This window comes from Aquisalinus luteolus, assembly GCF_009712425.2.
Lineage (GTDB): Bacteria > Pseudomonadota > Alphaproteobacteria > Caulobacterales > Parvularculaceae > Aquisalinus > Aquisalinus luteolus.
In genome coordinates this window covers 1660522-1718192 of record NZ_VCJR02000001.1, presented here as the reverse complement: position 1 = coordinate 1718192, position 57671 = coordinate 1660522, and the positions used below count along the sequence as shown (strand labels likewise).

Here is a 57671-nt window from a genome sequence, read left to right as displayed (position 1 = left end):
AGAAGGAACGCACGCAGATCCTCGCCGAAGCCGAGGAGCAGTCCCAGCGTATCCGGGGCCGGGCCGACCGCCAGCGCAACGCCATCTATAACGAGGCGTACAACCGCGATCCTGAGTTCTTTGCCTTCTATCGCTCCCTGACCTCTTACGAGCAGGCGCTGCAGGATGGCCAGACGACGATCATCCTGTCGCCGGATTCCGAATTCTTCCGTTATTTCGAGAATGTGAACGGCAGATAAGCGCCGCAAACACCTGATTTTGCGACCAATCAAAGCGGGCGAGCCATTGAAGGGCTTGCCCGCTTTTGCGTTGTGGGTAACCATATCAGCCAGACTGATCGATAAAGAGGTTATTTATGCGCGCCAGCGTTTACGGTTTCATCGTTTCCCTTGCCACAGCCCTGATGCTGGCCGTGACCGGCCCGGCAATGGCCCAGCGCACGCCGACGGACTTTGCGGACCTTGTCGAGGAACTGACGCCGGCGGTGGTGAACATCTCTTCCGCACAGCGGGTAAATGCCGATTTCGGTAATAACTCGCAGCTGGAGCAGTTCGAGGAAAAATTTGGCTCGCAGGCAACCTCGCTCGGGTCAGGCTTCATCATTTCCGCCGATGGGGTGGTCGTCACCAACAAACATGTCGTCGAGAAGGCCGACGAGATCACCGTGACGCTCTCCAATGGCGATGAATACCAGGCAGAAATCGTCGCAATGGACCGCGAGACGGATCTTGCCGTGCTGCGCATGGAGACCGATGATCGCATGCCTTTTGTCGATTTCGGCAGCTCCGACGGTGCCCGTGTGGGGGAGTGGGTGGTTGCCATCGGCAACCCGTTCGGCCTTGGCGGCTCGGTGTCCGTTGGCATCATCTCCGCCCGCAACCGGGATATCCGCGCTGGTCTCTATGACGACTTCATCCAGACTGACGCGGCCATCAACCGGGGCAATTCCGGCGGCCCGCTGTTCAACATGGATGGTGAAGTGATAGGCATCAACACGGTGATCTTCTCTCAGACCGGCGGATCGGTCGGGGTCGGCTTTGCCGTGCCCTCCGACCTCGCCTCAAGTGTGATCGACCAGCTGCTGGAATATGGCGAAACCCGCCGCGGCTGGCTGGGTGTAACCCTCGACGATATCAGCGACCAGCGGGCAAGCACCGCAGGGCTGCCGAATAATGACGGCGCGTTGGTCATGGTTGTGCGCGGTGACAGCCCGGCGTCCAAGGCCGGTCTGAGGCGCGACGATTTCATCGTGGAGTTCAACGGCCGCAAGATCTCCGAAATGCGCGACCTGACCCGCGCCGTTGCTGATACGCCGGTCGGTTCGACCGTGCCGGTAAAACTCTATCGCGAAGGCCGCCTGATCACTGTGCAGGTGACCGTCGACCGGCGCGAGACGAACCTTGCCAGCAATTTCGGTAGTGCGCCGCTGCTGGCCGAGGACCTGCCGGATGATGCGGTGGTGCTTTCCGGCCTGATCCTGCAGCAGCCGACCGCGCAAGTGCGCGAGGCCTATGGCCTTGCCGATGATGTCGAGGGCGTGGTGGTGACGGCGATCGAAAGCGACAGCCCTATGAGCGGTATCCTGCAGATCGGCGATGTGATCACGGAGCTTGGCTATAACAATGTCGGCACGCCAAAGGAGATGGCAGACCGCATGGAAAAGCTGCGCAACCTGAATTCAGGCCCGCTTCAGATCGAGGTCAAGCGCGGGAATATCACCTTTATCGAGCTGATCAATCCGTAAGCGGATAGAATTTCCCTATCCGGCGAATTGCTCTTTCCTGATTCCCTGAAGATACAGCAAGGCCGTCAGGTTGCCATGGTCGATGCGATAACGCGCGGCCTCGGCGACGACCGGCTTGGCGTGGAGGGCGACACCGGCACCGGCAGCGTTGAGCATGGCAAGGTCGTTGGCGCCGTCGCCGACGGCCATTGCACGGTCGGGCTCGATGCCATGCTCCGCACACAGCGCATTCAGTGCCTCCAGCTTGGCTTCCTTGCCGAGGATCGGGTCCTCCACCTCGCCGGTCAGCTTGCCATCCTCGATGACGAGGCGATTGCCCTGATTGGTGTCGAACCCCACCCGTTCGGCAATGCGGGCGGTAAAGAAGGTGAAACCGCCGGAGACGAGGGCAGTGACCGCGCCCCGGGCTTTCATCGTGGCGACCAGCTCTAGCGCGCCGGGCATCAGGGTGATCTTCTCTGACAACGTGGCTTCCAGCGCATCGACGAACAGGCCTTTCAGCATCGAGACGCGCTCGCGCAGGGCACCCTCGAAGTCCAGTTCGCCGCGCATGGCGCGGGCGGTGATCGCGGAGATCTCGTCCTTCTTGCCGGCATAGGCGGCCAACTCGTCTAGGCATTCCTGCTGGATGATGGTCGAATCCATGTCGGCAATCAGAAGCCGGCGGGCACGGCCCTTGACCGGCTGGATGTTGATGTCGAACGGGCCCCGGCATTGCTTGCGGATCACGGGCAGGGTCTCGTCTTCATTGAGCTCAAAGAAGATGTCGGCGGCGATGCCCTCGGCCAGCACATCGACCTCGTCGGGCCGGGCATCGGCCATTTCCAGCGCCGCCCAGAACTCGTCTATGGCCGTGCCGGTCAATTCGGGCTTTTGCGGATCGCAGATAACTGTCATGACATGGGCCATGGCTCATACCCCTTTGGAACTCATCGTGCTTATTGCAGGCCCGACGGCGAGCGGCAAGTCCGCTGCTGCGCTGGAGATTGCAAAGGCGCTGGACGGCGAAATCGTCAACGCCGATGCGATGCAGGTCTATCGCGACCTCCGCATACTGACGGCGCGGCCTGATGCGGCAGAAGAGGCGCAGGCACCCCACCACCTTTACGGCGTGCTGGACGGGGCCGAGCGATGCTCCGCCGGGCGCTGGGCGCGAATGGCGGCAAAGGCGATCGGCGAGATCAGGGGCAGGGGGCGCGTGCCGATCGTGGTCGGCGGCACAGGGCTGTACTTCAAGGCACTGACCGATGGCCTTTCACCCATGCCGGACGTGCCGGAAGAGGTCCGCGAGCAGGGCAACCGGCTGTTCGATGGTGTCGGCGCGGCAGCGTTCCGGAAAGAAGTTCTGTCCCGCGATCCGGGCATGGCGCACCTGAAAGAGAATGACCGCCAGCGCCTGATCCGGGCGTGGGAGGTGCATGAGGGAACGGGCACGCCGCTGTCGGATTGGCAGAAGCAACCGCGCGAGGCTGTCGTGTCAGGCGACTTCCGGCCCGCCGTGCTGCAGCCGCCGCGCGAAGCGCTCTATGCAAACTGCGACAGGCGGCTGGATTTGATGCTGGAGCGTGATGCGTTGAAGGAGGTTCGGGACTTGCTGGCGCGCAAGCTCGATCCGTCCCTGCCGGTGATGAAATCTCTCGGCGTGCCGGAATTCGCGGCGCATCTGGCTGGTGAGCTGCCGCTGGACGAGGCGCTGGCATTGGCACAGCAGAACACCCGCCGGTTCGCCAAGCGCCAGATGACCTGGTTCCGCGGGCAGGCTCTGGACTGGCCGGTCTTCGAAACGCCGGAAAAACTCGTATCCCATTTTGTCATGAAATAGTGGCTTGACTTATCTTGCCGCTCTTATTAGCACGTTTGGCTAACAGGAGTGAAAAACGTGAAATTTTCTATTCTCGTGGTGATGAGCGCTGGTGGCGGGCTGTCCTAGAAGACAGGTCCTCAATCCAGCGCGTGCAAGGGTCTCAATCGAGGCCCTTTTTTATTACCCGGAACCGGAAGATCACTTCTGTTGACCATGATGAGCCCTTACCAGGCAGGAGAAACGACAATGGCTGATGCGAGCAGCGCCCTGAAAGAAGCTGAGAAGCAAACGACCGAGACCGAGACCCCGGAAATCATGACGGGTGCCGAGGTGGTGCTTCGTGCGCTTGTCGATCAGGGTGTGGATACGATTTTCGGCTATCCGGGCGGCGCTGTCCTGCCCATCTATGATGCCATTCACCAGCAGGACAAAATCCGCCATCTGCTGATGCGCCACGAGCAGGGGGCCGGCCATGCGGCGGAGGGCTATGCCCGCTCCACCGGCAAGCCGGGCGTCGTTCTTGTTACCTCTGGCCCCGGCGCGACGAATGCGGTTACCGCGATTGCCGATGCGATGCTGGATTCGATCCCGCTGGTCGTCCTGACCGGCCAGGTGCCGCGGGCGCTGATCGGGTCAGACGCGTTCCAGGAATGCGATACGGTCGGAATCACCCGGGCCTGCTGCAAGCACAATTATCTGGTCGATGATCCGGACAAGCTGGCGCATATCATCCATGAGGCGTTCTATGTCGCGACCAATGGCCGGCCCGGCCCGGTCGTTATCGACATCCCCAAGGACGTCCAGTTCGCCGCCGCGAAATATGAAAAGCCGGGTCCGACTGCGGAGCACCGGACCTATCACCCGAAGGTCGATGCCAGCCCGGAGGCGGTTGCCGATGCGATCCGCATGATGGCGAGCGCGTCGAAACCGGTTTTCTATACCGGTGGGGGCGTCATCAATTCCGGGCCGGAAGCCGTCCGCCTGTTGAGGGAGCTGGTCCGCGCGACGGGCTTCCCGATTACCTCGACGCTGATGGGGCTCGGCTCCTATCCGGCCTCCGACAGGCAATGGCTGGGCATGCTGGGCATGCATGGCAGCTATGAAGCCAATAACGCCATGCATGATTGCGACCTGATGATCTGCGTCGGTGCGCGTTTCGATGACCGGGTCACCGGGAGGCTCGATGCGTTTTCGCCGAACAGCCGAAAGATCCACATCGATATCGATCCGTCCTCGATCAACAAGAACGTGAAGGTCGACCTCGCCCTGATCGGTGATTGCGCCCATGTACTGGAAGATATGGTTGAGGCGTGGAACGGACTTGGCGATGCTGATGCTCGTCCGGACCTGTCCGGATGGTATGGCGAGATCGACAAATGGCGGGCGGTCAAAAGCTTCAGCTATGAAAAGTCCGACGATGCGATCAAGCCGCAATATGCGATCGAGCGTCTGTACCAGCTGACGAAGGATCGCGAGACCTACATCACGACCGAGGTTGGCCAGCACCAGATGTGGGCGGCCCAGCATTTCCATTTCGAGGAGCCGAACCGGTGGATGACCTCCGGCGGGCTCGGCACGATGGGCTACGGCCTGCCGGCAGCGTTCGGCGTTCAGGCGGCCCATCCCGGCGCGCTCGTCATCGATATCGCCGGCGAGGCATCGGTGCAGATGACGATGCAGGAAATGTCTGCGGCCGTGCAGCACCGCATGCCGATCAAGATCTTTATCCTGAACAATGAATATATGGGCATGGTGCGCCAGTGGCAGCAATTGCTGCATGGCGGGCGTTATTCCCATTCCTATTCCGATGCGCTGCCGGACTTCGTGAAGATGGCGGAGGCGTTCGGGTGCCTCGGCCTGCGCGCCGAAAAGCCGGACGAGCTCGACGACAAGATCAGGGCGATGATCGACTATGACGGCCCGGTCCTGTTTGACTGCCGCGTAACGAAAGAAGAGAACTGCTTCCCGATGATCCCGTCGGGCAAGGCACATAACGAAATGATCCTGCCCGGTGCGATCCGCGGCGACGAGATCAATGATGACGGGAAGGTTCTGGTGTAATGGCTGATACTGGCGATTATCTGTTTGTCGACAACTCGCTCGACTGGGCGAAGGTGATGAACAACTGGGAAGGGCTGACGCCGGAGGCGTTTACCATCTACCTCATCAACCGGTTCGGCGATGCGTTTCTCGTCGATCTCGACGGGGCGGTGCACATGCTCGATATCGGCGCGTGCAATTGCAAGAAGGTTGCGGGTAACAAGGACCAGTTCGTGGCGCTGCTGAACGAGCATTTCGGCAACTGGCTGATGGTCAATGCGACGAATGCCTGTGTCGATGCCGGCATGACGCTGGGGCAGGGCGAGTGCTATGGCTACAAGGTCCCGCCATTCCTCGGCGGCAAGATCGACCTCAACAATATCTATGTGACGAAGCTCGCCGATTATCACCAGAAGATGGGCCGCATCTATCAGAAGATAAAGGACCTGCCGGACGGCACGATGGTCGAGATGGTTGGAGAATGAGCAAGTGAGCAACACATCCGTATACGCGCCATCAGCCAAGCAGGAAGCAATCGAGAGCCGGACCATCGCCTGTATCGTCGACAACGAGCCGGGGGTTCTGGCGCGGGTCGTCGGGCTGTTTTCCGCCCGTGGCTACAACATCGAGAGCCTGACCGTCGCCGAGACAGACGAGGCCAAGCACCGCTCGCGCATCACCATCGTTACTGACGGCACGCCGTCGATCCTGGAGCAGATCGTGCTGCAGCTCGCCCGGCTGGTGCCGGTGCGCCGGGTCGGGGTGGTCACTGGCCACCCGCAGGCGCTGGAGCGCGAAATGGCGCTCTTTAAAGTGGTCGCCGAGGGCGAGAAGCGCGTCGAGGCGGCGCGCCTTGCCGATATCTTCCGCGCCAAGGTGGTCGACGTGTCGAACACATCCTTCATCTTCGAGCTGACCGGCACGCGCGAGAAAATCGACGCCTTCCGTGAGCTGATGAAACCGCTCGGCCTGACCGACATTTCCCGCACCGGCGTGTTGTCGATCAATCGCGGCCCGGAAGAGGGCATCGGCGACCGCCGGCGGACTGGGGACTAAGCTCAACTATTTTTTGAAATTGCCTGAAGCACCGCGCGACGGGGCAGGGCGCAGACAGAGGTAAAGACCAATGAAAGTTTTCTATGACGACGATACCGACGTAACGCTGATCGCGAACAAGAAGGTCGCGATTGTCGGCTATGGCTCGCAAGGGCGCGGGCACACGCTGAACCTGAAGGAGTCCGGCGTGAAGAATATCGTCGTGGCCCTGAAGGAAGGCTCATCCACGCGCAAGAAATGCGAGGCCGATGGCGTCGACGTGATGAACGTCGCAGAAGCCGCCGAATGGGCAGACGTCATCATGATGCTGACGCCGGACGAGCTGCAGAAAGATATCTACAGGGATCATATCGAGCAGCACATGAAGCCGGGCAAGACGCTGGCCTTCGCCCACGGCCTCAACATCCATTTCAAGCTCATTGAAGTGCCGAAGGATATCGACGTCATCATGATCGCGCCGAAAGGCCCGGGCCATACGCTGCGCTCGCAATACGAGGCGGGCAATGGCCTGCCTTGCCTGATCGCAGTGCATCAGGATGCGTCGGGCTCTGCCAAGGACCTTGCCCTGTCCTATGCAGGGGCCATTGGCGGCGGCCGTGCCGGGATCATCGAGACCAATTTCCGCGAGGAATGCGAAACCGACCTGTTCGGCGAGCAGGCGGTCCTGTGCGGCGGCCTCGTCGAGCTGATCCGCGCCGGGTTCGAGACGCTGACCGAGGCGGGCTATTCCCGCGAGATGGCGTATTTCGAGTGCCTGCACGAGGTGAAGCTGATCGTCGACCTTATCTATGAGGGTGGCATTTCCAACATGAACTATTCCATCTCCAACACGGCGGAGTATGGCGAGTACAAGACCGGTCCGCGCCTGATCACCGAAGAAACGAAAGCCGAGATGAAGCGGGTGCTGAAGGATATCCAGGAAGGCAAGTTCGTGCGCGACTGGATGCTGGAATGCCAGGCCGGCCAGCCGAACTTCAAGGCCAAGCGCCAGATCGATTCCGAACACCCGATCGAGGAAACCGGCGAGAAGCTGCGCTCCATGATGCCGATGCTGATGCAGGGCAAGCGGATCGTCGACAAGTCGCGCAACTAGAGCGCGGCAGAAGTGTTTGACCTGATGCCGGACCGGGCTAGGCTGGTCCGGCAGACAGGGCGGACATGACACAAATCCAGATATTCATCGATAGCAACAGCGCGTGGCTGGGGCTGATCATTCTCGGCATTGTGTTTGCCGGGTTCGTGACCGAGCGATATGCACCGGCCGTTGTCGCCGTGGCCGGCGCGGCTGTCTTTGCGCTGCTCGGCTATCTGCCCATTGAAGACTTCCTCGGCGTCTTTTCCAACGCCGCGCCGATCACCATCGGGGCGATGTTCATCCTGTCCGGTGCGCTGGTGCGGACCGGCCTGCTGGAAGCTGCCGCGCGGCAGGTGCTGCAGGTGGCAGGACCACATCCACGGATTGCCATCGCAGGTGTCTTCCTCGCGGCGCTGGTCGCGTCTGCATTCATGAACAACACGCCGGTCGTGCTGGTGCTGGTGCCGATCGTCATCCAGCTTGCCGCCGCGACGAAGACACCGGCCAAGAAACTGCTCATCCCGCTGTCTTATGTGGCTATCCTCGGCGGGTCGTGCACGCTGATCGGTACCTCCACCAATCTGCTGGTCGACGGTGTCGCCCGGGAAAACGGCATGGAGCCGTTTGGGATTTTCGAGATATCTCTCTATGGCATTGCTGCGGCAGTCGTCGGCATCATCTCCCTGGCTGCCATGCAGTTCCTGCTACCAAAGGACCAGCGCATGCCCGCGCTGGGGGCCGAAAAAGATGATCTTGCCCTGCTAACCGACCTGCGCGTGCGGCAGAACTCCTCCGCCATCGACAAGCCAGTCGCCGAGGTGAAGGAGCTGATGCCGCGCGGGCTGACGGTGAAGGCCGTGCGCCGCAAGGGCCAGCCGATCAGGGACATCCCGGTTGAGGAGATCGTGCTGCAGGCCGGTGACCGGCTGAGCGTTGCCGTGACGACGGACGAACTCCTGACCCTGCGTGGCAGCAAGACATTCCAGGTTGGCATCACCGGGCGGCCGCTGGATGGGGAGGATACCATCGTCATCGAGGCCATCGTGCCGGCAAACCGGGTCTCCACAGGGCGGATCGTGCGCGGCCTGCCGCTGCTCTCGCGCCTCAGGGTGCGGGTGCTGGGGGTTGGCCGATTCGGTGCCGCGCCGGGGCCGGACCTTGAGACATTGCAACTGAAGCCGGGCGACCGCCTGCTGATCGAGGGCCAGCCAGAGGCAATCGCCGAGATCGTCGACGGGTCGGAAGTCGTCAACGTGTCAGAGCCCGCCGCGCGCGCCTATCGCCGGGGCAGGGCGCCGATTGCGGCAGCGGCGATTGCCGGCGTCGTCGGGCTGGCGGCGCTGAACGTGATGCCGATTGCGGGGCTGGCGCTGATCGCCGTCGCGGTGATTCTCATCACCCACTGCCTCGATGCGCGCGAGGCCTGGAGCACCATTGATGGCGATGTCCTTGTGCTGATCGTCGGCATGCTCGCCATCGGCACGGCACTTCAGCAGGCTGGATCGGTAGACCTGATCGTCTCGGCCGTCAGCCCGCTGATTGCCGATGCCTCGCCCTTCATGGTGCTGCTGGCGATCTATTTCCTGACTTCTATCCTGACCGAAACGGTGACCAACAACGCGGTCGCCGTCATCATCACGCCACTGGCAATCGCGCTCGCAGCGGAACTCGGGATCGAGCCGCGGGCGCTGGTCATCGCCGTGATGTTCGGGGCGAGCGCCAGTTTCGCCACACCAGTCGGCTACCAGACCAACACGATCATCTATGCCGCCGGTAATTACCGGTTCGTGGACTTCCTGCGTGTCGGTGTGCCGATGAACATCATTGTCGGTGTGGTCGTGTGCATGGCGCTGGCGGCCGGCTTCAATGTGACCTGACAGAGAATCCCCTTAAGGCTTTAAACTGTTTTGCCAAGGGAGTTTGTCGTGGAGAAGATCATGACCCGTTCAGCGATCAGCCGGGTGCTGTGTGCGTCTACAATGCTTGTTCTGTCTGCAGGCGCGGGGTCGGCGATGGCGCAGGATGAGGAATCCGAAGGCTGGAGCGGCTCTGTCGAATTTTCCGCCGCCAGCGCCACCGGAAACTCGGAAACGTTGAATGTCGGTCTCGCCACTGAAGTGAAGAACGAGGTCGGTCGCTATACCCATCTTTTCAAGGGCGCGTTCAACTATGCCGAGGCCGAAGAGATCGAGACGCAGAACAATCTGCAGCTCTCCTACGATCTCGATGTGCAGCTGCGCGACCGGACATATGCCTATGGCCGCGTGCAATATGACCAGGACGAATTCTCCGGCTTCGAGAACCGCATTTTCGTCGGTGGCGGTCTCGGCCATTACCTGATCGAGGAAGAGGGCTCCACCTGGAAGATCGAAGGCGGGCCTGGCTATCGCTATTCGAAGCTTGAAGAGCCGGACCCTGTGCCCATGGATTTCGAGGAGTCCGAGAGCGAATTCGCTGTCTATGCCTCCAGCGAATATGAGCGTCTGATCCGCGAGGGCGTACAGTTCACTCATCTGCTTGAGTCGACATGGACACAATCCAACACCAGCGTGAAGACGGTTGCGGCACTGACGACGAAGCTGACGGACAGTCTCTCGTCCAAGGTTTCCTATGAAGTGCGCTATGAAACCGATCCGCCTGCGGGCAACGAGAACACGGACACCTTGCTGAAAGCCTCGATTCTGTTTGGCTTCTAGAGAAGTGTAGGGGCATGTGGGAGTGGTCATCAGCGGGCTGATGATCATTTCACTCAAACTTACCGAAGTTTCATTACGTTATTTTATAAAATTTCCACTTCCTTCCTGACAGCGAGCCTGTCACAAATCAAATGTGGCAGAATAAGGGCAACGATCAAAACGGAGGGCCGTTGAAGTGCGGGGTAGTGATTCCGCTGCGTTTGTGTGTGCAGCGCTGATACTTTTCGGGGCGGGGAACGCTCTGGCTACGGATGAAGGTGATGGCGAAGACGCCGTCAAGTGGAGCGGGGAGGTTGAGGCCTCCGCATCCCAGACAACCGGGAATACCGAGAACACCCAGCTGGGTCTCAAGGCAAAATTCAAGCGCGAGGTTGGCCGGTTCATTCATGTGCTGTCCGGCAATGTCAATTACGCCGAACAGGTCGCCCATGACGAAGAGGGCGAAGAATTCTCCAAGATCACCCAGGACCGCTGGATGGTTTCCTATCAGATCGATGCCCAGCTGCGTGACCGCACCCATGGCTATGTCCGGGGACAGTATGACGAAGACCAGTTCTCGGGCTTCAACAAGCGCTGGTTTGTTGGCGTCGGTCTCGGTCATGACGTTATCGCCGGCGAGCAGGTCACCTGGTCCGTCGAAGGTGGCCCGGGCTATCGCTGGTCCGAGCTGGCAGAAACACCGTCTGCGCCGGGTGCGGCGAGGGCGCGCCACGAGTTTGCGGCGTATGCGGACAGCGACCTCAACGTTCAGTTGCGCGAGAATGTTTCCCTGGAGCAGAATGCGAACGTCACCTATGCGGACTCCAACACCACATATGACACGGCGGTCGGCCTGAAGACCAAGCTGACCGAGACCCTGTCATCGAAAGTCTCCTATCAGGTCAAATACGAGACCGATCCACCAGACGGGCGCAAGAACAAGGACACCATGCTGAAAGCATCATTGCTTTTGGGATTCTAGTTCTGCTATCTGTTACACCTTGGTGAATACCTGTTCACCAGCGGGCCACCTTTTCGCCAGCAGGTCGGGGAGGCTTGATTTCGGTGTCCATGTTTGTCATCGCGGGGGTCTCTTCCGGGCAGCAGCGCGCCTCAAAGGTAGTGTAGGGTTTTTAGGGCAAGGCGCTGATGATCAGTCTTTTCAAAATGATCGGCCGGTTCATCAACAATATGGACGCCCGCGCGTGGACGTCCCTGCTGGTTTCTCTTTCCCTTCTCGGGTTCATCCTGATCATGGCGCTGTATGGTCGCGAATGGCTTGGCCTATCGCAAGTCCGTGTCCAGGACATGATGATCCGTATCTCCGAATCGCCCTTCGCGATTGTCGGCGTGATTTCGGTCTTCGCGTTGCTGGCGCTGACAGGCTTTCCCCAGATGCTGCTGATCGCGGGCACCGTGGCGGTGTTTGGCGCGCAGCAGGGCGGGATCTATTCATGGATCGCGACCATGGCCTCGGCGACGCTGACCTTTGCCATAGGGCACGTCTTTGGCGGGTCCTTCGTCAAGAAGCTGTCCGCCGGTCGGATGAACAAGATGGTCGGCATGATGCGAGACCATGGCATCATGACGACGATGATCGTGCGCTGGACGCCGTCGGCCCCGTTTATCGTCATCAACTCCATCGCAGGTGCGGCGCGCATATCGATCGTGAAATTCTGGATCGGCACGGGCCTCGGGATCATACCGAAGATCGTTTTCATTGCCGCCTTTACGGGCCAGGTCGACGAACTGATGAAGTTCTTCACCAATCGCGATCCGCAGCATCTCGTCATCCTCGCCGTGCTGATCGTTGGCTGGCTTGGCTTCCTCCTGTTCGTGCGCTGGCTATACATGCGCATGCGCCGCCGCAACGCTGCCGAGGCTGCGGGGGCTACACGGCCCGGTACTGGCACCGGCCAGAACCTATAGGGCGGCGAATCAGCGCCCGGCGGCCATGTCGGATTTGCAAGGTGTAGAAATACCTATATTTTTTCGCCTTATGACACGAGTTTAAGGTCATCGTGATTGCTGTTTTCAGCAATTTCAGGCATTTTCTACAAAACAAGCCTTGACTCATTTATCTAAGGTTAATTGGGGCTTGATACGATGCAGGCTCACATGGTTCAGGTCAGGGAACCCAGATTGCAGGTATTCTCTGCCGCCATCCCGCATAAAGGATAAAAGATGCTCTCGACCCTTTTTGGAATGATGTCCGCCGATATGGCGATCGATCTGGGCACAGCCAACACCCTTGTCTACGTCAAGGGGCGGGGCGTGGTCCTGAACGAGCCGTCTGTCGTCGCCATTGAGACCCGCAACGGCCGCAAGATCGTTCTGGCCGTCGGCAACGAAGCCAAGGAGATGCTGGGCCGCACGCCTGGCGATATCAAGGCGATCCGCCCGATGCGCGATGGCGTGATTGCGGACTTCGAGGTTGCCGAGGCGATGATCAAGCACTTCATCCGCAAGGTTCACAATCGCCGCTCCTTCGCCAGCCCGCGCATCGTCGTCTGCGTGCCGTCGGGCGCGACGGCGGTCGAGCGCCGCGCGATCCAGGAATCGGCCCTGACAGCCGGTGCCCGCAAGGCTGACCTTATCGAGGAGCCGATGGCCGCCGCGATTGGCGCCAACCTGCCAGTCACAGAGGCGACCGGTTCGATGGTCGTTGACATCGGCGGCGGCACGACAGAGGTCGCCGTGCTGTCGCTTGGCGGTATCGTCTATTCCCGCTCGGTGCGCGTTGGTGGTGACAAGATGGATGAGAGCATCATCAGCTATATCCGCCGCGAACATAACCTGCTGATCGGCGAGGCTTCGGCCGAGCGGATCAAGAAGGAAGTCGGCGCGGCGATGATCGTCGATGGTGAAGAGATCAAGATGATCACCATCAAGGGCCGCGACCTGATGCATGGCGTGCCCAAGGAAGTGAAGATCTCCCAGGAGCGCGTCGTCGAAGCGCTGCGCGAACCGGTGCAGCAGATCGTCGAGGCGGTGAAAGTCGCCCTCGAAGCGACGCCGCCGGAACTGGCCGCAGACATTGTCGATACGGGCATCATGCTGACCGGGGGCGGGGCACTTCTGAAGAATCTCGATAGGGTGTTGCGTGACGAGACCGGCCTGCCGGTATCGATCGCGGACGACCCGCTGTCCTGCGTCGCGATCGGCACAGGCGCAGCACTGGAAAACGAAAAATCCATGCGCAGTGTACTTTCCTCTGCCATGTAACTTTACAGGGCGGGTGGCTGGTGCTGCCCGGGATTGGTAGTCGATGAACGACTTCGGACAGCAACGCCGGCAAAGGCCTGGCAAGCAGGGCAGCCGACGTCTCAGTCTGATATTTCTTCTCACCGTCTCCGTGCTGATGCTGGTCGTCAGCATGTACGGGGCACGTGCCTCCGCGTTCGAAAAGGCGCGGGCGATGGTGCTCGACCTGTTCGAGCCGGTGCTGACGGTTTTCAGTATGCCGATCAACTGGGTCGATAACCGGGTCGGCGATGTCGGCGACTATTTCAACGTGCTGGACCAGAACGAGCAGCTGCGTGCAGAGAACGAAGAGCTTCGCGCCTGGATGCAGGAAGCGCTGACGCTGCGCCAGCAGGTCGACTACTTCAAGCAGATGATGGATGTGAAGGTCGCTGATGAGGCGAGCTTTGTCGATGCGCAGGTCATCGGTGAGTCCGGCGGTCCTTACCAGCGCTCGCTGATCGTCAATGCCGGTACGGCTGACGGGGTAGAGGTCGGCGATGGCGTGATCGGCACAAGCGGGCTGGTAGGTCACATCGTGACGGCGGGCAAGTCATCCTCCCGCGTGCTGATGCTGACGGACTTCAACAACCGCACACCGGTCTTCATAGAGGGCGTCGAGGTCGAGGCCATCCTGGCCGGCCGCTTCCAGGACGACCCGGAACTGAAATTCCTTGCCGTACGGGACCGCGCCGGTATTCGCCCGGGCATGAGGGTCATCACGTCCGGCACTGGCGGTAACCTGCCACGCGGCCTTGCCGTGGGGGAGATTGCGCAGAGCACTGATGACATGATCACCGTCAGGCTGTTTGCCCAGTATAACGACACTGATTTTGTGCGCATCGTCGACTATACCTTTGCCGAAGCCGACCCCGAGCAGGAAGAAAGCCTTGAGGCTGAGGCCGGGGAGACCGGTGATGCACCAGCGGGCGAGACGGCCCCGGCTGGCGGTCCGGCGGGAGCCGGTACGCCGCAATCCGGTAGGCAGGATGCGCCCGTCGGTGATAGCCCGACTGAGCCGGGCACGACGCAGGAAGCTGCTTCGACTGTACCAAGCACCACCGCATCCACGCCGCTCCAGAATACGCCGGCCCCAAATACGCCGGTCGCCGAGGCCATTGCAGACAGCGGAGACGTCAATGGTTGAGGATCGCCCGCTTTTCACATCGGTGGCGCGGGCCATCACCCCGACCTTCCTTGGCTTTATCGGTGTCCTGTTTCTGGTAACGCCAGTCCGGCTGTTTGAAGGCGGCGTGCCGACGCCGCTGTTCCCGCTGGTGGTGATCTTTTTCTGGTCGATCTATGGCCCCGGTTATGTGCCGTCGATTTCAACCTTCCTGATCGGCCTGTTTCAGGATCTGATACTGGGGGGACCGATCGGCATCTGGATGGTGGTCTACCTGCTGGTGCAATATCTGGTCATTACCCAGAGGGATTATTTCCTCGGCCGGGACCAGCATGTGGTCTGGCTGGGTTTTGCCATCTGCAGCGCCGGTGGCGGGCTTCTGGTCTGGCTCCAGCACAGTGTGCTGGCGGGAACCTGGGTGCCGGCCATACCGCTGACCATGCAGATGCTTGTCACGATTGCCTGCTATCCGATTATCGCCATCGCCTTTTCGCAACTCCATCGTCGTGTTATAATAGAACAGTAAATGCGCGTAGAACCATTTGATACCCAACGACACATGGTCTTTTCCCGCCGGGCTGCCCTGTTCAGCGGCGGATCGATGCTGCTTTTCGGCGGTATCGGGTATCGGTTGTGGCAGCTGCAGGTCCGGGATCACGAGGACTATCAGGTTCGCGCCGACAATAACCGCTTCAACCAGCGGGTGATCGTACCGCTGCGCGGGGAGATCTATGACCGGTTCGGCGTGCCACTAGCGACGAACCGCCAGAACTTCCGGGTGCTGCTGGTCGCCGAGGAGGTCAAGGACATCGCCGGTACGCTGGCGGAGGTTTCCAAGATCGTCGACCTGACCCCGCAGGAACAGGAGAGAGTGCTGCGCGAGGTCCAGCGCAAGCGAGCCTTCACCCCGATCGAGGTCGCCGACAATCTGAGCTGGGAAGACTTCGCCAAGGTCAATTTCCAGGGCCCGAAGCTGCGCGGTATCCATACCGAAGTCGGCTATACGCGCGATTATCCGTTCAAGGATCAGACGGCCTTCGTCGTCGGCTATGTCGGTGCGCCTTCGGATGTTGATATCGATGCTGTCGGCGATGACGAGAAGACAGAACGATTGCTGCGCCAGCCGGGCTTCCGCATCGGCAAGGCCGGGCTGGAACGGTCCCATGACGAGGAATTGCGCGGCAAGGCAGGCTCGACCATCGTGCAGGTCAACGCCCATGGCCGGGTCATCGAGGAATATCCAAACGAAAGCGACAAGTCGATCCAGGGCGGCACGCTCGGCCTGACGATCGACGCCGAGCTGCAGATGGCGGCGATGGAAGTGCTTGCACGCCCCGTCATCGAGCCGAAGGAAGGCGAGGAGCCGGAAAAGATCAGCGCCTCTGCCGTCGTCATGGATGTGGAGACCGGTGATGTCATCGTCATGGCCTCGACGCCCGCTTATGATCCGAACGAGTTCAACGTCGGTATACGCCAGTCGCTGTGGGAATCCCTCAACAAGGACCCGCTGAAGCCTCTGATCAACAAACCGCTCGCCGGTAACTATCCGCCGGGCTCGACCTTCAAGCTGATCACGGCAATTGCCGCGCAGGAAGCCGGCATCAAGCCGTCGCACCGCGTCCATTGCGGCGGGCGCATCTGGTATGGCAACCGCTACTTCAACTGCTGGAAGCGGGGCGGCCATGGCACGCTCGACATGAAGGGCTCGATCAAGCATTCCTGCGACGTCTATTACTGGGACCTCGCCCAGCGCGTGGACATCGACAAGATCGCCGAAGTCGCCCATCGTTTCGGCCTTGGCGAGACCTATGATCTCGGCATCGGCAACCAGAGCGCTGGCGTCGTGCCGAGCCGCGAATGGAAGAAGAACTATTTCGCCTCCACGCCGGAGCGCCAGACATGGTTCCCTGGCGAAACGCTGTCCGTTGCCATCGGGCAGGGCTATGTCACGGCGACGCCGTTGCAACTGGCGGTCATGACGGCACGGATTGCGACAGGCAAGCAGGTTCAGCCGCGCCTGATCAGGGCGCATGCGGACGGTGTGGTTCCGCCGCCGGCGAGCCCGGATATCAACATCAAGCTCGACGACCTTATTGCCGTGCGAGATGGCATGAATGCCGTGACCAATGAGTGGGGCACGGCCGCGCGGTCCCGTCTGGAAGATCCTGACTGGCAGATGGCCGGCAAGACCGGCACCAGCCAGGTCGCCAGCCTGCAATATGATGCCCGCGGCAACCGCATCAAGAACGAGGACCTGCCGCGACACCTGCGCGACCATGCCCTGTTCGTTGCCTTCGCACCTTATGAGAACCCGAAATACGCGATCTCCGTCGTGGTCGAGCATGGCTCGTCCGGTTCCGGCGCTGCCGGGCCAAAGGCGCGGGACATCATGAAGGCGGTGACAGCGAAAAACCCGTCTGCATTGCCCGGGTTCAATCCGGCCACGGATGAACCGGTCAAGATGGCATCGCTCGCCTATGAGCTGCCGGCCAGCACCAATCCGGGGGGCGGGTCGCGATGAATACGCTCGTTTTGCCGGACCGGCGCGGGGGCTTGCGCAAGAACCTTGCTGCAGTGAACTGGTGGCTGGTGATCTTTTTGAGCCTGCTTGCTGCCACGGGCGTTGCGACGCTCTATTCCGTTGCTGACGGTTCCTGGACGCCATGGGCGGCAAACCACATAATGCGCTATGCGCTGGGTCTCGTGATCCTGATGATCGCTGCTTTCATCCCGCTGCGCTTCTGGCTGTCGCTTTCCTATCCGGCCTATTTCTTCTCACTGGGCCTGTTGGCACTGGTGCCCTTTATCGGCGAAGTGAACATGGGCGCCCAGCGCTGGATCGTCATTGGCGGTTTCCAGCTGCAGCCGTCGGAAATCATGAAGATCGCTCTCGTCATGGGGCTGGCTCGCTATTATCACGGGCTCGACTTCAAACGGGTGTCAAACCCGTTCTATCTCATCATTCCGCTGGCGATGATCGGTCTGCCGGTCGGGCTTGTCTTCCTGCAGCCTGATCTTGGCACGGCGATCCTGCTCGGCCTGTCAGGCGTCGTGGTCATCCTGCTGGCTGGCCTTAGCTGGCGGATTGTCATTGTCGGCGCGATCCTCGGGCTGATGGGCGTGGTGACAGTCATCCAGATGGACCTGATCAAGCCATACCAGATCGAGCGCATCACGTCCTTCACCAACCCCGATGCCGATCCACTGGGGGCGGGCTATCACCTTGCGCAGTCGAAGATCGCCATCGGATCGGGCGGGGTGACGGGCAAGGGCTACATGAACGGCACCCAGAGCCAGCTCGACTTCCTGCCGGAAATGCATACCGACTTCATCTTCACGATCTTCGGTGAGGAGTTCGGGTTTTTCGGCACCGTCGCACTGCTGGGGCTGTATCTGGCGGTCTTCCTCATAGGCACCAACATCGCGATGAAGGCGAAGTCCCATTACGGGCGGCTGGTGACGATGGGCATTTGCATCACCTTCATCAGCTATGTACTGATCAATACCGGCATGGTGATGGGACTGGCCCCCGTCGTCGGCGTGCCACTGCCGCTCGTTTCTTATGGGGGGACGGTGATGCTGACCATGATGGCAGCCTTCGGCCTCGTCATGAGCACATGGATCAACCGTGATCAGGACACGCTGCGCACCTCGATGTCCTATTACGGGCGCATCAACTAGAGCGACGTGATCTCTTTTAGCGGATAACAAAAAGCCCCTGAAGCGGGGCTGTCTCGTCTTGGTAGGGAGGTGGGTCAGGCGGCCTTGCTGACGAGCAGGCTGTCGAATGCTTGGCGCGTTGCCTGAATGTCGGCATCGACCTTTTCGAACGCGGCACGGGCAGCAGCAATATCTTGGGCGCGGCATGCGGTTTCGATCGTCTTTGCCCTGTCGGCTACTTGCGTGGCACCGAGGTTTGCAGCCGAGCCTTTCAGCGCGTGGGCGCTGGCGCTGGCTTCAACGAAATTCTCGTTATCCAGATGTGCGGTCATTGCCGCAACGATCTCGTTATTCGATTTCCAGAACGCATCCAGAATCATCTTGGCGGTGTCGACACCGGCAGAGGCGATAAGCATCTCCATCTGCTCGCCATTGATGACGTCCATTTGGGAGGAATAATCCATAATCTTTACCTTCTCTGTCGTTCTGCGCTGCGCCTTGCCCCGTTCGAGTGGCTTTCAGCACAAAACCCCCTGTCTCCAAGTCGATAATATTGCTATGAAAAGTGAAAATTTGTCTAAAAGACACTGTGAAATTCGAATTAACCAAGAGGGGTTAGGAGTATGGCTGGACCGACGCAGGTGAATAACGAGGAACACTGGTCCGGCAAGGCGGCGTTTACGCTCGCGGCTATCGGCTCTGCAGTCGGCCTCGGCAACCTCTGGCGCTTTCCCTATGTGGCCGGGGAGAACGGGGGCGGGGCCTTCGTTCTCGTCTATATTCTGTGCGTTGCCGTTATCGGCCTGCCGGTTCTGGTTGCCGAACTGATGGTCGGCCGGCGCGGCGGCGGTTCTGCCGTTTCCGCCGTGGCACGCCTGGCGCGCAACTCCGGCAATACAGTCGCCTGGTCCGTCCTGTCATGGGTCGGCATGATTGCCTGTTTCCTGATCCTGTCCTTCTACTCGATGATCGCCGGCTGGGTGATCTTCTATCTCGTCGAGATGGTGCGTGACCTGTTTACCGGCATCGACCAGCAGGGCCTAGGCGCGATCTTCGGTGGCGGCTTTGCCGGAGAAACGGAAGCTGACATCAACAACAAGCTGCGCGGCCTGTTCCAGAACCCGGCGATGGTCATGGTCTATCACGCGATCTTCATGGGCGTGACGGTGTTCATCGTCGCCCGGGGCGTGAAGGGCGGGATCGAATCCGCCGTGACGATCCTGATGCCGGCTTTCTTCATCATGCTGATGGTGCTGGTTGTCTTCTCTCTCGTGCAAGGCGAAGCGCTGATGGCGCTCGACTATCTGTTCAAGCCGAATTTCGAGATCCTCGGCCAGCGGCTGACGGATGGGTCGATGCTGACCAATGCGCTGGGGCAGGCGTTCTTCTCGATCTCCCTCGGCTCGGTGATGATGGTCACCTACGGCATCTATATGGGCAAGGACCAGAGCATCCCGTCATCGGCGCGCACTGTCGTCGTCGCCGACACGGGCGTTGCCCTGATCGCCGGTCTTGCCATGTTCCCCATCGTCTTCCAGTTCGGCATGGAGCCAGCGGCCGGTCCGGCGCTGATCTTCAACACGCTGCCGCTCGCCTTCCAGCAGATGCCATTCGGGGCGTTGTTCGGCATTGCCTTCTTCCTGATGGCGACGTTCGCAGCGCTGACCTCGTCTATCGCACTCCTTGAAGTGTCGACCGCGTTTGCCGATGGCGACCGTGACCTGTCGCCGGAGAAGAAGAAATCACGCCGGCTCTATGGCGCCGTGATCATCGGCTTTGCCTGCTTCCTGTTCGGCATTGCCCATATCTACTCGATGGTGCCGACTGAAACGCCGAATTTCTTTAACCAGTGGGTACCTCTGGATTTCGGCATCTTCGCCGGTTCGACGATTTTCGATTTTGCTGACAAGCTGACATCCAACGTGATGTTGCCGCTGGGCGGATTGCTGATTTCGGTCTTTGCGGGCTGGGTGGTGACGTCATCCTCCGCACGCGAGGAGATTGGCTTCAAGTCAGAGCGCATGTTCAAGATCTGGCATGTACTGGTGCGCTATGTCTGCCCGATCGCCGTCGGCGCGGTGATGGTCTACGGATTGATCCCGTAAGAGTGGGGCGCCAGCCTTCATGAACGCAAAAAGCCGGCCTTCGAGGCCGGCTTTTTTGATTCTGCATCTCGCTCAGAGCCGCTTGTATTTCTCGGTTGCGCCGACAAGGCCAGCGATGATGCCGGGCTCGCTCGCCGCATGACCTGAATCCGGCACGACGATGAGGTCTGATTGCGGCCAGGCCTTGTGCAGTTCCCAAGCGGATTTCATTGGCGTGACGACATCGTAGCGGCCCTGTACGATCGTGCCCGGAATATGGGCGATCCTGTCCATGTCGCGCAGCAGCTTGTCATCGGCATCGAAGAAGCCGCCATTGACGAAGTAGTGGCATTCGATCCGGGCGAAGGCGAGGGCGAAATAGTCCGACGCGAAGCTCGTCATCCGCTCCATCGACGGATAAAGGGAAACGGTCGATCCTTCCCACACGCTCCATGCCTTGGCGCATGTGACCTGTTCGGTGGCATTGTCGCCGGTCAGCCGCTTGTAATAGGCGGCCATCATGTCGCCGCGCTCGTCCTCGGGGATCGGTTCGATGAACTTCTCCCACTGGTCCGGGTAAAGCCAGTTGGCACCTTCCTGATAGAACCATTCAAGCTCTGCCCGGCGCAGGGTGAAGATGCCGCGCAGGACAAGCTCGGTCACGCGCTCCGGATGGGTCTGGGCATAGGCAAGCGACAGGGTCGAGCCCCATGAGCCACCGAAGACCTGCCATTGCTCGACACCCAGATGTTCGCGAAGGACCTCCATGTCCTCGATCAGGGTCCAAGTCGTGTTCTCGCGCAGTTCCGCATGGGGCGTAGAGCGGCCGCAGCCGCGCTGGTCGAACAGGATGATCTTGTATGTACGCGGATCGAAATAGCGCCGCATGGACGGCGTCGTGCCGCCACCGGGGCCCCCGTGGCAGACAACCACAGGTTTGCCATCCGGCGCACCGGAAACCTCATAATATATCTCGTGCAGGGGGGAGACTTTCAGGTGACCGGACTGAAAAGGCTCAATTGCCGGAAAAAGGCCGTATTTCTTTATCATATTATTGTCTTGCGTCCCTGTTCGATGGTATGTGTTTAACAACCATTGGGTAAGAAACAAGCCGGTTTATGGCAGTTTCAGGGGCCAGTTTCCGCGGGGGAGAGTGAAACAGGCGTCTGCACCGATGGTGTGGGTAAGTATTGGGCAGTAAATCAAAGGTGGCGGGCGTAATGAGCATTCCGTTTTTCTCCTCATCAGACCGGACAAAAACACAGCGCTCCCGTTTCATACTTCATTCTCTTACGATTTTTTTAGTCGCAGGCGGACTCTCTGCCTGTGCGAGCGTCAAGATCCTGCCGCCTGAAACCTCCGTCGCAAGCTCTCATCAGCCAGCCTCATCCGGCTATTCCGAGCGTCAGGAACTGGTGCAGGCTGCGCGCCAGCTGGAAAGCACGCCGTGGCCGGAGGTGACGGAAGCCTCGCTGACCAACCGCATGGTCTCCGTCCTGTTCGGGCGCGAGGAGGTTTCCGAGGGCACCAGCCGGGAAGAAGCGCTGGATATCTATCTCGCCTCGCTGAACGCGTCACCGAGCAACGCGCCATCGACCCTGATGCGCCACGCCGACAATACGTTGCGCGCCGCCCGAAAGGTGGCCGAGCGCGGGCGCATGGCGGCGACAGCAATCAATCCGAGTGCAGATGATATCGCCGTGCTGGAGGAAGCGATCGGCGATGTGCGCGCCAGTCGCGACATGTATATCGCAGCCCTGAAGCGGCTGAAATCCGACGGGCACATCGTGCCCGATGGCGACGTGGCTGAGCTGCAGGCGGCGTTTTCCCAGACCATCCGCGATATCGGTTCGACTGCCGACATGGTTGCAGCACGCAGCATGGACAGGCATCAGGCTTCCGAACTCGCATCCAGCGAAACCTCCAACCAATAGTTCTCGAGACATTCCCTGTCTCGACATTCTGGTCCCGAACAGGCTAAGCCATGACCTCTGTCGTAACGCAAGAGGCGGCCCATGCTGCTGACCCCCGCCCGCGGCTTCACGCTGCTTTACATCGCCCAGTTCCTTTTTCTCGGTGTGCAACTGCCGTTCTTTCCGGGCTGGCTGTATGAAACCGGATTCTCGGAAAAGGCGATCGGTCTTGTTACCGGCGGCTCGCTGATCCTGCGCCTGCTGCTGGGACCGGTCGTTGCCTACTGGGCCGAGGGCCAGCGCGACCAGCGGATCATCCTCGGTATCATCAGCGCGCTGATGTTCGTTTCCGCCTCGCTATTGCTGCTGGGCCAGCCGGGGTGGTCCATAGCTCTGTTGACGATCACCATGATGTGGAGTTTCGGCTGCCTGGTGCCGCTGACGGATACAGCCGTGATGCGGGAAGACCGGGCAGGGACGCTCAATTACGGGCGCACGCGTGCGTTCGGTTCCGGTGCCTTCGTTTTCGCCAACCTGGCGGGCGGGGTGCTGATCGCCCGTACCGGCGATGCGGCAAGCGTTGTGTGGATGGCGGGCGCTGCGCTGTTGTCTCTCGTCGTCATCATCGGACTGCCCAAGGGCGCAAAGCGGGCGGAAGGCGAGGCAGCAAGCCGACTGGCACCGCCGAAGCTGTCGGATGCCATACGCCTGTTCCGCTCGAAATCGTTCCTGCTGATGCTGACCGCGGCCGGACTCACCCAAGGCGCCCATGCGGTCTATTACGCCTTCTCCAAGCTGCACTGGTCATCGCTCGGTTATGGCAGTGATCTTATCGGTGTGTTGTGGACCATCGGCGTTGTCGCGGAAATCATGATCCTGTTCTTCGGGCGGCCCCTGTTGAAGCGGTTCGGGCCGGTCCTGTTCATCGGCGCCGGTGCGCTGGCCGCCTTCATCCGCTGGCCGCTGATCGGCCTGTCACCGCCATTGCCGGTCGTGGTCCTGCTACAGACGCTGCACGCCTTTACATTTGCCACCGTTTATCTCGGTACGGTTGAATTCATCTCCCGTGCCGTACCGCGCAATCTGGAAAATACCGGCATGACGCTGGTGTCGACGATCGGGATCGGGGCGTTGACCGGTGTGGCGACGATTATTTCAGGGTTGTTCTTCACTGCCGCCAACCCGTTCCCGGCTTACGCGATGATGGGGGCGATGGGCGGCGTCGCGGTGCTCGCCACGCTTGGCCTGTGGCGGCACTGGGATGGCGGCATCATCCGCTCCGAGCGCGGCAATGAGGATGACGCCACCAGTGACCCAGATGGCGATCCGGATGGTGACATCACAAAGGAACCTGTGCCCGTGCCTGACAGGCCATAACCGGGAAAGTCGTGACTTACAGATAGACCTGCTGGCTGCCGTCCCATAGCGGTGCCTTGACCTCTGTGGCGCCTTCCTTGCGGGCATGCTCGATCCGTTCACGGAACAGGCCGACATAGGCCTCATGCGTGCCGGGCAGTTCTTCCAGCTGCTTCAGATAAGCTTCTGCCGCTGCGATTGAACCTTCCCGCCATGACACGACGAGCGCACGCTGTGTATCGGACATGTTGCGGAAGGCCTTCGAGGCTTTCAGGAACGGATTGCCGACAAGGCCATAGACCGGGCGCGGCGTCGTGTCGTCATTCACCTTCAGCACGTCGAGATCGAGGAAAGCGAAGTGATGGCGCAGGGCGGTAAAGACCGTCTCGTCGCAGATGATCGCCGGGCCATAGAGGCGCGAACGGTTGCGCAGCAGATTGGCGAAGGCGACAGCCGGGCCGATAACCGAATAACGGTTACGGTTGCCCCGCCCGACCGGGCCTGAGAAGCAGACATCGCTGGAGATGCCAACCTCAAGGCGTCCCTGACCGAAGGGGGACGGGATCTCCTTGCCAAGCAGGCGCGCAGGCCTGACCGACTGGGCAAGCTCCGTATCTTCCGCCAGCTGATTGATATCCTCGATCATCTGCAGGGCACAGGAACAGGCATCCTCGATATGGTCGGCTTCTTCCTCCGGCACGTTCCAGTAGCCGAGCAGGCGGCCATCCTCGCCATAGTCGACGGTGCCGCCGAGATTGAGGATCGTCTGGCGCAGGCGGTCGTTCGTCTGGGCTTTGAAGGCCATGTAGGCGGCGGGGTCCTTCAGGAACTCAGCACGGATCGCATCCGGCAGGCGGACATTGCAGGACAGGACCGTGACCTGGCGGCGCGTGCCGTCCAGCAGGTGGGCGGCGCGGCCACGCTGCAGCTTGGCCATTGTCGAGGGTGGCAGGGCACCGTGGAATGCTCCGCGTACGGCGTCGTCCCGCAAGACGGAACCGGCAAGGCGGCTGAGCACGACCCCGATCTGCCCGCCGATCATCGCCGAGATCGCTGGTGATGGATCGATCAGCATCGAAGAGTTCGAGAAGATCACCCAGGAGAGGATGAACATCGCGATGGAGAGCACGAGCGTATAGCTCGCTGCCAGAACCGGTGCGAGGACGAGGGCGCAGATGACAGCGCCGACACCGAGGAGGAGGGCGAGACCGGCCTCCAGAAAGCCAGCCCATTCCGGGCGATTGAGGCTGACGCCATCAGCCAGCTGGTCGGCCATAAGCGCATGAACCTGTGTTTTCGACATCTCGCCACGGGCGGTCTCGACGATGGAAGAGGCGTTCACATTCTCGCCGATGAAGACGACATTGCCCTGCAGCGCGCTGGTCCAGCTGTCACTGCCGGACAGGACCCGCCAGGCGGAGATGGTCGGGATGGAGACATCGCTCGGCAGGTACAGCGTTGCCGCGTTCTGCCGGTCAAGAGCGATAGTCTCGCCATCGATGATCATCTGCGTGAAGGTGCGACCCGAAGAGCGCACGACACTGCGATGGGGCACGGCAGTGGCCGTACCATCCTGAAGGATGACAGATGCAAGCGCAGTGCTCGGCATCGGCGTTCCATAGGCATTCCACGCCAATGGTACCCGCCGCACCGTGCCGTCACTGTCTGCAGGCAGGGCGCTGACGGAAGAGCGCGCATTGGCGGCGATATTGCTGGCGAGCTGCCCCTGTGGACGGCTGAGGGGCAGGGCGAGGAAGTCCGTGCTCGCGCCTTCCTCTATTTCCAGGTTGAGCCATGGGGATGAGACCGCTTCCGTCCGGATCCATGCCTGACCGCTGGAAAGCTCGGCATAAGCTTCCGGTGCAATGGCAACGGCGGAGGGAATGGTCGACAGGGCATTGCCGAGGCTGACATCGTTGCTCGGCAGGCGCGCGACGGCTTCGGCAACCGCGCCGCTCGTCGGTCCCTGACGATTGAACCAGTACTGGCCGACGACCTCCGGCGACAGCGGGTCCGGGCCTTCGACAGGCACAGTGATGACCACGGCGCGGGCACCAGCCTGGCGAACCGAGCCGACCAGTTCTGCAAGCGCCGTCCGGGGCCATGGCCACGGGCCGACGCGCTCGATGCTTTCCTCGTCGATCATGACGATCGCCGGCGTGAATCCATCATCCGAATTCACATCGCGCGGATCGAGGCGCATGAACAGGTCAAAAAACGTTTCGCGTGGCTGGACGCCAGTATTCACCGATGTGCCGAGCGTCAAGCCAACCACGGTCATGATAATCAAGATAGGCAGGATCGACAGCCAGTGATGCTGGGGCGTCAGTTTTTTCTCGAACAAGGGTTTCGTCTCTCTCTCACTGGCCCCATCTCTCGCAGGAGAGGGCGCTGTCTGGTCGCGGGAATCTCACTCAACATGCCGCCGGTCAAGCAGGTTTCGTGCCCAATTTTCATCGTAATATTTGGTAAACCCGGCGTTTAGACCAAGTTCAGGATCTTGTGTCATAACACGCCATGGTGAATGCCGTTTATTGCCAAAAAGAATAAACTGCGTCGAGTAAGGGTAAAAGATGTCTGTCGCGGCTTTTGAGTTACAGGAAACGGGGGACGGGTGGCGCCTTGAGGCGAAAGGGACATGGTCCCTCGGCGCCGGTCTCGGCGACATAGACGGCAAGCTGCGCCGCTTCTCCGACAAGACGATGAGCAAGTCGCTGAAGATCGACCTCTCAGGCGTCGAGACCATGGATACTGCCGGCGCGATGATGCTGCAGCGGACCATGCGGGCCTGTTCCCAGCGCGAGGAAATGGCCGAAGACAACGCCCTGTTCGGCTTCGAGCATGTGAAGGAGGGCTACAAGTCCCTTCTGGCTGCCGCCGCCAACCACCTGTCGCCCTGCGAAATCGATGTGAAACAGGGCAGCGCGTTCGTGTTGATGCTGGAGCGCGTCGGGCGCGGCACTGAAGAGCTGATGTATGAGATATTGAGGCTTGTCAGCTATTTAGGTGAGGTTCTTGTCGGTCTTTACACCGTACTCTCCCGCCCGAAGCGCCTGCGCATGACTTCCATCGTGCACCACATGGAGGAATCCGGTCTCAACGCCACGCTGATTGTCGGCCTGATGTCGTTCCTCATCGGTGCCGTGATCGCCTTCATGGGCGCAACGGTTCTTGCCCAGTTCGGGGCGCAGATATTTGTCGTCGAACTGATAGGCATTACCGTGCTCAGGGAATTCGGCGTGCTTTTGACGGCGATCCTCATCGCCGGCCGTTCTGGCAGTGCCTTTACCGCCGCCATCGGCTCTATGAAGCTGCGCGAGGAAGTCGACGCGATGGAGGCCATGGGCATTGACCCGCTGGAGGCGCTGGTGCTGCCGCGGCTGATCGCCATGGTTTTCGTGCTGCCGGCGCTGACCTTCATCGCCACCATGATGGGCCTCATCGGCGGCGGGCTTGTCGCCTGGCTGCAGATGGATATCTCCCCGGCCATGTTCCTGACGCGTACGCAAGACATCATCGTCGTCGAAAACTTCATGGTCGGTATGGTCAAGGCGCCGTTCTTTGCCTTCGCTATCTCCGTCATCGGCTGTTACCAGGGCATGCGGGTCGAGGGCTCGGCTGAGGAACTAGGGCGCCATACAACCATTTCCGTGGTTCAGTCGCTGTTTATCGTCATCCTGCTGGACGCGGCGTTCGCCATCTTCTTCATGGAGCTGAACATATGACCCAGAGAGGAGAAAAGGGCGAGCCGATCATCGAGATCGAGAAGCTGACGACCGGCTTCGGCTCGCAGATCATCCACAAGGATCTCGACCTTACCATCAAGCGTGGCGAGATCATCGGCATTGTCGGCGGGTCCGGCACCGGCAAGTCGGTACTGCTGAAGGCAATCATCGGCCTCGTCAAGCCGCGGGCGGGGTCGATCCGTATTTTCGGCGAAGATGTGCTGCAGATGAGCGACCGCGAGCACCGGGCAATCGACCGCCGCCTCGGTGTGCTGTTTCAGGACGGTGCGCTGTTTTCTGCCATGACGGTGGCCCAGAACGTCATCGCTCCGTTGCGGGAGCATTTGCATCTCAGCCCTGAACTGCAGCAGGAAATCGCCTCAATGAAGATCACCCTGTCGGGCCTGCCGCTCGATGCGGCGACCAAATATCCTTCTGAGCTATCAGGGGGCATGCGCAAGCGTGCAGGCCTCGCAAGGGCGCTCGCCATGGACCCTGATATTGTCTTCCTCGACGAGCCGACGGCTGGTCTCGACCCCATCGGGGCGGCGAAATTCGACGATTTGATCATAAATCTCAAAGAATCCTTAGGGTTAACCGTGTTTATGGTTACCCACGACCTCGACAGCCTGCACCGCGCCTGCGACCGCATCGCCGTGCTGGCGGAGAAGAAAGTCCGGGCGATCGGGCCATTGGAAGAAGTCCGCAAGACCGATCACCCCTGGATACAGGAATATTTTTCCGGCCCGCGCGGCCGGGCTGCGTTGGCCTCATCTGTGCAAGAACAGGACAGTTCGGGCGATAAAGAAGCAAGAGTAGAGTAAACCGATGGAAACACGGGCACATTACATTCTGATTGGCGCCTTCATGCTGCTGGCCATCTTCATGGCCGTGCTATTCGCCCTGTGGCTCGGCTCCGTCGAGCGCGAGTTCGACGAATATGACGTCGTCTTCAACGAGCGCGTCTCCGGCCTGTCTGAAGGCGCGGCGGTGTTGTTCAACGGTATCGATGTCGGCGAAGTGCGCGACCTGAAGCTCGATGAGGATAATCCTGAGCGGGTTATCGCCCGGGTACGCGTCAACCAGGATACGCCGATCAAGCTCGACACCAAAGCCGAACTGGAATTGCAGGGCGTTACCGGCCTTGCCGTGATCCAGTTCTCCGGCGGCTCGCCGGCAAGCCCGATGCTGAAAGAAGTCTCCCGCCGCAGACCGCCGCAGATTCAGGCCTCCCTGTCGCCAATCACGAGGCTGCTCGAAGGCGGCGGTAACATCGTCGCCAGTGTCCAGCGCCTGCTGACCCAGGAAAATACCGACACGGTCGCCCGCATCCTCGCCGATGTAGAGACACTGACCGATGCGCTGGCCCAGAAGGATGAAGAGATCGTCCGCACGATCGACAACCTTGCGACGGCCAGCGACCAGCTGGCTGCTTTCGCCGATACGCTCGACGAGCGCTCCGCCGAGCTTGAGAGCATCCTGCAGGGGGCCGACAGCTTCGTGAACGAAGATTTGCAGGCTTCGCTGGATGAAATCGACGGTGTCGTGAAAGAGGCTCGTGCCTTTGCCGAGGAACTGCGCTCTACCCTTGGCGATAACCGCGCCGCCATCGACGCCTTTGCCCAGCAGGGCCTTGGCGAGGCCGCTGCTGCCATCGCCGAGAGCCGCCGCCTCATCCGTACCATGGACCAGATCCTGCGCGAGGTTGAGCGCGATCCGGCCCGCTTCCTGTTCGGCGAGACCCGCCCGCAGGCTCAATCAAACTGATCAGGAAAAAATGGATAATACAATGACAAGAACAACTTTCTTCTCGATCCTGAAACTGGCTGTCGCCGGCCTTGCCATGGCGTCACTGACTGGTTGCGCCTCCCTGATCCTCGGCGATGGTGAAGTGCCGCCGCGCTATACGCTTCAGCCAATCGCGATTTCGACGGAGACAGTGGACCCGCTGCGGGTTCGCCTTGTCGTCACCGATCCGCAATCCGAAGCTGCCTTCGATACCTCGCGGATCAGCTTCTCGCCGGAACCGTTGCGGTTCGAGTATTATGTCGAGGGTGAATGGACCGACCAGCTGCCGTTGCTGTTCGGCATCTTCCTGCAGCGTAATTTCGAGAATGATGGTCGCGTCGGTACTGTCGGCGACCGCGTTTCCGTGCCTCTCGGCGACTATGTCCTGCGGACCGATATCAGGGCCTTCCACATCCAGCGCCGGGGCGATGACCGCACTGCGCTCGTCAGCTATTCGGCAAAGCTGTTCAACAGCCGCAACGAGGCGATAGCCACACGCATCTTCTCGACCAGTGAACCTGTGCCGGGCCCGGGGCTCGATGGCTCTGTCGAAGCCCTGAACCGGGCCGCACGGCGCAGCGCGGTAGAGACTGTAGACTGGACGCTGGAACTGATGCGGGCAAACCCGGTCCCGACCAATTAAGGTCAGGTTTCAACCGAAATAATCGAGCGCACCACCGACCAGTACGTAAACCTGGCCGAGGGGTGAGCCGAGATAGTCGTCGATGAGGCCATCGGCGTCGTCGCCATCCTCATCAGGCTCCAGCAACGCATCGAAATTGGCGAGGAAGTCGAAGACGGCGCGTTCGAAAACTTCATTGCGGTCGACTTCGGCCTTCAGCTTGCGGCGGAATTCCATGTCATCCCGGCGCAGGATCTCGTTGGCGAAGATGTTGCGCTCGCCATTCTTGTAACGCATCAGCTTGTCCGTATCGGGACGGCCATAGAGGCGTGTTTCGATCTCCACCATGAAGGACTGCATCTGGCGGATCAGCCATACGATGTCATTGTCCGCCGGATCTGGCTCCTGACGCGTGAGCGGGGGCGAGGTCGGCGCAGCGGGCGTGACCTGTTGCAGGCGTAGCTGGGACTGGCCGCGTGGCTCACTCGTTGTCTCAGGATCGTCTGCGGCAGCGAGGATATCCCGCCACGATGTCGACTGGCGCTCCTCGCGCGAAGCGGGCATGTCCGGCCGGGTCAAGGTCGGTTCACGGCGTTCGCCAGATTTCTGGATGCTGGTGCCAGACCCGAAAACCGGTCCGCGCGATGATGACAGTGTGGGGCGCTCGGCAATCAGTGATTTATCCGGTGCCGGTTTTTCTTCAGGCTTTGTAGAGATATCGGGAGAGGATGACGCAGGGCGCAGCGACAGGCGTGGCAGCTCCTCCTTCTCGTCTTCATCGATACGCATGATCGAGATGGGTCGCTTGGGCGCCTTTGGCGTGAGGTTGCGGGCACTCTCCGCTCTTGCCGCTTCCAGCTTCTCGGCCTGCAGTCTTTTCTCCGACAGGGAGCTGAGTTTTTCGGTCTGTTGAGAGATCGCCTCGGCCAGCTTGTCGGCGCGTTCGCGCTGCTGGGTGATCAATTGTTCGAGGCGTTCGCTTTCTTCGTGCAGGCGGGCCTGCGCCGCGGAAATCGCTTCAGTATTCTCCTGGAAAGCCCTGGTAACGCTGGCAGATTTGTCGGCGGCTTCCTTTGAAAGGTTTTCAAAGGCAGAGCCTGATTCCTCTACCTTGTGGCGTCGCTCCTCGAACGAGGTTGCCAGTGTCTCGAACGCGGTCAGGGCCTTTTCGGCGGTTTCTTCAAGCCGACTGAGTCGCGCTTCCAGCTCGGCCTCGGCGCCGCTGACGCGCTCGCTCGCCGCGCGGGAATGCTCCTCGCCCAGCTTGGCCTTTTCGGCAATCGCTTCGGCAAAGGCATCGGCCTGGGCGTTCATCATCTCGGTCAGTTCGATCAGCTTTTCGCGCTCGCGGGCGACGGAGCCGACGAGGTCGTCATTGCCGCCGCGCAGGGAGGAACCGACCGTGTCGATCGCCTGGACCTGCTGGCGGATCATGCTTTCCGCCGAGGCGAGCTTGACCAGCGCATCGTCCAGATAACTGTTCAGCGCCGTGATCTCGGAGCGCACCGCCTTGCCGACCGAGCGGACATTGGTAACGGCATGGGTCTCAGGCATGGTGAAGCGCGATGACGACATCTCCAGCTCTTCCGCCTTGGCGATCATGCGGAAGGAGAGCGAAAGCATATGGCCAATAATATAGATGAGGGCGGCAAGCGCGATGACGATGGCGAGAATCGGGAAGGTCAGCCCGAACTCGATCGAGAACAGCCCGGTGCGGTTATAGGCCGACAGCGACATGCCGACTGGCCAGCCAACGACGAAACAGCAGATAAAGATGATCGCGGCCGTGCGGAACCAGAACTTCACCTGGGAAGAGGCACGTTCCCACGCAGACGGATCGCGGCGCAGCGGCGGCTCGTAATCCTCGTCACCATAATCCGTATCTGCCTCGACAGGTGGATAGGGCAGCCGGGACACGGATGCGCCGGCAGGGCGCTCGTCATCCTTGTCATCCATGTCATGCGTATGAGCCATCGAGTTTCCGCCAAGACGCCGAGATATCGGCCATGCTGCACCCAAATCGGGTATTCTGGTTAACGATATCTATCGAACCACTTAAAAATGTTATAAGATTCAGCTTCCTGCCAAGCAATGTCTTATCACTTCGCGGACATCTGGTAAAACAACTATGGAATGGTGCCAGATCGCACCGCTACACGGAACAGGGATGTCAGTGAATACCGGGGGAAATCGGCAACAGGCGCGGCTGGACCTTGCGCCGGAAGAGACTGCGCCGCCGCGCCATATCCTGCGCCTGCGCAATTTCATCAATTCGCGACCGTTTCAGTATGCGATCCTGATCCTGATCTTCGCCAATGCGGCGTTGCTGGGCCTGGAAACGATGCCGCATATAAAGGAAAACCACCTCGCGCTTTTCCTGACGATCGATCGTGGCTTCCTTGTCGTATTCCTGATTGAATTGGCCCTGCGCATCTATGCCTGGCGAAAACGGTTCTTTCGCGATGGCTGGAATGTCTTCGATTTCATCATCATCCTGATCTCCGCGCTGGCGACGTCGAACCTGTTTGCCGCCTTGCGTGCGTTCCGCGTGTTGCGGGTGTTGCATGTGGTCACGATGATACCGCGCATGCGCACGGTGGTGCGCTCGCTGATCGACTCAATTCCCGGCATCCTCTCTGTCGGGGTCATAGTTGTGCTGATCGTCTATGTATTCGCGGTCATTGCCTCTAACCTCTATGGCGCGGCGCATCCGGTATTGTTCGGCGACGTGTTCGTGTCGATGTACACGCTGTTCCAGGTGATGACGCTGGAGGGCTGGGCCGAGATCGCCAACACGGTCGCGCGCACTCATCCTAATTCATGGATATTCTTCATCACCTTCGTGCTGATCGGCACCTTCACCATGCTGAACCTTTTCGTTGCCATCGTCGTGCGCGTGGTCGAGGAGGATTCAGAGCATACCGAAGACCTTCTGGTGAAGGAGACCGACGAGGTCCAGCTGGAAGTTCAGGCCCTGCGCAAGGAAATCAGGACGCTGACGGCGCTGGTCGAGACGATTGAGGCGCGGGGGCGGGCGCCTGAGGAAAAGCCTGACTAGGCAGCTTGCCTGTCAGCCCTTCTGCCAGTTGGGCTGGCGTTTTTCCAGGAATGCCTCCAGCCCCTCCTGCGCTTCGGCGCTCTTGCGGTTGCGCACGACGCGTTCTGCCATGTCATTGATCAGCGACGGTCCGATTGGCTTGTCGGCATAGACGTGCAGCATTTCCTTGCAGATCGCGAGGGTGCGCGGCGCACCTTTCAGCAGATGGCCGACGAAGGTTTCGACCGTTTCCTCTATCTGCGCCTGCATGCAAACGGCCTGAACAAGGCCCATCCGGCGCGCCTCGCTGGCCGAGAATTGCTCGCCGGTGAGAAAGTAGCGCCGTGCATTTGCCTGACCCATTGCCTCCATCACAAACGGTGCAATCACAGCCGGCACCGTGCCGAGATGCACGGCGGGCAGGGCGAACCAGGCATCTTCTGCAGCGATGGTGATGTCGCAGCAGGCAGCAAGGGCAAGCCCACCGCCAAGGCAGGGACCTTCCAACACGGCGATGGTCGGCTTGTTGAGATTGCGCAGCGCAAGCAGGATATGGGCGACGCGGCGGGCGTCATCGGCGGTGCCGGCCTCTGCCATGTGCTGCATCCACGCGATATCGACCCCGGAGCAGAATGAATCCGGCGTGCCGCGAATGACGACGGCACGCACCGTCGAGGACGTGTGCAGATGGGCGATCAGCTCCGACATCTCGTCGATGGTCGCGTCGTCGATGGCGTTATGCGCTTCGGGACGGTTAAGGCGCAGGGTTACGACCCCCTTGTCGCTGGTCTCACTGATGATGCGATTGCTCATGGTCCGTTTGCTCCCTGATGCCGGATCATAGTCCGGCAGGAAAAGCCCTGCAATCTTGAGACCAGTCAGGAGGTGTAGAAGCGGCGCTTGCGGGCGAGGGCGTGCTGGCGGATGAAATAGCTCGCAAGGGGTTTCGATGAAAGGCGCGTGCCGATAATGGCGATGAAGACGCAGGTCGTCCCAATGGTCAGTACCATCTCCTGATCCATCAGGGCGCTGATGCCCATCAGTTTGATGAGATAAAGAGCCGAGGCGGCACCGGGCGCGCCGCCGAACCAGGCAAGGAAAGCCTGCTGGTGGGAGTTCATGCCCAGCGACGACAGGGCGATGAGGCGCGGACCGATGCGCAATACGGTGATCGCGCCAATGGAGAACAGGATGATGAGAATATCCGCCTGCAACAGGCTGGGACCGAGGATGAAGCCGAAGACGGCATAGGCGACCGGCTTGATCGCATGGTCGAATTTCTGGCGCAGGTCGCGGCGGCGGGTGGCGGAAAGGCAGCCTTCCTCCGACCAGATCAGGCCGGCAGCCCCGGCAGCGATAATGGCTTCGCCCTGTAACAGAGGCGCAAGCAGGAAGGCAGCGATGCCGCTGCCAAAAGCGAAGGCGAGGCGGCGATAGTCGCCTTCGTCCTGTTTGCGCGGTCCGGCATAACGCTTGGAAAGACGACCGCCGATCAGGCCGATGGCACCGCCAATGCCGAAGCCGATGGTCGCCCGGAACACGCCGGTCTCGATCACGCCATTGGCGGCGGAGAAAGGCGCGTCTGAAAGAAGCTCGATAATGATGACGAGGGGCAGGCCAATGACGAGGGCGGCGGCGCTTTCCAGCTCTACGGTTGTCTTCACGTCGCCGGGGGCTGAGGACCCGGTGATGGCCCGGCGGTCGATGGCCGCGCCGTTCAGCATCAGCGCTCCGCCAATGAGCAGCGCCGACCAGATTGACAGGCTGGGCATGAAGATAAAGGCGGAGATGGCCGCAGCAATCAGGAAGAGGGGGCCGGCGATGGTCGCGAGCCGGAGCGCGGCAGGCGACTGGCGCATCAGTTTCGAGACGCGGAACTGCAGTCCGGCGATGAAGGCAAGCGCGGCGAGACCGCCAGCGGCGAGCCGGCTGAGGATGTCATGTTCCAGTTCAGGCAGGCGTAGCAGCTGGTAGAGGCAGCCAACCCCCACTGCCACGGACAGGATGACAGCTGGCCGGGTCGACAAGCGCTGCATCAGGCCTGAACGGGTAAGCCGGGTCAGCGCGACGGCAATAAGCACCATCGCGGCTATCGCCACAAAATACGCCATGGAATCTCGTTTTCCGCTGCAGGTTGAAAGGTGAAGTGATGCGGCCCTTATCGCAATGATTCTTTGTCCATTGCAGGGCGGAGCGCGGAGAGTTTTCCACAGCATTTTCCAACAGTTTTTCCACCGGTTTTCCACAAGGCGGATCATCCGACACTCCAGGCTGTGGTTATCCAGCTTGTATGTGGAAAAGAGGTGGAGAAAACCTGTGGAAAACCCTTCGTGGAGACAGGTTTGCACAGGTGACAGTAAGGCTGACCTCGTCTAGACAGGCGCGCTATGCAAGCGGACATCGTCATCATCGGCGGCGGGCTGATCGGCCTTGCAATCGCGCACCGGCTGGCGGGCGAGGGCGCTGATGTGTGCCTCATCGAGGCCGGGCAGCCGGGAGCGGGCACCACGAGTGCGGCTGCGGGTATGCTGTGCCCGGGTTTCGAACTTGCCCATGTCGATGAGGACAGGCAGGAGAGCTTTCACCGTTTCGCCATGGCCTCGCTCGCCAGCTGGCGGGAGCTGGCACAGGCGCTTGTCGAGACCAGCGGTATCGATATCGACCTGCGCATGACAGGTGCGCTCGGGCTGGCGGCCTCCGCCAGGGAGGCGGCGGGCTTGAAGTCGCTTGCAGAGAGACTTTCGGGCTTCGGGCGGCGACCGGTGATGTTGTCGCGCGGTGAACTCGACCAGCTGCAGCCTGGCCTGCATGCACGGTTTGGAACCGCTCTCTATCTGGCTGACGAGGGTCAGGTCGATCCGCGCCTCGCTGCGTCTGCGTTAGCGAAGACGTGCAAGGCGATGGGCGTGAAGCTGATAGAGGATGTCGCTGTCACCAGTCTCGAGAGAGAGGCAGACAGGATCTGCGCGGTGAAGACCAGCAACGGAGAGCGGATCGAGGCGGGGCAGGTGATCGCTGCTGCCGGGCTCGCTTCACGCGATTTCTGGCTTGAGAAGGGACCGGTGCCATTCTTCTCTATCAAAGGGCAGGCGCTGAGCCTCGATGCGGCGACCGCCAGCCTTTCCTGCGTGATCCGGACCAGCGGCACCTATCTGTGCCCGAAAGCCGGCGGGCGTCTCGTTGTCGGGGCAACAGAGGAGCGGCACATCGAAACGCTTACAACAGATGAAGACCGCATAGACAGTCTGAGTGAGGGGGCCGCATCCGTCGCGCCGGGGCTGAAGGGGTGTACCGTCACCGATGCCTGGGCCGGGTTGCGCCCGACGACACCCGATCGCCTGCCGGTAATTGGCCGGTCAAGTGGGGTAGAAAACCTGATCTATGCCAGCGGTCATCACCGCAATGGCATTCTGCTGGCTCCGGCGACGGCAAGGCTGGTGGCGGCGATTGTCGGCGGGGCAGGCAATCCGGGACTGACGGCGCCGGACAGGTTTGCAGGCTAAGCTTTTTCGGAGCCTGTCTTCGCAGCTGGTTCGGCTTCCGGCTCGTAATCGCCGTCATCATTGTCGGCATCATTGTCGGCGCGAAGCTCTTCCCATTTGCGTTTCCACGCCCGCGGCCAGAAATGAGTCGGCATGATGCGGTGGCGACGCATCAGCCAGCTCTTGCGCCTGGGACGGCTCAGGCCGCGCAGGCGACCGGCGATCTCACGCTCCGTGCTGTCGAGCTCGATCGGGCCTTCGGTATCGTCGGCATGAACCTTGGTCGGGTCGAGTTCGGCTGCGCCCTCGAAAGCCTCGTCGAGAACCTCGTCTTCCGACTTGAAGATTTCCTCATCAGCGGCAGCGTAAATCTCTTCGTTCTCGTCGACCTGCGGTGGCGGCACGACATCGCTCTCGGCGCTGACGACGACCGGCTCGACAGGCAGCTCTTCGGCGATCAGATCAGGCTTGGTGTCTGCCTGTGCTTTTGCGGCAGACCCTTCCGTAGCCTTATCCGGCTCGACAACCTGGTTGAAGATGTCTTCATCCAGATCGGCTTTAGCCGGTTCAGAAGCCTTGTTTGCACCTGTATCTTCAGGTGATGTCTCCGATATGCCTGTGAGACGAAGAGAACCGGTGATGCCACTGCGGAAATGCGGCAATTTCGGATACCATTCGCTCTCGCGGTCCGGCGCTGCGGCTGTAATATCCGTTGTTTTATCCTGCTCTTCAGGCGTTTCTTCAACCGGTTGGGCAGCAGACGCCGAGGTGCCGGGCTTGAACTCGCCGGGTGTCTGGGGGACGGCAGCAGATTTCGCCTCCTCGGCAGCCACTTCCACCTGATCCTCAACATCCGTTTCGACCTGCGCCTCGGCTTCAGAAGCAGTCTCTTGAGTGGCCTTAGAGCGGCGTGATCTGGAGCTTGTTTTCACGCTACCGGAAACGTCCTGACCATCGGAATGGTTGCTTGCCGGTGTGTCTGCGGTAGCTGCCTCTTCCGACGCCTTGCCAGATCCGGTGGGTCTATCGGCCTCGTCAGCGGTGGTGCGGGCAACGGATTTTTCGGTGCCACGGGTCTTCGGCGCGTCGAGCACCATGCCCGCCTGGGGATCGGGTTCTGCCTTTTTGAAAGCGTCCTGCGTATAAGGTTCGGGCAGGGTGATCGTCGGCATCACGACCTCATCGCCCTCTATCGTCTTGCTTGCGCTTTTCGATACGGAATTTCCGTTTTGAGCTGTCGCGTGCCTGATTTCGCTCTCATGGGGCAGCTCATAGGCCTGGGACAGGCGCGACTGGAGACGCCGGGCGTTTTCCTCTGCCTGCTTGCGGGCCGCGACCTCGCGCAAAGTGTTGTGCGTTTCGTTGAGATCGGCGGCGACCTGCTCAGGGGATGCAGTAAGGTCTGTAGTATCAGCCGTGGTCTCTTGAGTGTCCTCTTCTACCGCATCGCTCTCGGCAGCTTCGGCCTCGGCTGCCTTTTTCTCGGCGCGCTTGCGGGCGGCGACTTCCGCGGCTTTTTTCTTCAACAAGGCCAGCTTCTCAGGCGTCAGTTTCGCCTCGGCGATAGCCTTGCGGGTTCTTGCCGTTCTGGCTTTCTTTTCGGCAGCCTCTGATGTGTCAGTGCTGTCCTCGGCGGTATCGTCGTCGGACGTGCTGATAGCTTCCGCCGGTGCTGTGTCGACCGAAACGCCTCTCGTCATCTGCTCCAGCTGTTCCTCGCCCACTGGCTCTAGCGACAGCACGCTGCGGGCATGGCTGACAAGGCGTGGCTCGACGGAATCGAGCGCCCGGATGGTGGCGAGATAATTGCCCTGAGCGCCGGTAAAGCCGAGACCGGCAAGGGCCTTGAGCGACGGCTGGTCCTCGACCCCGACGGCAATGATGCCGGCATTATTGGCCTTGGCCAGATCAAGCAGCTCCGAAATGGCGGTCAGGCCGGGCCCGCCGCGCATGGTGCGGGCAAAACGCAGGATGGCTGACCCGCCGGTCTTCAGTTCATCGAACGGGAACGGGTCGATGGTGCGCAACAGGTCGTTGGCGCGTCCGCGGACCTCTATGGCAAGCCTTGCGCCGGTCTTGCGCAGGCGGGTGAAGTGCTTGGCGGCGTCCTTGACGGAAATGGTGGAGGGCAGTGCCGGGCATTCCAGCGTGATCAGGCGGGCCGGGAACTTGCGGTCTTTCAATGTGGCGGTGAACCATTTGGCGAAGTCCGGCTCGGTCACATCCGACTGGGCAAGATTGATCGAGAGGCCCGGACCGTCCGTGCCGCGCCAGGCGATGTAATCGTCGAGGGCGGTCGTGACCACGTGTCGGGTCAGTTCGCCCATCCGGCCCTGTGATTCGAAGAAGGAGATGAAGGCACCGGGCGGCAGTACGCCGAGGCCCGGATGGGTCCAGCGCACAAAGCTTTCAACGCGCATGAGGGAGCCATCAGCGAGATCGAAGATCGGCTGAAAAATGACCTGGAAGTGGTTGTTATCCAGGGCATTATCAATGTCGACATTGGTCAGCCTTACGGCCTGCGACCCCGTATCCATGCCTGCTCCCGCGCTTGCTCGAAAGGGCATCATGCCCGTTACGGGTTAACACATTGCTGAGGTGGTGCCTCAAACATGGTTAACAACCCACCCTGCCGTGAGTCGGGTGAAAAATGTGGATAAAACCGTTAGCTGTCAGTCGTCGGGTCAGTCCGACTTGTGCTTTTCCTCAAGCCAATGTTCCAGCCAGTGGATGTTGTAGTCACCCTTCTGGAAGGCAGGTTCGTCAAGCAGGTCGAGGAAAAGCGGGATAGTGGTATTGATGCCGGTAATCACCGTCTCAGACAGGGCCCGGCGCAGGCGCGCCAGAACCAGCTCGCGGCTGTCGCCAAAGACGACCAGCTTGCCGATCATGGAGTCGTAATAGGGCGGGATCGTATAGCCCGTATAGACAGCAGAATCGAAACGCACGCCGATGCCGCCAGGGGCATGGAAATCCGTGATCTTGCCGGGCGACGGCGTGAAGGTGCGCGGGTCCTCGGCATTGATGCGGCATTCAATGGCGTGGCCCTGGAACTTGATGTTTTCCTGCTTCATCGACAGCTTTTCACCGGCGGCGATGCGGATCTGCTCGCGGATCAGGTCGGTATTGGTGACCTGTTCCGTGATCGGATGCTCCACCTGGATCCGGGTGTTCATCTCGATGAAATAGAACTGGCCGTTCTCGTAGAGATATTCGATCGTGCCGACTCCGCGATAGCCGAGCTTCTCGATGGCGGCGCGGGTGATCTCGCCGATCTCGGCGCGCTGTTCCGGCGTCAGGGCCGGTGACAGGGCCTCTTCGAGGACCTTCTGGTTACGGCGCTGGAGCGAGCAGTCGCGCTCGCCGAACTGGACGACATTGCCGTGGGTGTCGGCTGCGATCTGGATCTCGATATGGCGCGGCAGCTCGAGATATTTTTCAAGATAGACAGCGTCGTCGCCAAAGGCGGCTTTTGCTTCCGACTGGGCGGTGAAAATGGCATTGGCGAGGTCGCCTTCCTCGCGGGCCAGCTTCATGCCGCGCCCGCCGCCGCCTGAGGCAGCCTTGATCAGGACCGGGAAGCCGATCTCCCGTGCGATCTTCATCGCGTGATCGGCATCGGTGATGCCGCCATCGGAGCCCGGCACCAGCGGGATGCCGGCCTTGCCCATCGTGTCTTTCGCGGCGATCTTGTCGCCCATGACACGGATATGGCTGGGCGAGGGACCAATAAAGGTGATGTCGTGGGCCTCGACGATCTCCGCGAAGCGTGCGTTCTCCGACAGGAAGCCATAGCCCGGGTGGATCGCATCCGCGCCTGTGATCTCTGCAGCCGCAATGATCGCGGCGACGTTCAGATAGCTGTCTTTCGCCGCTGGCGGGCCGATACAGACACTCTCGTCTGCGAGGGTTACATGCATGGCGTTGGCATCGGCAGTGGAATGGACTGCTACGGTTTGCAGGCCAAGCTCCTTGCACGCGCGATGGATACGCAGGGCGATTTCGCCACGGTTGGCGATGAGGACTTTTTCAAACATGCCGGGTCGGCACCTTTCCGTTGGCCGCGGCACACCGGGCGCGCGGGCCTGTTCGAGGGTAAGCCTATTCGATGATCATCAGCGGCTCGCCATATTCGACGGGCTCGGCATCCTGGGCGAGAATTTCCTTCACGGTACCTTCTTTCGGCGCCTTGATTTCATTCATCGTTTTCATGGCCTCGACGATCATCAGCGTCTGGCCCTGTTTGACCTTTGAGCCGACGGAAACGAACGGATCGGCATTCGGCGACGGCGACATATAGGCCGTGCCGACCATTGGCGATTTGACGGCGCCCGGATGGCTGGCGGCATTTGCAGGCGCCGGCGCAGCGGCCTCGGCCGGTGCGGCAGCAGGGGCTGCGGCAGGCGCCGGTGCCGCGGCAGCAGGCGCAGCGCTGACCATCATGCCGCCCTTGGCGACGCGCAGTTTCACGGAGTTTTTCTCGATTTCGATCTCGGTCAGCCCGGTCTCGGTCAGGACGTCGGCCAACGCGCGAATCCACTCCAGTTCCGTCTTCATAGTCATGTCATTCTTTGTGGGCATGAGCGGCTTTCTCTGGTTGATGTTCAGGCTTTTTCAATGAGCCGCGAAGCCGCGTCAAGGGCCAACAGATAGCCATCGGCACCGAAACCGCAAATGATCCCGTCGACAGCGGCGCTGACATAGGAATGGCGGCGGAACGGCTCACGGGCATGGATATTGGACAGGTGCAGTTCGATCGCCGGGATCTGCAGCGCCTTCAGCGCATCATGCAGGGCGACAGAAGTATGGGTATAACCGGCGGCGTTGATAATCAGCACCTCGGCGCTCTTGCCCGCCTCCTGCACCCAGTCGATGAGCATGCCTTCCGAATTGGTCTGGCGGAACAGGAGGGCGAGGCCCAGATCGTCCGCGACCTGCAGGCACATCTGTTCGATATCTGCCAGCGTATCAGCGCCGTAGATTTCAGGCTCTCTCGTGCCCAGAAGGTTAAGGTTCGGGCCGTTGAGGATATGGACTTCCGGTGTGCTCATCCTTATGTCTATACCATGTTTTCGATAACGCAGCATTGCGTGAATTTGTGCCGTAATTCAACAGGATAGGGTGCATTCATGAAAATAACTGTAAATGGAGAGGTGCGGGAGCTGCCCGCGCCGGCAACGGTCGATGGGCTTCTGGCCGATCTCGGCCTTGAGCCAAGGAAAATCGCGGTCGAGCGCAATCTTGAAATCGTGCCGAAATCGGCCTTTGGTTCGACCGAACTCAACGATGGAGACCGCCTCGAGATCGTTCAATTCGTAGGCGGCGGGTAATTTGATGATATGACAGACGACACATTTGAAATTGCCGGACGGAAATTCTCTTCCCGGCTGATTATCGGCACCGGCAAGTACAAGGATTACGCGGAAAACGCGGCAGCGGCTGAGGCGTCCGGCGCCGAGATCGTGACTGTTGCCGTGCGCCGCGTGAATCTGACCGACCGCGACAAGCCGATGCTGGTCGATTATGTCTCGCCGGAGAAATATACCTATCTGCCGAACACGGCCGGGTGCTTCACGGCGGAGGACGCAATCCGCACACTTCGGCTGGCGCGTGAGGCCGGCGGCTGGGATCTTGTGAAGCTGGAAGTGTTGTCCGACCAGAAGACGCTGTATCCGGATATGGCAGAGACGCTGAAGGCAGCCGAGCTGCTGATCAAGGACGGGTTCCAGGTGATGGTCTATTGCACCGACGATCCGGTCTATGCGCGCAAGCTGGAAGAGGTTGGGTGCTGCGCAATCATGCCGCTGGGCGCGCCGATCGGCTCGGGCCTCGGCATCCAAAACCCGGTCAATATCCGGTTGATCGTGGAACAGGCCAAGGTCCCGGTGCTGGTCGATGCGGGCGTCGGCACGGCATCGGATGCCGCGATTGCCATGGAGCTTGGCTGTGACGGCGTGTTGCTGAACACGGCGATTGCCGAGGCGAAGGATCCCATCAGGATGGCGCGCGCGATGAAGCATGCGGTCATCTCCGGGCGCGAGGCCTATCTGGCCGGGCGTATGGGCCGGAAGAAATATGCCGATCCGTCCTCGCCATTGGCAGGGCTGATCTAGCTGTTTGCCAGTGTTTTTCTGGATAAAGAGATTATCTTGATGCGAACAAAAAACCCGGCTCGATGAGCCGGGTTTTTATGTGTTGGTGTATGCGGATTATTCTTTCAGGCCGCAAGTGTTGTCTAGCCAGTCGATCATCGCCGGGAACATTTCCATCCAGTGTTCGTAATAGATGGTCCCGAAGAAATGGTTGGCACCGTCCAGCTTGATATATTTGTATTCCTTGCCTTCGCGCTGAAGGGCGGCGGCAAACTTGTCGGAGTGACTGATCGGCACGCGCTCATCTTCCGTACCGTGAATGACGAGGACCGGCACATCGACGCTGGAGACCAGATCGAGCGGGTTCAGGCCCTCTACCGTGTTGCGGTACTGGGTGAGGGGGTCATTCCGCGACCCGCCGGAATAGAGCCATGCGCGGAACTGTTCCATATCGCCTACGCCAGCACCAGGGATCGCACATTTGTACGGGTTCGGGTCACGGGCAGAGCCGATGAAGGACGAGTAGCCGCCATAAGACCAGCCCATGATCGCAAGGCGATCCGGGTCCGCGATGCCCTGATCGACCAGGTACTGGCCGGCATCGTCGATATCGTCCTGTTGCAGCATGCCCCACTCGCCGAAACCGTCCTGCAGGTGCTTCTTACCGAAGCCCGTGGAGATGCGGTATTGCGGCTGGATGACAGCATAGCCGTGATGGGCAAAGAGCTGCGACCACAGGTCGAAACCCCAGTAGTCACGAGCGGTCGGACCACCATGAGGCATCACGATTGACGGGAATGGGCCTTCGCCATCCGGTACGGTGACGAGGGCGGGAATTTCATAGCCATCGCGTGCCGTGTAGGTGACGAATTCCATGTCCGACAGGGCTTCCTCCGTCAGGGCCGGCATGGATTTGCCGATCAGCTGGAGACCGCCTTTTGCTTCGTCATATAGGTAATATGTGCTCGGCGTACGCGGACCGTTGGACCGGATAACCCGGACGGACAGGTCGTGGGAGGCCGAGATCATGTCGTTATTGGCGTTCGGCAGCAATTCATCGAGATTTTCGTTGAATGCCTTTTCTGCCGGATCGATCCAGTAAACCTCGCCGCCACGACCGTCATAGGCAAAGCCCGTGAGGTATTGGCGAAGCCGGTCTTCCGGATCACGGATCGTGACAATGCCTGCCGCATCATATTTGGGATGGCGGAATAACAGCTCGGTGTAATCCTGGCTGGCAAGGTCAAAAGCGAAAATGCCAGCTGTATCGGCATCGTGGTTGGAGACGACGAACAGCTCGTTCGGGTTGTCGGCGTTCAGGAAGCCTAGCGGGCTGAAGACCTGGCTGATGGCATCGCCACCGGAACCACTTCGGCCGATCTCGATCCACTCGGTTTCGCCTTTGATACGAGCGACAAAAACCTCTTCACCTGTGCTGCGGTCGGTATAGCTGGCAAAACGAATATCGCCTTCGGCATCGACGCCATAACCGCCATAGCGCGTGTTACCGGTCGTTTCCGACACGATCACACCGGAATCGATCCTGACCTTCGCGATTGCCCGCACGCCATTGGCGTTGGCAACATAACTGATCATGACATGGTCAGGGTCCGCAGGCAGGGTGGAGATAACTGAAGCGGCACCAGCGCGCTTTTCAAGTTCAGCAGCGGCGGCACCCTGGGTCCGGCGGTCGAACTGGAGTTTCGGGATATCGATAAAGCTGCCGCGCTCCCTGTGGATCGAAGCGATCTTGGAAATACGGTATGTGTCTTCGCCCTCACTGAATTGCTGGGTGAAAACGACGAGCAGAAAGTCGTCATTGATCCATCGCGCGCTGTTCACGCTCATGCCGCGGGCACCGTAGGTACGAATGCGGCCCTTGGACAGGTCTTGAGCGTCGTAGATTCCGAGGAACGGGTCTCCGTCGATGGAATTGCGCTGAACGACAGACAGCCAGCGCCCGTCAGGGGAAACCTCTACGTTCGTAATGGTGGGGTCCTGTGCAAAAGCCTCGTAAGGCAGCGTTTCCTGGGCATTTGCCGTCAGGGCAGTGCCGAAGAGGCTGGCAGCCGAGACCATGACAGCCGCGATTAAACGATTGAAGGTCATTTCATACTCCAGACAGTGGGGTCGGTTATCCCGACTAATTAATACGTTGAGAAATGAAAAGGGCCCGGAATTATCCGGGCCCCCTCAATTGTTAGTCTAGCTTCTCACGATCCTAGAAGTCTTTGACGATCGACAGGAAGAAGGAGCGACCGAAGACGTCGTAACCACGGCCGAGCGGCACGTTGGCCAGCGTCGACGGGATGGAAGCGGCGTCAACCAGCGGCGGCTCGGTGTCGAAGATGTTCCGGACACCACCGGTGATGCTCCAGGTATCGAGCGAATAGTTCAGTGCAAGGTCATGCAGGAAGTATTCGCCAGCTTCTTCCTTGTCGCGGAAGCCAACACCGGCAGTCACAGCCTGACAGGTGCTCGGATCGACACCGGTGATCCGGCCAGTCGTCGGATCGTTGGTGATCGTGCCGCAAGTACGGAAGTCATACTGAACATCCGAAGCCTCACGGAGCGGATCCAGCGTGCTGTCTTCGACTTCGCCGATGTAGTCCGTGGTCCAGATCAGGGCGAAATCGCCGTAATCCGCACGAGCACGGAAGTCACCACGCCATTTCGGCGTACCGAACTCACCAAGGTAGTCCTGGAAGACATCGAGGATGACTTCTTCACGTTCCAGGGTGTTGTTCAGGCGAGCACTGAGGCTCAGGTCCAGCGGCTTCTCGTTGAACACGAAGTCCATGTCGAAGTTGATCGAGTAGTCTACGCCGACAGCCGTTTCAGAACCGGAGTTCAGGAACGAAGCGTCGATGTCGGAGATGAAGTTCCGGCTCGGATCACCCGTGTTCAGGCGTTGGATACGCGAGCAGAAGGCACTCGACAGGTTTTCAAACTCGACGAGACAGTCGTTGAGGATGAAGCCAACCGACGGCGACACGATCGAGTTTTCGATTTCGTACGAGTAGTACGTAGCCGAACCACGAAGGTCGAAGCGGTCGAACCAGGGCTGCTCGATGGAAACACCAAGGGTGTAACCTTCGGACGTTTCTGCGTTCAGCGACTGACCGTTACCGCCCTGTGTGAACGGAATGGACGTCGCACCACCCTGGCCGAGAGTATCCGGGTCAGCGCCCTGAGCGATACAGTTCGGACGGATGATCGCCTGATCTTCCGGCGAATAGTTGTCGAAAGTCGATGCGATACACGGGTCACCGAAGGCACCGGCGAAAGCCGTCTGACCAGCCAGGAACTGCTGACGCAGGTTCGGGGCTTTATAGGTCGTGCCATAGGTACCGCGGAAACGCAGCCAGTCGTATGGCAGGTAGTTGACGTTCGCAGCGTAGGTCCACAGGGCGCCGAAGTTCTTCTCTTCAGTCCAGCGGGCCGACAGGTTGAGGGTGAGTTCTTCAGCAAGCGGACGGCCACGAAGCAGCGGCAGTTCGGTTTCCATGAAGAATTCCATCAGGTCGGTCGTACCGAATGTGTTGCCTTCACGAGCAACCGACGGAGCGGCACCCGAAGAAGTCAGGTAGTCGTTGTAGGACTCGATGCGGTCTTCGCGATATTCGATACCGAAGACGAACGGTACAACGCCGTCCGGCAGGCGGAATACATCACCGGAGAGGGCGATGTTGACCAGCTGCTGGTCGATGACCGTACGGTTGGTCGCGTTACCAGCGGCGTAGTCCAGGAAGTCCTGGGGCAGGGCGCCGTTAATGTAGATGGACGGATCCGTCAGGTCGAGCGGAACGCAATCCTCCGGCGAGATGAAGCCGAAGAGGTCGCCATCGATTGTCGGCGAACAGGAATACGAACCGTCGGAATTCTGGGTCAGGTTCCGCGTTGCTGCAACGATACGCTCTTCGTTGACGGCGATAGCGGACAGGTTACCGTTGGAACGGTCATAGGAAGCGTAAGCGTCCCATACCCAGTTGTCGACGTTAACACCGAAGTTGCCATCGGACACGAACTTGCCGGACGGGATCAGGAACTCAAGGTCACCTTTCAGGCCACCGACGAAGCGGGCCTGGGAAACCTCGACCTGGGCCGTGTTGCCGGTCGCGTCGATGAAGGACGTGAAGACCAGCTCGCGCAGGCTGTCCGGAACACCCGGAGTCGTACAGACCGGAGCCTGGGACAGGTCAGGATGGTTCGCGATGTTCGGGCTGAGACAGCTCACAGCCGGGAAGATCTGCTGGGCACCCTGATCGATTTCCGAGTTACGGCTGGAATACAGGAACTCGAAGTAGGAGGTGACGCTGTCGGTCAGCTCGTATTCACCGCCAGAGTAAGCGGAGAATGTTTCGACGCCCTGGATCAGGTCGAAGTCATCGGAGAAACGGTTCGCGTTGTATGCGTTCTCGTATACGAACGGCGAGCTGATACCGATGACCGGATCACCAGTCGGATCGGCGAGGTTGGTTACGCCGCCGAAGCTGCCCGGGCCGCCGAACTGGTTGTTGTTCGGGACGTAGAAGTAGCCATCGCCAGCAGCGAAGTCAAAGTAGTACAGACCGAAGCCGGTGCCGATACCATTGTTCTGGAAGTCGCCGTAAAGAGCGTTCAGAGGATCAAGAACCATGGAGCCAAAGGACTGCTGTTGGCAGTAGCTGTTGGTCTCGCCGGTTTCCGGGTTGATCTCGATGTCGCGTTCGCAAGGCGTGAAACCACGCTGGCCGCGCTTGACGACGTCGCGCTGATAGTACTCTGCACCAAACAGGATGTTGCCGCGGTCGCTGGTCGTGCCGGCCGTGAAGGTCAGCTGCAGCTCTTCACCACCGCCATGCTCCGGCTTGGACATGTTGGCGCGCATTTCGACGCCTTCGAAGTCCGTGCGGATGATGGCGTTGATAACGCCGGTAACAGCGTCGGAACCGTAAACCGAGGAAGCACCGTCAAGCAGTACGTCGTACTGGGAGATGATGCCGGACGGCAGCAGGTTCAGGTCGGGACGGGTCGGCGCACCACCGACACCGGCCGGAGCCAGGCGACGGCCGTTCAGCAGAACGACGTTGCGGTCGGCACCAAGGCCGCGCAGGTTGATGGTCGAGGAACCCGGACCGGAGTCGGTTACGAGACCGGTGAAGGTCGCGTCGAACTGAACGCCGGAAGCGATCGAGGAAGACTGCAGAACGTCGGCAGCCGTGAAGAGGCCTTCTTCGCGAGCTTCTTCAGCCTGCAGAACCCGCAGGGGTTTCGGGCTGTCATACTCGGAACGGCGAAGACGCGAACCGGTGACGACGATCAGATCGCCACTAGGAGTCGCCTGTTCTTCTTCAGTTTCTTCAATGGTCTCAACGTCATCGTCGTCCTGCGCGTAGGCAGACGGGATGGTGGAGAACGCAGCAGCGCTCACCAGCAGTGAGGACCCGAGAAGTAGTTTTTTAAGGTCTAAAGCACCCATATTTACCCTCTTACGGTTTGATTGAATCTTGGAAACCCATGGTCGTACCATTAACCGACCGTAATTGTGTCGGGATGCGTGTACAACAGTTTTGTGAAGTGTGATTGCGTAACACGAGGCAGGTGTTACTGAGAAAACACAAGACTATGCCGCGATGCAATAAAGCACCGCATTTCGCACCTGCAGCGCAATATTGTGCTAATTTCCATCAGCTTTGGAGAGCGTGTTATAAAGCTCTGTGGTTCACGAGCGACACTCGGCAGGGTGTTAAAGAGGGTGAAACGGGCAGATCAGAGATATTTCTGCTGAAAACATCATTCCCAACGATATTTTCATATGGTTTTTTCATCGAAAAAAAGGGAGGGCCTGACCCAGGCCCTCCCTCGTGGTGTCGTTCTGGCACAGATCCTAGTTCGTGTTGATCTGCACGCCGAGATAGTAGAACCGGCCGAGCGGATTGACCGGGTAGTTCAGGCTGCCGCGATCAGGCTCCTGGTCGAGCAGGTTGTTCACGCCGCCATAGACCGAGAACTGGTCGGACAGGTTGAACCGCGCCTGGACATCGTGCACCGAGCGGGCAGAGAAGTTGTAGTAGTCCGAATCGACGATATCGGGATTGTCCTCGATATTGCCCGGCTCGAAACGCTGGGTCTCGTCGAACCAGCTGTAGCCATAGTTCAGTTGCAGGACTTCGTCAGGGCTTGTCCAGAGCAGGTCGAAGGTTGCCTGATACTCCGGTACACCCGGATCGCCGACCAGCTGGTCGTTCGGGGCATCCTCAAGCTCGACGAATGTCAGGTCATTCAGCTTGTTGGCGATGAGCCCGAAATCGAACTGGCCGATATTGCGCTCGGTCAGGCCTTTTGCCTGCGGGTCGAGGCTGTAGCGCACCGACAGGTCATAGCCGCTTGTGGTGTAGGATGCGACGTTGACGGCGAACTGCTGGAAGCCGGAAAGGCGGCCATCGCCGGCGGTGTCGCGCGTGACGAGCGGGCAGAACTGGTTCGGTCGCGGCAGGTCATAGCACTTGTCGACAATGGTCTGAGCCTCGAAGAACTGGATCGCATCCTCAAGCTCGATGTCATAGTAATCGAGAGAGATGGTCAGGTTGTCGATGAAGCTCGGCTGCAGCACAAAGCCATAGGTGTCGGTCATCGCGGTCTCGACATCGAGATCCAGGTTGCCGCCAACACGGCCTTCGATCGCGGAGGATACGTTCGGGTTGAAGCCGGTATCCTGCGGATTGAAGCCGAGATCAGCCGTACAGTTCTGCAGGCGCAGTGCCTCGACTGCCGGATCTTCAGGTGCGTCCAGGTTGACGACCGTGCAGGGGTCATCGAGCAGTTCGAAAGTCTGCGACTGCGGCAGGAACAGCTCGTTGATGTTCGGCGCACGAACCGCCTGGGCCGTCGTGCCGCGGAAGCGGATGAAGTCATTCACCTGCCAGACACCGCCGACTTTCCATGTTTCTGACCGGCCAGTCGTGGAGTAGTCGGAACCGCGATAGGCGGCATCAAGGCGCAATTCCTGGATGAACGGAACATCGCGGATGATCGGTACATCGACCTCGGCAAAATACTCGAACACATCGAATTCGCCGACTGTGTCGGTCGCCTGGCCTGACCATGTGATGTCATAGCCAAGTGCTGCCGATTCCTCTTCGATCGGGGCGGCGTTGTTTTCCGCGCGCTCCTCACGATACTCGACACCGAAGACAACGCCGACAGGGCCGGCAGGCAGCTCGAACCAGCGCGAGGAATCACCTGTCACATAAGCGTTCCAGACTTCCTGCTTGATCGTTGCGTCGCTGACGGTGGTCGTGTTGATCCATGCGCGGGCTTCCGGCGAAATGTCGGCACCGAAAATATCTGCCGGCACACAGCCCGAATTCGCACCCGGCGTGAACGTCGTGCCCCAGAGGGAATCATCGTCGAGATTGCCGGACGGGATTGCCGTCGGGTCGAGGTCGGAGCGGCAGACGATTTCACCCGTAGACGGATCCCTTACGGCATCGATCGCCGCGGCGAAGCGGTCGGCCTGGCGGTCATTGTAATACTCGCTCGTTTCCTTGGTCTGGCCATAGGTGTACGACGCCTCATAGAACCAGTCTGACCAGAACTCACCCTCTACACCCAGAACGCCGCGCCATGTATCGCGCTCGATATCCCGGCCGGTATTGCCGAGGTCGAAATTGTCCCTTGCGACGTATACGGTGTCTGCCCCGAACGGACCGCCGGTTGGCAGGGCATCGGCAAGAATGGGATCTGGAATGAAAGGGTTGTCGAACGGCACTTCGAGGAAGTAGTCGAAGGTTGGCTGAGCGATGAACTGAGTGGAGGTTCTGACATATTTCAGGTCACCGAAGACGTTCAGCGTCGGGTTTACCTCGTAGTTGAAAGAGCCATAGGCCGTTGTCCGGTCAAGCTCAGGCAGCAGCTGGTCGACAAAGCCATCCAGCAGGGAGCCGTCGCCACCAACAGCCAGGAAGCCGCCGGCATAGACACCGTCCTGCCACGGATCACCATTGCCGGTGAAATCATTGCCAGCCAGCGCATCGCCGAAGTCGGGGTCTGTATAAACACCGCCGATGGGTGATGTGTCGATATAGGTGACGCCGGTTGCAAAAATGTTGTCGAGGATGTTCGGATCGTTCGCGCCACCGAAGGTGCTCGGCTCATCCGGATTGCTGATCAGGATTTCGCGACGGCCGAACTGGGCATAGCGTCGGTCGTTCTGGTTGACGGACTCCGTCAGGGACATTTCCAGCGCACCGGTAATGTTCAGGCGGCCATCCATGAAGTTCTTGCCACCCACCATGCTGATGAAGGAGTTCTCGCCACCGCCTTGTTGCGACGTACCGGTCTGGGCACGGGCGCTGAAACCTTCATAGTCGTCTTTCAGGATGAAGTTGACAACGCCAGTCACGCCATCTGCGCCGTATACGGCGGATGCACCACCGGTCAGCACTTCGATGCGCTCGATCAGGCCGACGGGAATGGTGTTGATGTCAACCGCTGCTGTACCGGGTTCGGAGGAAACATGACGACGGCCGTCAACCAGCACCAGGGTGCGCTCCGGGCCAAGATTGCGCAGGTCAAGAAGGTTCAGACCGACGCCAGCCTGGTCTGCGGTCGACGCATAGTCCTCGCTGTCGATCGAGTTGACCAGGGCCGGAACTTCCTGGACGAAATCAGTCATGTTCGTGGCGCCGGAACGTTCGATCGTGCCTTCGTCGATTGATGTGACCGGATTGGAGAATTCATAGTCCGGGCGGCGGATGCGCGAACCGGTGATAACGATGACATCGCTTTGCGCGCCATCGGCCTGTTCGCCGTTATCGTCATTATCCTGTGCCGTGGCCGGCGTGATCATCATCGCTGAAAGTCCAGCAAGGACGCTGGTTGCCAAAAGCGATTTCTTGGTAAAGGAAAAGTTCATACAAACCCTCATGTTGAAGAATAGAATAAAAGACGGTCCCCGCATGATCGTTGGCATGCGGAATATCCGTTGGCGTCCGGCCTGACGACCGGTGTTGCCCCCTAAGGTTCCATGACAGTTAAGTCATCATGACAGTTCCATGAAGTCCGCAGAAGAACGATAAGCGGTATGGAGAAAGCGACGAACGCACAAATGCTGTGACGAACCGTCCTTATACGTCAATTCAGTCGATGAAATTGAAAGATAATGCCAGTCAGCTAACAGGCTTCAGATGCCTGCCTTGCGGGCTTCCTCGATACTTTCTGAAAGCGTCTCAGGCTGCCATCCGCCGATCATGCGCGAATAGCTTCCGTCTGCAGAAGCAACGACGAAAGCCGGAGTGCCGGTCACGCCGATATCGATCGCGATATTCCGGGTTCGGCCGAGAACATCTGTGTATTCAGCTTCGTCTATCCTGTCTTCCATCGCCTCGACGTCGATGCCGTTATCGGCTGCGATCTTTGCGATACGCTCCCTGGTCAGGATGCCGGAGGCGTTCATCATGGCGAAGTGCAAGTCGCGATATTTGCCCTGGTCACGGGCAGCGAGGGCGGCCATTGCGGCATAGTCGGATTCCTCGCGCAGGATCGGCAGTTCGCGGAAGACAACGCGAACGTCATCCTCCTCGGCCAGCAGGTCATAGACATAGTCCGTGGCCTGTTTGCAGAAGCCGCAATGATAGTCGAAGAGCTCTACGACATAGACTTTTGCGTCCTCGACGGAGGCGCCATCGGCATAGGCATCCTCGCTGCTGATAAGCGTTGCGAGGTGGACGTCGAGACCGGCCATCGCTTCGGCCTCGGCGCGCAGGGCCTCAAGCTCGTTGTAGCGGTCGAGTGCATCGATCACCACCTGTGGGTTCTCGACAAGATACTCCCGGATGATCTGTTCGATCGCCTCGCGGTCCTTGCCCGCAATGTCCTGTTGCGCCGTGCCGGAGGACATGAGCGAATAGCCAAGGGCACCAGCGGCAACAATGGCGGCAGCGGTAAGAAGGGCGGTCTTGTAGGTCATCGAAACTCTCTGGAATTCGGGATCAGGCAGGCAGTGTGTACCGGCTTGCCGGATAAAGGAAAGCCTTCTTTGCGCCATTCACGGAGAAGTCAGGCGCATAGCGGCAGCGCGAAACGTCTTCTCGAAATCTAGCGGCGATAGGCGGGCAGGGAGGTGTCACCGGAAATGCTGAAACGGCCCGGGCGATTGCTGTCCGGATTGTTGCGCTGGTAGCGCAGGGCGTCGTCACGCGTTGCATTGACGATGTCGCTGGCCTGGCGCCATTCGACCGTCTGCTCGGGCAGCTTGTCGAGTGCGCGGGTGGCAAAGCGATGGGCCAGATGCGGGGCGCCGACATGGAAATAGGCCTCCGCCGTTGCCAGCGAGGCCATGGTGTCATCGCCTTGGTTGCTGTAGGCGCGGGCAAGCTCGGTCCAGCCGAAGTAATTGTCCTTCTCCATGTTGAGCGCCAGTTTGAGAATGTCGATGGCCTGCCCGTTGAGTTCGCGGTTTTCCGTCGCGACCAGGGCGCGGGCGAGGTTGATCTTCAGCAGGGCATATTGCGGCGCCAGTTCGGTCGACTTGCGGTGCGGCTCGATGGATTCGCTGATCCTGCCGTGCTCGAACAGCATCTGGCCTTTGAGCTCGAAGAAGAACGGGTTCTCCGGCTCCTCTTCCAGCAGGCGGTCGATCTCGGTCAGCGCCTTGTCCAGCTGCGCATCGCGGTAATAGGCAACGGCACGGGCGTAGCGGGCCGGCCTGGACTGATCCGAAAGCGGGTATTTGCGCATCGTCGCCTGAGGATCGAGCATGAAGCCGTTGATCTTGGCCTGGATCATGCGCAGGCGCTGGATTTCTTCCTCGGTGTCCTCGACCTCGTAATAGGGCGACTCCTTCACCTTGCGCTCCAAGATGCTCATCCGGTCATTGGCCATCGGGTGGGTCGAATAGTACTGGGCGCGATCGTAATAGGACGAGATGAGCTGCTGGTTGCGCAGCTTGCGGAAGAAATCGATCAGGCCCTTGCCGGACGTGCCGGTGGCCTCGAGATAGGCAAGCCCGGCCTGGTCGGCGCTTGATTCCTGGCCGCGCGAATAGCGCAGGAAATTTGACGTGCCGACCTGCTGGCCGAGGCCGATCAGCCCCATGCCGGCATCGGGCGCGCCGGCGAGGATCGCGACGGTACCGAGCACCAGCGACATCATCATGGGTCGCGTTGCACTCTGGATCGCTTCCTGGGTGCGCTGGCTGTGCCCGCCGGCGATGTGGCCGGCCTCGTGGGCGATGACGCCTTCGATCTGGTTAGGTACGTCGGCCTCCGTGATCAGGCCGGTAAACACGAACATGTGGAGGTTGCCTGCAGCGGCGTTCAGGTCGGGGCTGCCGATGATGTGGATCTCGATCTGCTCCGCAGGCAGGCCCGCGGCCTCGAACAGGGGCAGGGAATAGTCGGACAGGAATTGCTCTATCTCGGCATCGCGAAGGGCCGACTGCGCATGGGCCGATGCCATCAGCATCAATTGCGCCATCCCCGCTGCGGCGGTGATCTTCAAAAGTTTCGCGAGTCTGGAAGCTATCATGCGGTGGTCTTGCCCTTGCTGCTTCAGGCCAGTCTAGGCCCGATTGTGTCGAAAATCGAACATTTGCCTAAAGTCGTCAGGTTAAACTGCTGCAATGAAAAAGGCCTTCCCGGTGGGGGAAGGCCTTTCGCATGAATTCGTCCGGTCAAGGAAATATCAGTCCTTGCCAAGCGCGCGCTGCCACCAACCGGTCCGTTTTGGACGGTCGTCGTCGTCGTCATTACCGGCTGTCGGGCTGGCAGTGCTCTTTTCTTCGCTCTTTTCTTCCGGCTCAGAACCCGCTGGAGAGACATCGTCCTCGGTTGAGGCTGCCGCGGCCTGTTCAGGCTCGGCATCCGGATTTGTTACCGGGGCCTTGTCTTCCGGTTCTGCTGTCGGCTCCGGCTTTTGCTCTTCCGCTACAGCCGCCTTTTCAACGCTCTCTTCATGACCGCTGGCATCACCATTGGCATCATTGGCCGGCTTGCTGGCAGGGTCATCATCGGAGGATGCTTCAGCTGGTTCCGTCACGGCTGCCTTTTCGGCCGTGTCTTCCGATGCGGCATCTTTCTGGCCGTCATTGTCAGTCTTGTCATCAGACCCAGCCTCGGTGTCGCTGTTCCGTTTGCGGTTGCGGCGACCGCCACGACGACCCCTGCGACGACGACGGCGACCGCCACCATCCTCATTATCATCGTCCGATGAGCCATTGTTTTTGCTGGATTTTTCTTCTTCTTCCTCATCGCTGTCAGAGTCGGAAGATGGCTTGTCGCCACGAGCCTCGGCATTGTCGCCGGAGGATTTTCCGCGTCCGCGACGGCGACGGCGACGGCGCGGTTTTTCATCGCCACTGTCTTCGTCACTATCATCGGAGGAGGTGTCGTCTTCCTCCTCGTCCACGGCATCTGCCTCAGGCTCGTCCATCTCTGCAAGGTCCGCAGTGACCACAGCGGCGCGAGCCGGCATCTCGCGGGCAGGGCCGCGCTTCTCGATCTCGTAGGTATCGCCCGCCTTGTCCGGATCGGCATTGATCTCGATCGTAAGGGCATAGGTTTCCTCGATCCGGTTCAGCCATTCGCGCTTGTTGTTGAGGATATAGAGGGCGACTTCGGTCGAGGTCGATGCGGCGATGACACCGGCACGACCGGCAAGGGCCTCTTCCTCGATCGAGCGCAGGATGCGCAGGGCCGCCATTTCATGGGAGCGGATCGCCCCGGCGCCATGACAGGTCGGGCACTGGCGTGTCGTACCGTCAACAATGCCGGAGCGGCGGCGCTGGCGCGACATTTCCAGAAGGCCGAAGGTCGATATACGACCGAGCTGGATCCGGGCCCTGTCGGTTTTCATCGCGTCTTTCAGCTTTTTCTCGACCGTACGGTTGTTGCGGTTCTCCTCCATGTCGATGAAGTCGACCACGACGAGACCGGCAAGGTCGCGCAGGCGGCACTGGCGGGCAACCTCGACAGCAGCCTCGCAGTTCGTCTTCAGCGCCGTCGCCTCGATATTGCGCTCCTTCGTGGCCTTGCCCGAGTTGACGTCGATGGAGATCAGCGCCTCGGTCTGCTGGATGACGAGATAGCCGCCCGATTTCAGCTTCACGACCGGCTGGTACATTTCATCGAGCTGCTGCTCGGTCTTTGTCGCCAGGAACATGGGCACCTGGTCGCGATAGGGCTGCACGTTCTTGGCGTGGGACGGCATGAGCATCTTCATGAAGTCCTTGGCCTCGCGATAGCCCGCTTCGCCCTGGACCAGGATCGAAGAGATGTCCTTGTCATAGAGATCGCGAATCGCGCGCTTGATCAGGCTCGCTTCCTCATAGATGAGGCACGGCGCGATGGAGCGCAGTGTCAGGTCGCGGATGTTCTCCCACAGCCTGAGAAGGTAGTCGTAATCGCGCTTGATCTCGGATTTCGTGCGCTTCGACCCGGCGGTGCGGATGATCAGCCCGAGGCCAGGCGGGATCTCCAGCTCGCTCATGGTCTTGCGCAGGCGCTTGCGGTCGGCGCCATTGGTGATCTTGCGGGAGATGCCGCCACCGCGGGAGGTGTTCGGCATCAGCACGCAATAGCGGCCAGCGAGCGACAGATAGGTGGTCAGCGCCGCACCCTTGTTGCCGCGCTCTTCCTTGACGACCTGAACGAGCAGGATCTGGCGACGCTTGATGACTTCCTGGATGCGATAGTTGCGCAAGAGCCTGACGCGCTCACGGCGGGCTTCGCGATAGCGCTCCTCGAGGCTTTTCTCCGGCTTCGCCTTAGATTTTCCTTTGACGGAATCACTGTCGTCGTTTTCATCATCGACAGCTTCGCTGGCTTCCTCGCTGGTCGCATCGGCGATCAGGGCGGCGCGGTCCTTGTAGCTGTCATCGTCGTTATAGCCGTCTTCGTCGTCGTCACCGAGGCTCTCGACTTCTTCGTTCGAGGTGTCGACTAGTTCGATATCGGCATCCGAATCATCATCGTCATCGTCAGATGCGTCCTCGGCATCGCCTGACTTGTCGGCCTTGCCGGAAGATGTGTCGCCAGAATCCTCGTCGTCGAAGCTATCGTCATCGAGATCGAGGTCTTCCTGTTCCTCGGCGACCATCTGTGCGGCGAGTTCGGCCTCCAGTTCCTCAGCCTTGCGCAGGATGTCGCGGTCGGAAACCGGGATCTGGTAGTAGTCAGAATGGATTTCGGAGAAGGCGAGGAAGCCGTGCCGGTTGCCGCCATATTCGACAAAGGCGGCCTGGAGCGACGGTTCGACCCGGGTAACCCGGGCGAGATAGATGTTTCCTCTTAGCGGCTTTCTTGATTCAGATTCAAAATCAAAGTCTTCGACTTTTCCGTTGGAGATGACCGCCACACGGGTCTCTTCCCGGTGGCTCGCATCGATAAGCATTTTCTTGGGCATGTAATTGAGCTCCGCAGCGCGCGGCCGGCTCCGGCTCGCGGCTGGTCGTGTTATGGCCATGGCTCCGGAACACAGGGCGCAAAAGCGCATGCGCAGCAGCGCTCCGCATCAGCGGGGCCTCGGTCTGCAGCATGTCTGTGGCGGGAGAAATCATGGCGGGTCTAAAGCTATTCCCTGTGGGAGCCTGACCGAGATGGACCGGCCCCGGTTGGATTCTGTGTGTCCTGTTCGCGCGCTTAAGAGCGCCGCGCGGCCGTCGGAACCTGCGACCGTTCATCCCGTGCAGGGAGCAACTCATCGTTTGCGCCCAGCTTGGAAACTCATCTCGACAAATTGCCCTACATCGCCCTAAAGCACAATAGAACAATTTTATCCTGTCCTGACATTATCATCGACCCGTTTGCAAGGTGTTAAGGCGGTGTTAACGAAGTTTCCACTATCGTTAATTTTCGGGTCCTGTGAATGAGACTCAGGGCATTGTGCGCCTAGCAAATTCAGGATTCAGCTAGTAAACATGGTCCCGGCGTTAATGATGATTGCTTCTACCATACGGCTCCCGCAAGGGCTGGCCCGTGCCATCGTGTTACTGATGGCGGCGGTTGCCGGTGTCGTATCCTCGATGGTTTTCACCCTGGCACAGGCCGCAAACGGCCCGGAAGTGTTCGATGTGCGCTTCGGCCTCGGCGAAAACGGGCGCACCCGTATCGTACTCGATATCACGACAGATCCCCATTACCGTGCCTTCCTGCGCCGCACGCCTGAGG

At 60.0% G+C, this 57671-nt stretch carries 45 protein-coding genes (2 of these 45 only partly in view); 28 read left to right on the top strand and 17 right to left on the bottom strand.

The genetic code is table 11. The features are described from left to right. Together hflC and FF098_RS08035 are read left to right on the top strand one after the other, a co-directional pair. Positions 1–239, top strand: the 3' end of a protein-coding gene (gene hflC / locus FF098_RS08040; RefSeq protein ID WP_205967420.1) for a protease modulator HflC. The gene continues 664 nt to the left of window position 1, outside the view; only the last 239 of its 903 coding nucleotides appear in the window; its start codon lies beyond the left edge, outside the window; the stop codon is at positions 237–239. A 116-nt stretch (positions 240–355) separates the two neighbouring features. Further along, complete coding sequence (locus FF098_RS08035) at positions 356–1744, top strand: Do family serine endopeptidase (RefSeq protein ID WP_155139128.1); 1389 nt, start codon at positions 356–358, stop codon at positions 1742–1744. Positions 1745–1759: 15 nt separating this feature from the next. Here FF098_RS08035 and serB read toward each other — a convergent pair whose 3' ends face one another. Continuing rightward, positions 1760–2653 (bottom strand): phosphoserine phosphatase SerB, encoded by an 894-nt coding sequence (serB, locus tag FF098_RS08030; RefSeq protein WP_155139126.1) that lies wholly within the window; start codon positions 2651–2653, stop codon positions 1760–1762. Between serB and miaA the strand changes: the two genes are divergently transcribed. The 14 genes from miaA to rodA all read left to right on the top strand — a co-directional run bounded on the left by miaA (position 2652) and on the right by rodA (position 18444). After that, positions 2652–3566 (top strand): tRNA (adenosine(37)-N6)-dimethylallyltransferase MiaA, encoded by a 915-nt coding sequence (gene miaA / locus FF098_RS08025; RefSeq protein WP_155139124.1) that lies wholly within the window; start codon positions 2652–2654, stop codon positions 3564–3566. The two genes, serB and miaA, sit on opposite strands and share 2 nt — an antisense overlap. A 297-nt stretch (positions 3567–3863) precedes the next feature. Next, positions 3864–5609 (top strand): acetolactate synthase 3 large subunit, encoded by a 1746-nt coding sequence (locus FF098_RS08020; protein WP_373291483.1) that lies wholly within the window; start codon positions 3864–3866, stop codon positions 5607–5609. Beyond that, positions 5609–6073 carry a T6SS immunity protein Tdi1 domain-containing protein gene (locus FF098_RS08015; protein WP_155139120.1) on the top strand — a complete coding sequence of 155 codons (465 nt, stop codon included), beginning with the start codon at positions 5609–5611 and terminating at the stop codon, positions 6071–6073. Before FF098_RS08020 ends, FF098_RS08015 begins: the two co-directional genes overlap by 1 nt. Positions 6074–6077: 4 nt before the next feature. Next, positions 6078–6644, top strand: coding sequence for an acetolactate synthase small subunit (gene ilvN, locus FF098_RS08010; protein WP_205967419.1), 567 nt, complete (start codon positions 6078–6080; stop codon positions 6642–6644). Between the two features lie 70 nt (positions 6645–6714). Continuing rightward, the gene (gene ilvC, locus FF098_RS08005; RefSeq protein WP_155139116.1) at positions 6715–7737 is read left to right on the top strand and encodes a ketol-acid reductoisomerase; all 1023 of its coding nucleotides are present in this window, start codon (positions 6715–6717) and stop codon (positions 7735–7737) included. 65 nt (positions 7738–7802) lie between these two features. Then, the gene (locus FF098_RS08000; protein ID WP_155139114.1) at positions 7803–9596 is read left to right on the top strand and encodes an SLC13 family permease; all 1794 of its coding nucleotides are present in this window, start codon (positions 7803–7805) and stop codon (positions 9594–9596) included. 60 nt (positions 9597–9656) lie between these two features. Then, positions 9657–10415 carry a DUF481 domain-containing protein gene (locus FF098_RS07995; RefSeq protein ID WP_155139112.1) on the top strand — a complete coding sequence of 253 codons (759 nt, stop codon included), beginning with the start codon at positions 9657–9659 and terminating at the stop codon, positions 10413–10415. Positions 10416–10590: 175 nt separating this feature from the next. Further along, entirely contained in the window at positions 10591–11376 is a 786-nt protein-coding gene (locus tag FF098_RS07990; protein ID WP_155139110.1) for a DUF481 domain-containing protein, read from the top strand. Between the two features lie 167 nt (positions 11377–11543). Beyond that, the gene (locus FF098_RS07985; protein WP_155139108.1) at positions 11544–12323 is read left to right on the top strand and encodes a TVP38/TMEM64 family protein; all 780 of its coding nucleotides are present in this window, start codon (positions 11544–11546) and stop codon (positions 12321–12323) included. A gap of 255 nt (positions 12324–12578) precedes the next feature. Then, complete coding sequence (locus tag FF098_RS07980) at positions 12579–13619, top strand: rod shape-determining protein (protein ID WP_155139105.1); 1041 nt, start codon at positions 12579–12581, stop codon at positions 13617–13619. Between the two features lie 43 nt (positions 13620–13662). Continuing rightward, positions 13663–14784, top strand: a complete 1122-nt coding sequence (mreC, locus tag FF098_RS07975; protein ID WP_155139103.1) for a rod shape-determining protein MreC — start codon at positions 13663–13665, stop codon at positions 14782–14784. Beyond that, complete coding sequence (gene mreD, locus FF098_RS07970) at positions 14777–15289, top strand: rod shape-determining protein MreD (protein WP_166426396.1); 513 nt, start codon at positions 14777–14779, stop codon at positions 15287–15289. Before mreC ends, mreD begins: the two co-directional genes overlap by 8 nt. Further along, entirely contained in the window at positions 15290–17284 is a 1995-nt protein-coding gene (gene mrdA / locus FF098_RS07965; RefSeq protein WP_155139099.1) for a penicillin-binding protein 2, read from the top strand. Continuing rightward, positions 17281–18444, top strand: a complete 1164-nt coding sequence (gene rodA, locus FF098_RS07960) for a rod shape-determining protein RodA (protein WP_155139097.1) — start codon at positions 17281–17283, stop codon at positions 18442–18444. Before mrdA ends, rodA begins: the two co-directional genes overlap by 4 nt. A gap of 74 nt (positions 18445–18518) precedes the next feature. Here the strand turns inward: rodA and FF098_RS07955 are convergent, their stop codons facing one another. Further along, positions 18519–18887 carry an Hpt domain-containing protein gene (locus FF098_RS07955; RefSeq protein WP_155139095.1) on the bottom strand — a complete coding sequence of 123 codons (369 nt, stop codon included), beginning with the start codon at positions 18885–18887 and terminating at the stop codon, positions 18519–18521. A 159-nt stretch (positions 18888–19046) separates the two neighbouring features. Between FF098_RS07955 and FF098_RS07950 the strand changes: the two genes are divergently transcribed. Continuing rightward, positions 19047–20528 carry a sodium-dependent transporter gene (locus FF098_RS07950; RefSeq protein ID WP_155139093.1) on the top strand — a complete coding sequence of 494 codons (1482 nt, stop codon included), beginning with the start codon at positions 19047–19049 and terminating at the stop codon, positions 20526–20528. Positions 20529–20600: 72 nt separating this feature from the next. Here FF098_RS07950 and pip read toward each other — a convergent pair whose 3' ends face one another. Beyond that, entirely contained in the window at positions 20601–21557 is a 957-nt protein-coding gene (gene pip / locus FF098_RS07945) for a prolyl aminopeptidase (RefSeq protein WP_155139091.1), read from the bottom strand. 170 nt (positions 21558–21727) lie between these two features. Between pip and FF098_RS07940 the strand changes: the two genes are divergently transcribed. Continuing rightward, positions 21728–22441: a hypothetical protein gene (locus FF098_RS07940; RefSeq protein ID WP_155139089.1), complete on the top strand. Its 714-nt coding sequence runs from the start codon at positions 21728–21730 to the stop codon at positions 22439–22441. 81 nt (positions 22442–22522) lie between these two features. Beyond that, complete coding sequence (locus FF098_RS07935) at positions 22523–23797, top strand: MFS transporter (protein ID WP_155139087.1); 1275 nt, start codon at positions 22523–22525, stop codon at positions 23795–23797. A 16-nt stretch (positions 23798–23813) separates the two neighbouring features. Here FF098_RS07935 and FF098_RS07930 read toward each other — a convergent pair whose 3' ends face one another. Further along, positions 23814–26120: a CHASE2 domain-containing protein gene (locus FF098_RS07930; protein ID WP_155139085.1), complete on the bottom strand. Its 2307-nt coding sequence runs from the start codon at positions 26118–26120 to the stop codon at positions 23814–23816. Between the two features lie 229 nt (positions 26121–26349). Between FF098_RS07930 and FF098_RS07925 the strand changes: the two genes are divergently transcribed. Genes FF098_RS07925 through FF098_RS07910 form a run of 4 tightly spaced genes read left to right on the top strand, consistent with a single transcriptional unit; the run spans position 26350 to position 29932 of the window. After that, complete coding sequence (locus tag FF098_RS07925) at positions 26350–27501, top strand: MlaE family ABC transporter permease (RefSeq protein WP_155139084.1); 1152 nt, start codon at positions 26350–26352, stop codon at positions 27499–27501. After that, a complete protein-coding gene (locus FF098_RS07920; RefSeq protein ID WP_155139082.1) occupies positions 27498–28325 on the top strand; it encodes an ABC transporter ATP-binding protein in 828 nt (275 codons plus the stop codon). The genes FF098_RS07925 and FF098_RS07920 overlap by 4 nt, the downstream gene beginning before the upstream one ends. 4 nt (positions 28326–28329) lie before the next feature. Next, the gene (locus FF098_RS07915; RefSeq protein ID WP_155139080.1) at positions 28330–29268 is read left to right on the top strand and encodes an MlaD family protein; all 939 of its coding nucleotides are present in this window, start codon (positions 28330–28332) and stop codon (positions 29266–29268) included. Positions 29269–29290: 22 nt separating this feature from the next. After that, positions 29291–29932, top strand: coding sequence for an ABC-type transport auxiliary lipoprotein family protein (locus FF098_RS07910; RefSeq protein WP_166426395.1), 642 nt, complete (start codon positions 29291–29293; stop codon positions 29930–29932). 9 nt (positions 29933–29941) lie between these two features. On the opposite strand, the gene FF098_RS07905 is transcribed toward FF098_RS07910, so the two are convergent. After that, a complete protein-coding gene (locus FF098_RS07905) occupies positions 29942–31885 on the bottom strand; it encodes a coiled-coil domain-containing protein (RefSeq protein ID WP_155139076.1) in 1944 nt (647 codons plus the stop codon). Positions 31886–32078: 193 nt separating this feature from the next. Between FF098_RS07905 and FF098_RS07900 the strand changes: the two genes are divergently transcribed. Further along, on the top strand, positions 32079–32969 hold the full coding sequence (locus tag FF098_RS07900) for an ion transporter (RefSeq protein WP_166426394.1): 891 nt from the start codon (positions 32079–32081) through the stop codon (positions 32967–32969). 12 nt (positions 32970–32981) lie between these two features. Here the strand turns inward: FF098_RS07900 and FF098_RS07895 are convergent, their stop codons facing one another. Both FF098_RS07895 and FF098_RS07890 read right to left on the bottom strand, forming a co-directional pair. After that, a complete protein-coding gene (locus tag FF098_RS07895; protein ID WP_155139072.1) occupies positions 32982–33761 on the bottom strand; it encodes an enoyl-CoA hydratase-related protein in 780 nt (259 codons plus the stop codon). 65 nt (positions 33762–33826) lie between these two features. Continuing rightward, positions 33827–35059, bottom strand: a complete 1233-nt coding sequence (locus tag FF098_RS07890) for a cation:proton antiporter domain-containing protein (RefSeq protein ID WP_166426393.1) — start codon at positions 35057–35059, stop codon at positions 33827–33829. A gap of 276 nt (positions 35060–35335) precedes the next feature. Between FF098_RS07890 and thiO the strand changes: the two genes are divergently transcribed. Then, on the top strand, positions 35336–36451 hold the full coding sequence (thiO, locus tag FF098_RS07885; RefSeq protein ID WP_155139068.1) for a glycine oxidase ThiO: 1116 nt from the start codon (positions 35336–35338) through the stop codon (positions 36449–36451). Here the strand turns inward: thiO and FF098_RS07880 are convergent. The 4 genes from FF098_RS07880 to aroQ all read right to left on the bottom strand — a co-directional run bounded on the left by FF098_RS07880 (position 36448) and on the right by aroQ (position 41481). Then, complete coding sequence (locus FF098_RS07880; RefSeq protein ID WP_166426392.1) at positions 36448–38967, bottom strand: EAL domain-containing protein; 2520 nt, start codon at positions 38965–38967, stop codon at positions 36448–36450. The genes thiO and FF098_RS07880 overlap by 4 nt on opposite strands. 147 nt (positions 38968–39114) lie before the next feature. Continuing rightward, positions 39115–40467: an acetyl-CoA carboxylase biotin carboxylase subunit gene (accC, locus tag FF098_RS07875; protein ID WP_155139064.1), complete on the bottom strand. Its 1353-nt coding sequence runs from the start codon at positions 40465–40467 to the stop codon at positions 39115–39117. A 64-nt stretch (positions 40468–40531) separates the two neighbouring features. After that, a complete protein-coding gene (gene accB, locus FF098_RS07870) occupies positions 40532–40993 on the bottom strand; it encodes an acetyl-CoA carboxylase biotin carboxyl carrier protein (protein WP_155139063.1) in 462 nt (153 codons plus the stop codon). A gap of 41 nt (positions 40994–41034) precedes the next feature. After that, positions 41035–41481, bottom strand: coding sequence for a type II 3-dehydroquinate dehydratase (gene aroQ / locus FF098_RS07865; protein WP_155139061.1), 447 nt, complete (start codon positions 41479–41481; stop codon positions 41035–41037). 78 nt (positions 41482–41559) lie between these two features. Here aroQ and thiS point away from each other — a divergent pair, with 78 nt between their 5' ends. Both thiS and FF098_RS07860 read left to right on the top strand, forming a co-directional pair. Beyond that, positions 41560–41760: a sulfur carrier protein ThiS gene (gene thiS / locus FF098_RS17545; RefSeq protein WP_205967417.1), complete on the top strand. Its 201-nt coding sequence runs from the start codon at positions 41560–41562 to the stop codon at positions 41758–41760. Between the two features lie 9 nt (positions 41761–41769). Continuing rightward, positions 41770–42543 carry a thiazole synthase gene (locus FF098_RS07860; RefSeq protein WP_205967416.1) on the top strand — a complete coding sequence of 258 codons (774 nt, stop codon included), beginning with the start codon at positions 41770–41772 and terminating at the stop codon, positions 42541–42543. 96 nt (positions 42544–42639) lie between these two features. Here FF098_RS07860 and FF098_RS07855 read toward each other — a convergent pair whose 3' ends face one another. The 6 genes from FF098_RS07855 to FF098_RS07830 all read right to left on the bottom strand — a co-directional run bounded on the left by FF098_RS07855 (position 42640) and on the right by FF098_RS07830 (position 56907). After that, positions 42640–44631 carry an alpha/beta hydrolase family protein gene (locus tag FF098_RS07855; protein WP_155139058.1) on the bottom strand — a complete coding sequence of 664 codons (1992 nt, stop codon included), beginning with the start codon at positions 44629–44631 and terminating at the stop codon, positions 42640–42642. A 112-nt stretch (positions 44632–44743) separates the two neighbouring features. Then, a complete protein-coding gene (locus FF098_RS07850) occupies positions 44744–47983 on the bottom strand; it encodes a TonB-dependent receptor domain-containing protein (RefSeq protein ID WP_166426391.1) in 3240 nt (1079 codons plus the stop codon). Between the two features lie 408 nt (positions 47984–48391). Then, positions 48392–51421 carry a TonB-dependent receptor domain-containing protein gene (locus FF098_RS07845; protein ID WP_166426390.1) on the bottom strand — a complete coding sequence of 1010 codons (3030 nt, stop codon included), beginning with the start codon at positions 51419–51421 and terminating at the stop codon, positions 48392–48394. A gap of 267 nt (positions 51422–51688) precedes the next feature. Then, positions 51689–52474 carry a DsbA family protein gene (locus FF098_RS07840; RefSeq protein ID WP_166426389.1) on the bottom strand — a complete coding sequence of 262 codons (786 nt, stop codon included), beginning with the start codon at positions 52472–52474 and terminating at the stop codon, positions 51689–51691. Between the two features lie 128 nt (positions 52475–52602). Further along, entirely contained in the window at positions 52603–54033 is a 1431-nt protein-coding gene (locus FF098_RS07835) for a M48 family metalloprotease (protein ID WP_155139050.1), read from the bottom strand. Positions 54034–54189: 156 nt separating this feature from the next. After that, the gene (locus FF098_RS07830) at positions 54190–56907 is read right to left on the bottom strand and encodes an Rne/Rng family ribonuclease (protein WP_155139048.1); all 2718 of its coding nucleotides are present in this window, start codon (positions 56905–56907) and stop codon (positions 54190–54192) included. Between the two features lie 529 nt (positions 56908–57436). Here FF098_RS07830 and FF098_RS07825 point away from each other — a divergent pair. After that, positions 57437–57671, top strand: the 5' end (the start) of a protein-coding gene (locus FF098_RS07825) for an N-acetylmuramoyl-L-alanine amidase family protein (RefSeq protein WP_166426388.1). Its footprint extends 1277 nt past the window's final position; 235 of the gene's 1512 nt are visible here — the first part of the coding sequence; it begins with the start codon at positions 57437–57439; its stop codon lies off the right edge, out of view.

What these genes read in the sequence shown, in the direction of transcription:
- FF098_RS08035 (WP_155139128.1), top strand. Translation starts at nt 356, where the DNA reads ATGCGCGCCAGCGTTTACGGTTTCATCGTTTCCCTTGCCACAGCCCTG.
- miaA (WP_155139124.1), top strand. Translation starts at nt 2,652, where the DNA reads ATGGCTCATACCCCTTTGGAACTCATCGTGCTTATTGCAGGCCCGACG.
- serB (WP_155139126.1), bottom strand. Translation starts at nt 2,653, where the DNA reads ATGGCCCATGTCATGACAGTTATCTGCGATCCGCAAAAGCCCGAATTG.
- FF098_RS08020 (WP_373291483.1), top strand. Translation starts at nt 3,864, where the DNA reads ATGACGGGTGCCGAGGTGGTGCTTCGTGCGCTTGTCGATCAGGGTGTG.
- FF098_RS08015 (WP_155139120.1), top strand. Translation starts at nt 5,609, where the DNA reads ATGGCTGATACTGGCGATTATCTGTTTGTCGACAACTCGCTCGACTGG.
- ilvC (WP_155139116.1), top strand. Translation starts at nt 6,715, where the DNA reads ATGAAAGTTTTCTATGACGACGATACCGACGTAACGCTGATCGCGAAC.
- FF098_RS08000 (WP_155139114.1), top strand. Translation starts at nt 7,803, where the DNA reads ATGACACAAATCCAGATATTCATCGATAGCAACAGCGCGTGGCTGGGG.
- FF098_RS07995 (WP_155139112.1), top strand. Translation starts at nt 9,657, where the DNA reads ATGACCCGTTCAGCGATCAGCCGGGTGCTGTGTGCGTCTACAATGCTT.
- FF098_RS07985 (WP_155139108.1), top strand. Translation starts at nt 11,544, where the DNA reads ATGATCAGTCTTTTCAAAATGATCGGCCGGTTCATCAACAATATGGAC.
- FF098_RS07980 (WP_155139105.1), top strand. Translation starts at nt 12,579, where the DNA reads ATGCTCTCGACCCTTTTTGGAATGATGTCCGCCGATATGGCGATCGAT.
- mreC (WP_155139103.1), top strand. Translation starts at nt 13,663, where the DNA reads ATGAACGACTTCGGACAGCAACGCCGGCAAAGGCCTGGCAAGCAGGGC.
- mreD (WP_166426396.1), top strand. Translation starts at nt 14,777, where the DNA reads ATGGTTGAGGATCGCCCGCTTTTCACATCGGTGGCGCGGGCCATCACC.
- mrdA (WP_155139099.1), top strand. Translation starts at nt 15,290, where the DNA reads ATGCGCGTAGAACCATTTGATACCCAACGACACATGGTCTTTTCCCGC.
- rodA (WP_155139097.1), top strand. Translation starts at nt 17,281, where the DNA reads ATGAATACGCTCGTTTTGCCGGACCGGCGCGGGGGCTTGCGCAAGAAC.
- FF098_RS07955 (WP_155139095.1), bottom strand. Translation starts at nt 18,887, where the DNA reads ATGGATTATTCCTCCCAAATGGACGTCATCAATGGCGAGCAGATGGAG.
- FF098_RS07950 (WP_155139093.1), top strand. Translation starts at nt 19,047, where the DNA reads ATGGCTGGACCGACGCAGGTGAATAACGAGGAACACTGGTCCGGCAAG.
- pip (WP_155139091.1), bottom strand. Translation starts at nt 21,557, where the DNA reads ATGATAAAGAAATACGGCCTTTTTCCGGCAATTGAGCCTTTTCAGTCC.
- FF098_RS07940 (WP_155139089.1), top strand. Translation starts at nt 21,728, where the DNA reads ATGAGCATTCCGTTTTTCTCCTCATCAGACCGGACAAAAACACAGCGC.
- FF098_RS07935 (WP_155139087.1), top strand. Translation starts at nt 22,523, where the DNA reads ATGCTGCTGACCCCCGCCCGCGGCTTCACGCTGCTTTACATCGCCCAG.
- FF098_RS07925 (WP_155139084.1), top strand. Translation starts at nt 26,350, where the DNA reads ATGTCTGTCGCGGCTTTTGAGTTACAGGAAACGGGGGACGGGTGGCGC.
- FF098_RS07920 (WP_155139082.1), top strand. Translation starts at nt 27,498, where the DNA reads ATGACCCAGAGAGGAGAAAAGGGCGAGCCGATCATCGAGATCGAGAAG.
- FF098_RS07915 (WP_155139080.1), top strand. Translation starts at nt 28,330, where the DNA reads ATGGAAACACGGGCACATTACATTCTGATTGGCGCCTTCATGCTGCTG.
- FF098_RS07910 (WP_166426395.1), top strand. Translation starts at nt 29,291, where the DNA reads ATGACAAGAACAACTTTCTTCTCGATCCTGAAACTGGCTGTCGCCGGC.
- FF098_RS07905 (WP_155139076.1), bottom strand. Translation starts at nt 31,885, where the DNA reads ATGGCTCATACGCATGACATGGATGACAAGGATGACGAGCGCCCTGCC.
- FF098_RS07900 (WP_166426394.1), top strand. Translation starts at nt 32,079, where the DNA reads ATGTCAGTGAATACCGGGGGAAATCGGCAACAGGCGCGGCTGGACCTT.
- FF098_RS07895 (WP_155139072.1), bottom strand. Translation starts at nt 33,761, where the DNA reads ATGAGCAATCGCATCATCAGTGAGACCAGCGACAAGGGGGTCGTAACC.
- FF098_RS07890 (WP_166426393.1), bottom strand. Translation starts at nt 35,059, where the DNA reads ATGGCGTATTTTGTGGCGATAGCCGCGATGGTGCTTATTGCCGTCGCG.
- thiO (WP_155139068.1), top strand. Translation starts at nt 35,336, where the DNA reads ATGCAAGCGGACATCGTCATCATCGGCGGCGGGCTGATCGGCCTTGCA.
- FF098_RS07880 (WP_166426392.1), bottom strand. Translation starts at nt 38,967, where the DNA reads ATGGATACGGGGTCGCAGGCCGTAAGGCTGACCAATGTCGACATTGAT.
- accC (WP_155139064.1), bottom strand. Translation starts at nt 40,467, where the DNA reads ATGTTTGAAAAAGTCCTCATCGCCAACCGTGGCGAAATCGCCCTGCGT.
- accB (WP_155139063.1), bottom strand. Translation starts at nt 40,993, where the DNA reads ATGACTATGAAGACGGAACTGGAGTGGATTCGCGCGTTGGCCGACGTC.
- aroQ (WP_155139061.1), bottom strand. Translation starts at nt 41,481, where the DNA reads ATGAGCACACCGGAAGTCCATATCCTCAACGGCCCGAACCTTAACCTT.
- thiS (WP_205967417.1), top strand. Translation starts at nt 41,560, where the DNA reads ATGAAAATAACTGTAAATGGAGAGGTGCGGGAGCTGCCCGCGCCGGCA.
- FF098_RS07860 (WP_205967416.1), top strand. Translation starts at nt 41,770, where the DNA reads ATGACAGACGACACATTTGAAATTGCCGGACGGAAATTCTCTTCCCGG.
- FF098_RS07855 (WP_155139058.1), bottom strand. Translation starts at nt 44,631, where the DNA reads ATGACCTTCAATCGTTTAATCGCGGCTGTCATGGTCTCGGCTGCCAGC.
- FF098_RS07850 (WP_166426391.1), bottom strand. Translation starts at nt 47,983, where the DNA reads ATGGGTGCTTTAGACCTTAAAAAACTACTTCTCGGGTCCTCACTGCTG.
- FF098_RS07845 (WP_166426390.1), bottom strand. Translation starts at nt 51,421, where the DNA reads ATGAACTTTTCCTTTACCAAGAAATCGCTTTTGGCAACCAGCGTCCTT.
- FF098_RS07840 (WP_166426389.1), bottom strand. Translation starts at nt 52,474, where the DNA reads ATGACCTACAAGACCGCCCTTCTTACCGCTGCCGCCATTGTTGCCGCT.
- FF098_RS07835 (WP_155139050.1), bottom strand. Translation starts at nt 54,033, where the DNA reads ATGATAGCTTCCAGACTCGCGAAACTTTTGAAGATCACCGCCGCAGCG.
- FF098_RS07830 (WP_155139048.1), bottom strand. Translation starts at nt 56,907, where the DNA reads ATGCCCAAGAAAATGCTTATCGATGCGAGCCACCGGGAAGAGACCCGT.